Here is a 57,671-nt window from a genome sequence, read left to right as displayed (position 1 = left end):
CGCCCTGCGGGCTGACCAGGGCCAGGCCGTCCGGCGATCCGTTCTGGATCTGCGGGTTGCTGCCACCCGGCAGCGCCACCACCGTGCCAAAACCCGAGCACTGGTCGGGGATGGTGCCGGACAGGGGGATGGTGTCGTAGACGGTACCGTTGGAACCGTTGTAGAGCACGACCGACCAGCCGGTCAGGCTGGTGCCGGCCGGACCGGCGATCTCCACGGCCTCGCCGACGTCGACGTCGACGTTGTCGTAGTGCAGCTCGTTGATGAACACGGGCGTCGTGCCCGAGACAAAGGCGGACGCCGCCGGCGCGGCGACAAGCAGGGCCGCCGGCAGCAGCCGGCGCAGGGCACGGTACATGGAGATCTCCGGTTGAGCGGCGCGCAGCATAGCAGGGCGGCCGATGGCGGGCCGCCGGGCGCCGGCCGGAATCAGTCGCCGTTGTTCTCTTCGCCGCCCTCGGCGTCTTCACGCGCCTTGCCCACCACCGATTCGTTGAGGCTGAGGAAGTGCGCTTCCAGGGCGTCGCAGGCGGCGGCGTCCCCTTCGCAGCGGATATCCATGCGCAGCACGATGCGGTCGCCTTCCTCGACGACGCTGCGCTTCACTGCCGCCGGATGCGCGGGATCGGTCTCCGGCGCGAAGGTCCACAGGGTTTTTCCGGCGCGGTCCTCGATGGTCAGCCAGCCGTCGGCGCGCGACATGGCGACATCGCTGCGCGCGGCCAGCGCGGCGCGTGCCGCTTCCACCGACGGATAGCCGATGTCGCCTTCATCGGCGAAGGCGGCGGTGCCGTTGATCAAGGCGAGCGTGAGCAGGGTGGCGATACGAATGCGCATGGCAGTGTCCGGTTGTTGCAGGGGCCGAACGCTAGCACAGGCCCGGCGCCGGCAAGCGCCGGACCACGCGCACCGTTCAGCCGGGATCGAAGCGTTCGCCGGCCTGGGCACGCCGCGCGATGTCGCGGATGCGTGCAAGCAGGGCCGCCAGGCCATTGCTTCGCGTGGGCGACAAGTGGCTGCCCAGTCCGATGGCGCGGATGAAATCCGGTTCGGTCGCTTCGATCTCGGCGGCGTCGTGGCCGCCCCCGTAGACACGCAGCACGAGTGCGATCAGTCCGGAGACGATCGCTGAATCGCTGGCAGCGTGGAAGTCCAGCCGTTGCGCATCGCCTTCGGCGACGATCCACACCATCGACTGGCAACCGTGAAGGCGATTGTCCTCGTTGCGCCAGGCATCGGGGAAAGGCGGCAGCTTGCGCCCCAGATCGATCAGGTACTGGTAACGCTCGCTCCAGTCACCGAACAGCGCGAATTCCTCGGCGATGGCGGCCTGTGCCGCGTCGATGGCGCTGGACATCAGCGGTTCCAGCGCCAGCGTGCGCCGTCGGCGCCGTCCTCGACCAGCACGCCCAGGTCCGTCAGCGTGCTGCGCAGTTCGTCGGCGCGGGCGAAGTCCCGCGACTTGCGTGCCGCCTCGCGTTCGGCGACCAGGGCGTCGATCCTTGCCGCGAGCTCGCCTTCGCCTTCGTCCCCGGAGGTCGCTCCGCGTTTGAACCACTCGTCCGGCGTCTGCTGCAGCAGGCCGAGCAGGGCGCCGGCGTCGAGCAGTTCGCGCTTGCGGGCACGACGCGTGGCCTCGTCGCCGGCGCGGCGCGCCTCCGCGGCGATGCCGGCCAGGTGCGCCAGCGCTTCAGGCGTGTTGAGGTCGTCGCACAGCGCCTGCAGGATCGAAGCAGGCGGGTCGCCCGCTTCGCCGGCGTCCACGTCCGCGAGGTCGCGCAGCGTGCCGTAGAGGCGGTCAAGCGTGCGGATGGCCTGCTCGACGGCTCCTTCCGACCAGTCCAGCGGCTGCCGGTAATGCGCCGACATCAGCACGTAGCGCAGCGCTTCGGGGGGATAGGCGTCCAGCAGGTCGTGAACCAGCGTGACGTTGCCCAGCGACTTCGACATCTTGCGGCCACCCATGTTGAGCATGCCGTTGTGCAGCCAGTAGCGGGCGAAGACCTTGCCGCCATGCGCGCAGGTGCTCTGGGCGATCTCGTTCTCGTGGTGCGGGAACTGCAGGTCGATGCCACCGGCGTGGATGTCGATGGTCTCGCCCAGGTGGGTTGCCGCCATCGCCGAACATTCGATGTGCCAGCCTGGCCGTCCCCGTCCCCAGGGGCTGTCCCAGCCCGGCAGGTCCGGCGTCGACGGCTTCCAGAGCACGAAGTCGCCGGGCGTGCGCTTGTAGGGTGCGACCTCGACGCGGGCGCCGGCGAGCATTTCATCGGTGGAGCGGCGCGAGAGCTGGCCGTACGCCGGATAGGTGGTGACATCGAACAGCACGTGGCCGTCGGCGGCATAGGCATGGCCGCTGGCGATCAGCCGCTCGCACATGGCGATGATCTGGCCGATGTGGTCGGTGGCATGTGGCACCACGTCGGGACGATCGGCGCCGAGACGGTCCATGTCCTCGTGGTAGGCCTGCGCGTAGCGGTCGGTGATCTCGGAGATCGGCACGCCGCGCTCCGCCGATGCGGCGTTGATCTTGTCGTCGACGTCGGTGATGTTGCGGGCATAGACGACGTTCGGATACAGGCGCCGCAGCAGCCGCACCAGGAGCCCGAAAACCACAGGCGGCCGCGCGTTGCCGATATGGACGTAGTTGTAGACCGTCGGTCCGCAGATGTAGAGCGTCACCCGCTGCGGGTCGAGCGGCTGGAACGGTTCGAGCTGGCGGCTGAGGCTGTTGAAAAGATGAAGCTGCATGGAGGCCCCGGTTGGATGGTCAAACTGCGCGACGGCGGTGGCTGGCACGGGCCAGCCCGGTCAGGGCGGCACGTGCATTGGTGCGCAGCAGCAAGGGGCAACTTTAGCAAACGATCCGCTGCAGGGACGAATTATCAGCTGCCGTTCATATTCGTTGGGCTTGAATGCCCGTTGCTCACAGCTCCTGACGCCAGGACGGCGAGGCGATCCAAGACATGCATTCGAGTTCCCGAGTTGCCTGCGGTACTGCCGCCTCCTGCCTGATTCTCCTCTACTCAGCAACCGCCGTTGCCCAGACGCCCCGGCCCGCTTCGGCAGGGGCGGTCGAGGACGCCTATGTCGAGCACGTCACGTACACCTATGCGCAGGTGCTGCGCGTGGTGCCGGTGTTCAGTGAGATACAGGTGACGGAACTGCGGGAAGACTGTACGGCCCTGAATGCTTCGTCTGCGAATGCGGCAGCGGAGCGGGAGCCGCCTGTCACCACCGTCCCCGGCGGTCGCATGGGCGCCGTCGGGACACTGCTGCAGACGGGGTTCGCGGCAGCTGCGCCGGCACCACGCCAGGCATTGCCCGAGGAACACACGGCCGAACCCGAAGGCTGCCCGCTGGTTGACGATGTGGTGACGGTCACCCGCCAGGAGGGCTTCGACGTCGAATACCGCTACCGCGGTGAAGTGTTCGTATCCCGCCTCGACCATGATCCCGGCGACCGCCTGCGCATCCGGGTGGCGGTCGTTCCAGCGGCCGAAACGGCGACGGGCGCTGGCAGCTGGCAGGTCGCCAGTCCCTCGCGCTGACGTACTGGACGCGCCCGGCTGAAGCGCCGGGCGCATCGCCTGTTTCCCCGGGATCAGCGCTCCGCAACCCCGAGCTGGTCAAGCACGAAGGCATATTCCTCGGCGGTTTCGCGGTAACGCTGGAAACGACCCGACTTGCCACCGTGGCCGGCTTCCATGTTGGTCTTGTACAGCAGCGGCGCGGCGCCGGTGGCGGTCGCGCGCAGCTTCGCCACCCACTTCGCCGGCTCCCAGTACTGCACCTGCGAATCCCACAGCCCGGTGGTCACCAGCATCGCCGGATAGGCGGTCGCGCGCACGTTGTCATACGGTGAATACGACAGCATGTAGTCGTAATACGCCTTCTCGGCCGGGTTGCCCCATTCGTCGTATTCGTTGGTCGTCAGTGGAATGGATTCGTCGAGCATGGTCGTGACCACATCGACGAACGGCACATGCGCCACCAGCACCCGGTATTTCTCAGGCGCCAGGTTGGCGACCGCGCCGATCAGAAGGCCGCCGGCGCTGCCGCCCATCGCGGCGACGCGGTCCCTGGCGACGTAGCCTTCCGCGACCAGGTGGTCGGTGACGGCAATGAAGTCGGTGAAGGTATTGCGCTTGTCGAGCAGCTTGCCGGCTTCGTACCAGCGCCGACCCATTTCCTCGCCGCCGCGTATGTGGGCGATGGCGAACACCATCCCGCGGTCCACCAGCGACAGCCGCGCGGTGCTGAAATAGGGGTCCATCGACATGCCGTACGAACCGTAGGCGTACTGGTACAGCGCGGCACTGCCGTCACGCTGGAAGCCCTTGCGGTACAGCAGGCTGACCGGAATCTTCTCGCCATCGGCGGCCGTGGCCCAGGTTCGCTCGGTCACGTAGTTGTCGCTGTCGAAGCCGCCGAGCACGGGTGCGCGCTTGAGCAGGCGGCGTTCGCCGCTGTCCATGTGCACCTCGTAGATCGATTCCGGCGTGGTCAGCGAGCTGTAGCTGTAACGCAGCCACTCCGAATCCTGTTCGGAGTTGACGTCGATCTCGGCGACATAGGCCGCCTCGTCGGCGCCGATGTAGTCCTCGCGCGCTCCATCCCAGCGCCTGATGCGCACGCGCTTGAGCCCTTCGCTGCGCTCGCCGATCGCCAGGTGGTTGCGGAACAGTTCGAACTCCTCGATGTAGACGTCGTCGCGGTGGCCGACCAGTTCACGCCACTTGCCGCGATCGGCGATGTCGCTGTCCGCCGCTTCCATCAGGCGGAAGTTCGGCGCCTGCCAGTTGGTGCGGATGATCCAGCGGTTGTCGATGTGGTCGGCGTCGTATTCGAAGTCGCGCTCGCGCGCAGCGAGCACCGTGAACGGCTGCTGCGGCTGGTCGGCGGCGACGTAGCGCAGCTCGTCCGACACCGTGCTGGAGCTGTGGATGACGAGGAAGCGCTCGTCACCGGTCCTGCCGATGGCCAGGTAATACGATTCGTCCGGCTCTTCATAGACGAGCACGTCCTGGCTGGTCGGCGTGCCCAGCCGGTGGCGCTTGACGCGCTTGCCGAGCAGGGTGTCCGGATCGTTCTCGATGTAGAACAGGGTGCTGTCGTCGGCAGCCCAGACCAGGTCGGCAGAGACGCCTTCGATGCGGTCGTCCAGCATCGTGCCTGTTTCCAGGTCCTTGAAGCGCAGCACGTACTGGCGGCGGCCGATGGTGTCTTCCGCCCAGACCAGCCAGCGGCCGTTGTCGGAAACCTCGTAGTCGCCGATCTGGAAGAAGCCATGGCCTTCCGCCAGCGTGTTGCCGTCCAGCAGGATTTCCTCAGGCGCCGTCATGTCGCCGCGTCGACGCGCGTAGACCGGATATTCCTGCCCTTCGGCGAAACGCACGTAGTACCAGTAGCCGCGATGGCGGACCGGCACGGAACTGTCGTCCTGCTTGATGCGGCCGACAATTTCGCCGTACAGCTTTTCCGTCCGTGGCGCCAGCCGTTCCATGTGACGGTGGAACCAGGCGTTCTCCGCGCGCAGGTAGTCGAGCACCTTTTCGTTGCTGCGCGAATCGTCGCGCAGCCAGTAATAGGGATCGGTGCGCGAGCCGGCCGGCGCCTCGACGACATGGTCGATGCGCTCGGCGACGGGCGGAAGATCGGCGGCAGCGGGGGCGTTGTCGTTCACGGATTGGCAGGCTGTGATCAGAAGGGGAAGGCCGAGGGAAAGCAGGGCGGTCCGGACCGCCGGATGCAGTGACATGGTGGTTTTCGCTTGGAAAAAAGGAAGTCTAACGCGGTTCGCTGTCGGACAAGCCGGCGGCCGTGACGTGCCCGAAGCCATCCTGCCAGCTGCCGGGCGGACCCGGCAGTGCGCAGAGCGCCCGGCTCTCCCGGATGAACCGTTCGCGCGGCAGCGTGCGGGCGCCCAGGCTTTCCAGGTGCGCCGTGTGCATCTGGCAGTCAAGCATCGGCATGGCGTTGCGATGAAGGAACCGGCACAGGCCGAGCAGCGCCACCTTCGAACCGTTGTCGGAAAGGCTGAACATCGACTCGCCGAAGAACATCCGGCCGATGGCGATCCCGTAGATGCCGCCGACGAGGCAATCGTCCCGGTCGTACACCTCGACGCTGTGCGCATGTCCCCGTGCGTGCATGCGCCGGTAGGCGGTGGCCATCGATGGCAGGATCCAGGTGCCATCCTGGCCCCGCCTTGGCGTGTCAGCACAGTGCGAGATCACCGCGTCGAAGCGGCAGTCGGCGCGCAGGGTCCAGTCGCTGCGGCGCAGGAAGCGGCGCAGGCTGCGCGAGACGTGGAAACCATCGCTGGGCAGCACCATGCGTGGGTCCGGCGCCCACCACAGCAGGGGCTGGCCTTCGCTGAACCAGGGGAAGCAGCCGTGCCGGTAGGCGTTGAGCAGTCGCGGCACCGACAGGTCGCCGCCCCAGGCCAGCAGGCCGTCGGGCTCGCGCAGCGCGCGCTCCACGGGTGGGAACGGCGAGGCCGGGTCGTCATCAAGCTCAGTCAGGTGCATGGGCAAAGGGAGACCGCTCCAGAAGTCCGTCGCGCCACTCGGAAACGGCGGCGCGTTCGTGGCGGAGCGCCTCGCCGATGCGCGCCTGCATCGGCGCGTCGCACAGGTGATGGTAGGACCGGGTCAGCATCGGCAGGAAGCCACGAGCGAGTTTGTGTTCGCCCTGCGCACCGGGCTCGAACACGGACAGCCCGCGCTCGATGGCGTATTCGATGCCCTGGTAATAGCAGCACTCGAAATGCAGGCCTGGCTCGTCGTAAAGGCTGCCCCAGTAGCGCCCGTACAGGCGCGTGCGGCTGTGCAGGAACAGCGCCATCGCGACCGGCGGGCCATCCGGCGCACGTGCCAGTACCACCATGGTCTGCGCCGGCAGCGCTTCGCCCAGGTGCCGGAAGAAGCGCTCGCTGAGGGCAGGGTAGTTGCCCTTCTCGGCAAATGTGCTGACGTACAGCGCATGCACGAACTCCCAGTCGCGCGCCTCCAGTCCGTCGCCGCGCAGGCGCTGGAAGCGCCAGCCGGCGCGGTACAGGTGCTCGCGTTCCTGGCGGATGTTCTTGCGCTTCTTGTGGCTCAGCTCGGCCAGGAACTCGTCGAAGTGGCCATAACCCCGGTTGTGCCAGTGGAACTGGATGTCGCAGCGGTGCAACCAGCGCGGATCACGATCCAGCTCGGCGCTGCTGGCGTCATCGCTGAAGTTGACGTGCGCGCCGGACAGGCCCAGGCGCGAGGCCTCGGCGATCAGCGCGCTGGACAGTGCCCGCGCCAGCTTCGGTTCCGGACGCGTGCCGGTCAGCAGGCGCGCGCCGGTGATCGGCGTATAGGGCACGGCGCAGAGGAGTTTCGGGTAGTAGCGGCGCCCGGCGATCTCATGCGCCTGTGCCCACGACCAGTCAAAGACGAATTCGCCGTGCGAATTGCTTTTCAGGTAGGCCGGGGCTGCGGCAACCAGTTCGTCCCCGCGGTACCAGGCCAGGTGCCAGGGCTGCCAGCCGACCTCGCTGCGCACGCAGCCGTGCCGTTCCAGGCCGGCCAGGAAGGCGTGGCTGAGGAACGGGTCATCGTCGGGCCGCAGGGCATCCCAGCGGGCCGGTTCGATGTCATCGAGTTGCGGATGGATCCGTAATTTCAGCGACATGCCTACAGGCTACGACGATCAACGTACATTGACCGTCGCAGCCGCATTCGGTTCGTCGCGTATTCAGCCCTGATCGAGGAAGCGCTCGGCATCAAGCGCGGCCATGCAGCCGGAGCCTGCCGAGGTGATCGCCTGGCGGTATACGGAATCGGCCACGTCGCCGGCCGCGAAGACGCCGGGCACGCTGGTCTGGGTCGCCAGTCCATCCAGGCCGGTCTTCACCACCAGGTAGCCGCCGGCGCGCATGTCCAGCTGGCCGTCGAACAGGCCGGTGTTGGGGCTGTGGCCGATGGCGACGAAGAAGCCCTGGACGACCAGGTCGCGGCTGGCGCCACCCTTGACCGGGGCGATGCGCACGCCGGTCACGCCGGAGTCGTCGCCCAGCACCTCTTCGACGGCGTGGTCCCAGATGATCTCGACCTTGCCCTCGCGTTCGCGGGCGAAGAGCTTGTCCTGGAGGATCTTCTCGGCGCGCAGCTTGTCGCGGCGGTGGACCAGCGTCACCTTGCGGCAGATGTTGGCCAGGTAGAGGGCTTCCTCGACGGCGGTGTTGCCACCGCCGATCACCGCGACGTCCTGGTTGCGGTAGAAGAATCCGTCACAGGTCGCGCAGGCGGACACGCCGCGGCCCATGAACGCCTGTTCCGAAGGCAGGCCAAGGTACTTGGCCGTCGCCCCGGTGGCGATGATCAGGGCATCGCAGGTGTATTCGCCGCTGTCGCCCTTGAGGCGGAACGGGCGCTGCGACAGGTCCGCTTCGATGATGTGGTCCAAGACGATCTCGGTGTCGAAGCGCTGTGCATGACGCAGCATCCGGTCCATCAGGTCCGGACCAACCAGTCCCTCGACGTCGCCCGGCCAGTTGTCCACCTCGGTGGTGGTCATCAGTTGTCCACCCTGCTGCAGGCCGGTGATCAGCAACGGCTTCAGGTTGGCGCGCGCGGCGTAGACGGCGGCGCTGTAGCCGGCCGGTCCGGAGCCCAGGATGAGCAGCCGGGAATGCTTGACGGTCATATATACTCTCCGCCCGTTGTAATCCGGGCCAATGGTTCGGCGGGAACGCACCGCGAAGGTGCAGATACGCCATCAGCATGGGGCCCGTTCGCCAGCCAATCAAGACCGGAGTCCTTTCCATGCGTATCGGTATTCCCCGCGAAACCAAGACCCTCGAAGGTCGCGTCGCGCTCGTTCCCGCAGCCTGCGGCGACCTGGTCCGCCGTGGCCATGAGGTCTGGCTGGAAAAGGACGCCGGCATCAAGAGCGGCTTCAGCGACGACGCCTACACGCGCGTCGGCGTGAAGATCGCCCCGGACGCGGCGGCGCTGTACGAGAAGGGCGAGCTGATCGTCAAGGTCAAGGAGCCGATCGCCGGTGACCTGCAGCACCTGCGCAAGGACCACCTGCTGTTCTGCTACCTGCACCTGGCGGCCGAGCCCGAGCTGACCCGCAAGCTGCTCGAGATCGGCCTGACCGGCGTCGCCTTCGAAAGCGTCGAGTTCGACGACGGCACGCTGCCGCTGCTGGCGCCGATGTCGATCATCGCCGGGCGCATCGCCACCCAGGTCGGCACGCACCTGCTGCACCAGCCGGCGGGCGGCAAGGGCAAGCTGCTCGGCGGCCTGCCGTCCACCGAGCGTGGCAAGGTCGTGGTGCTGGGCGCCGGGGCGGCCGGCGGCAACTCCGCAGCGCTCGCCGCCGCCGGTGGCGCCAATGTCATCGTCTTCGACAAGCGCCAGGACCGTCTCGCGGAAATGATGGCGATGGGCCCGAACGTGACGGCGCTGTACCCGTACGAGGAGTATGTTGCCCGCGAAGTTACGGATGCCGACCTGATCATCGGCGCCGTGCTGATCCCGAGCGCCCGCGCGCCGCGCGTGGTGACCGCGGAGATGGTGCGGTCGATGGAGCCGGGGACCGTGATGGTGGACATCTCCGTCGACCAGGGCGGCTGCTTCGAGACGACGCGCCCGACGACCTGGGCGAACCCGACCTATGTCGAGCACGGCGTGACCCATTTCGCCGTGACCAACATGCCGGGCGCGGTGCCGAAGACCTCGTCGGAAGCCATCTGCGCCGCGATCCTGCCCTACGTGCAGAATCTGGCGGCGGGCGACGTCTGGCGCGAGGGCACGTCGCTGGCGCGCGGCATCAACGTCGAGGCCGGCAAGCTGGTGCACCCTGCGCTGCAGGGCATGCTCTGAGAGACAAGGCAGCGAATGCGGCGCGTCGCCGTTGCCGCGACGTGATCGTGGCATGATCGCCGCAGAGGTCGACTGACATGCCACCATCGAAAGCACGCGCCGCCGGCGACGACAAGCCGCTGTTCTCCGACACCATGCAGCGCCACCTCAAGGACGTGGCGCTGCTGCTGTTGATGCTGGTGGCGCTGTACCTGCTGCTGTGCCTGATCAGCCACCACCCGGACGATCCGGGCTGGTCGCACGCCGGCACCGGCGGTGATGTCCGCAACCTTGGCGGCGTCGCCGGCGCCTGGCTGGCGGACCTGGCGTTGTATTTCTTCGGCTACGTCGCCTGGACGCTGCCGCCGCTGGTGCTGTGGCTGGGCTGGAACATGGTGCGTCCGCGCGCCGACGAGTCGCGCTTCGATCCCAGCCTGCGCCTGCTTGGCATGCTGATGTTCCTGCTCACGGGCAGCGGACTTGCGCACCTGCATCTGGCGGCCAGCGTCAACCTGCCGGCTTCACCGGGCGGCCTGCTCGGGCAGCTGCTCGGTGGCGGCCTCGCCAGCGTGCTGGCGCACACCGGTGCCAGCCTGCTGCTGCTGACGATGTTCCTGGCCGCGGTGACACTGGCCTTCGGCATCTCCTGGCCGAAGGTGATGGACGCCCTCGGCGATGCCGCGCTGCGGCTGTTCGCCTGGACGATGACGCACCTGCGCCGGCGCGAGGACCGCAGCGCCGCCAAGGTCGCGCGCAGCGAGCGCGAACAGGTGCGCAAGGCCGATCGAAAGTCGCGCGCCGAGCGCGAGCCCATCGTGATCGCCGAGCGGCCGGTGGAAAAGCCGGCCAAGGTCGAACGCAAGCGCGAAGTGCAGATGCCGCTGTTTCCCGGCAGTGGCGGCGAAGGCGACCTGCCGCCGCTGTCGCTGCTCGACGAGCCGCGTGCGCAGCCGGCGGGTTATTCGCCGGAAGCGCTGGAGGCGCTGTCGCGCCAGGTCGAACTGAAGCTCAAGGACTTCCGCATCGAGGCGCGCGTCGTCGGCGTCTATCCCGGCCCGGTGATCACCCGTTTCGAACTGGAACTGGCACCGGGCGTGCGAGCCAGCCAGGTGTCCAATCTCGACAAGGACATCGCCCGCGGCCTGTCCGTGGTCAGCGTGCGCGTGGTCGAGGTCATTCCCGGCAAGACCACCATCGGCCTGGAGATTCCGAACGCGCAGCGCGAGACGGTGTATTTCCGCGAGATCCTTGATTCGGATGCCTATTCGCGCGCCGGCTCGCCGCTGTCGATGGCGCTGGGCAAGGACATCGGCGGCATTCCTGTGGTCGTCGACCTGGCCAAGATGCCGCACCTGCTCGTTGCGGGTACCACCGGCTCGGGCAAGTCGGTCGGCCTGAACGCCATGGTGCTGAGCCTGCTTTACAAGGCCACCGCCAGCGACGTGCGCATGATCATGATCGACCCGAAGATGCTGGAACTGAGCATCTACCAGGGCATCCCGCACCTGCTGGCGCCGGTGGTCACCGACATGAAGGAAGCGGCGAACGCGCTGCGCTGGTGCGTCGCGGAAATGGAGCGGCGCTACAAGCTGATGGCCGCGCTCGGCGTCCGCAACCTGGCCGGCTACAACAAGAAGGTCCGCGACGGCAAGGCCAGCGGCCAGCCGGTGCTCGATCCGCTTTTCCGACCCGAGGACGGCGCGGCGCCGCCGGCGCTGGACAACCTGCCTTTCATCGTCGTGATGATCGACGAGTTCGCCGACATGATGATGATCGTCGGCAAGAAGGTGGAGGAACTGATCGCCCGCCTGGCGCAGAAGGCGCGCGCCGCCGGCATCCACCTGATCCTGGCGACACAGCGTCCCAGCGTCGATGTCATCACCGGCCTGATCAAGGCGAACGTGCCGACGCGCATCGCCTTCCAGGTATCGAGCAAGATCGACTCGCGCACCATCCTCGACCAGAGCGGCGCCGAGACCCTGCTCGGTCGTGGCGACATGCTCTACCTGCCGCCAGGCACGGCGTCGCCGGAACGCGTGCACGGCGCCTGGGTGGACGATCACGAGGTGCATCGCGTCGTCGAGTTCCTGCGCCAGCGCTTCGGCGAGCCCAGCTACGTCGAGGGCGTGCTCGAGGAAGTGCAGATGATGGACAACGGCCAGCTCGTCGGCGCCACCGGCCTGCCCGAGGATGCCGATGGCGACGATCCGGAATCCGACAAGCTGTACGACCAGGCCGTGCAGATCGTGCTGGAGTCGCGGCGTGCGTCGATCTCCGGCGTGCAGCGTCGCCTCAAGATCGGCTACAACCGCGCCGCGCGCCTGATCGAACAGATGGAGGCGGCGGGGCTGGTTTCGCCGCCCTCGCACAACGGCAACCGCGAAGTGCTGGTGCCGGCGCGTCCGAAGGACTAGATGCCCGGCCGGTGATGAGGGGGCGGGCGGCAGCCTGAATGCGCGGCGTCCCGCCGCGGGCCCGGCCACGCGACGGCCGCGGTGACGCTGCTAGAGTCTCGCCAGCGGAACTGCGGGCCGGAGAAACGATGCGACGACTCTGTACGGTAATGATGGCGATCGGCCTGGCGGCCACGGGCGGCAGCGCCTTCGCGCAGGCGCGTGCGAAGCTCGACCGGTTCGCCGATGGCCTGGTGTCCTTGCAGGGCCGTTTCGAACAGCAGGTCTACAACGTCGATGGCAGCCTGCGCGAGCAGTCCGAAGGCGACCTGGCGATGCGTGCGCCGCGGCAGTTCCGCTGGCAGTACCGCACGCCCTACGAGCAGGTCGTCGTGGCCGACGGCAGCCACGTCTGGCTGTATGACGTCGATCTCGAGCAGGTCACCGTGCGTCGCCAGGCGGACGAGGAGGCGCAGAGCCCGCTCGTCGTGCTGACCGATCCGGCCAGCCTCGATGCGCGCTATGAAGTCGGCGAGGGTGGTCGCAGCGACGGGCTGGACTGGCTCAGTCTGACGCCCAAGGAAGGCGACGACGGATTCCGTGAGGCGCTGCTCGGCCTGGGTGACAACGGCCTGGAACGCATGCGCCTGGAAGACAGCCTTGGTGGACGCAGCGAGATCCGCTTCAGCGGCTGGCAGCGCAATCCCGACCTGGATGCGGGTCTGTTCCGCTTCGTTCCGCCGGACGGTGTCGACCTGGTCGGCGATGTCGACAGCCTGCCGGATATCCGGCCCATTGAGGATTGAGCGAGGAACCTGGCGTGTCGAACGAACAACCTTCCGTCGCCGTCCTGTTCTTTCCCCAGGCCGTCGAAGCGATCGGTGGCGCCCTCGGCGGACACCTGCGCGATGGCGAACAGCTGGGTCCGCATGTGCTCTGCCGACAGGTGAACAGCAATGGCCCGTACTTCGAAATGACTTTCGAAGGCCGCGACGGGGCCGGCAACGAGGTCGAGATGCAGGTGATGGTGCCGCACGGCTACATCCGCCTGGTCATGTCGGTGCGTGGTGACGACAGCTTCGGTTTCGCGCGCTTCCGCCCGGGTGGCGTCGTGCCGCCCGCAGTGGCCGAAGCGACTTCATCGGCTGGACCCGCATCCGGTTGACCGGTGCCGTCCGCTGGACGGTCGCCCTGGGCAACGACCGGCGATTTCAACCGTCCAGCCACCTCGGCACGCACCACGCAAAGCACACCGGCACGGGATCCCCGGGCCGCGGCCGTTGAGAGCGCCAGGCCTCACCGGCTGGCGGCCCCGGCGCAGGTCTCCGCATCGGTGGCAGGGATCGTGGCTGCCGGGATCGACCGGCGCGGCAGCGAAGCGACTTCGCCACAGGTCCCGTCACTCAGCGGCGGTTTTGCCGAACCGGCAGCAGGGCGTGCATGCTATGCGCCCCCGCCGGCCACGGCGCGAACCGGACCCCTGTCTCCGCGATGACCAACTACGACCAGTACGACAGCCTGCGCCCCATCGAATGGCGCGGTGACCACCTGCGCCTGCTGGACCAGCGGCTGCTGCCGGCGACGGTGGCGTGGCTGGATTGCCGCAGCGTCACCGAGGTGGCCGATGCCATCCATGCGCTGGCGGTCCGCGGCGCGCCGGCCATCGGCATCGCCGGCGCATACGGCATGGTGCTCGCCGCGCAGGCGTCCTCCGATCCGGCCGACCTGGTGACCGCGGCGCAGACGCTGGTGCAGGCCCGTCCGACCGCGGTCAACCTCGCGTGGGCGGTGCAGGGACTGCTGGCGTCCGCGCAGTCCGAAGGGCACGTCGACCCGGCTGCGTTGCTGCTGCGCGCGCAGTCGATCGAGCGCGAAGACCTTGCAGCCAACCGGCACATGGGCGAACTCGGTGCCGCGCAGATCACAGGCGGCAGCGGTGTGCTGACCCATTGCAATACCGGTTCGCTGGCGACGGCCGGTTTCGGCACGGCTCTGGGCGTGATCCGCGCCGCCTGGGCGCAGCAGCGCCTGTCGGCGGTGTTCGCGACGGAAACGCGTCCGTGGCTGCAGGGCGCGCGCCTGACCGCCTGGGAACTGCAGCAGGACGGCATTCCGGCAACGCTGATCGCCGACAGCGCCGGCGCGCACCTGATGTCCACCGGTCGCGTCCAGTGGCTGGTGGTCGGCGCCGACCGCATCGCCGCCAACGGCGACACCGCCAACAAGATCGGCACCTGCCAGCTCGCCATCGCCGCCCGCCATTACGGCGTGAAGGTCATGGTGGTGGCGCCGTCCAGCACGGTCGACCTCGCCATGGCGAACGGCCGTGACATCGAGATCGAGCTGCGCGATGAGGCCGAGATCACCCGGCTGGGCGGGCAGCCGACGGCGGCGCCCGGCGTGCGTGCCTGGAATCCGGTCTTCGACGTCACTCCGGCAGGGCTGATCGACGCCATCGTCACCGAGCGCGGCGTCGTCGAACAGCCTGCGCCGGGCGCATTGGCGCAGTTGTTGTCACCGTGACCCGTCTGCTGCGCTTCGGCGTCGGCGGCGTCGTCGGCTTCCTGGTCGACAGCGGCGTGCTGTATGCGCTGATGGCGGTCGGGCTGGGTCCGTACGCGGCGCGCGTGCCGTCGTTCCTGTGCGCAGCCACCGCCACCTGGCTGATCAACCGCTACTGGACGTTCGCCGACCGCCGCAGCCTGCGGCGCGGCAGTGAATGGGGTCGCTACGTGGTGGCGATGATCGCCGGCGGCGTGCTGAATTACGCGGTCTATGCCGTCCTGGTCGGCCACAGCGAGGTGGTGCGGACATGGCCGGTACTGGGGGTCGCGGCCGGTTCGCTGGCCGGCATGGTGCTGAACTTCCTCAGTTCCTGGTTCCTGGTCTTCAAGGCGCCGGCACGGCAGCCTTAAAGACAGCGTGAAACAATGGCTTACGTTCGGGCGGTCGCCCGAATGTGCTAGAATCCACGGCTTGATCACAGCGCATTTCCAGATCCGCCATGGCTGGCGGACGGGACGCGCTGTTGCCCGTGACACCGTTGAGGAACCCTGATGGCAGATCACGCCAAGGAAGTCATCCGCGTCAACATCGAAGACGAGATGCGGCAGAGCTATCTCGATTACGCCATGAGCGTGATCGTCGGTCGCGCCCTCCCGGATGTGCGTGATGGCCTGAAGCCGGTGCACCGCCGGTCGTTGTATGCGATGTACGAGCAGAACAACGACTACAACAAGCCGTTCAAGAAGTCCGCCCGCATCGTCGGTGACGTGATGGGTAAGTACCATCCGCACGGCGACTCGGCGATCTACGACACCATCGTGCGCATGGCGCAGCCGTGGAGCCTGCGTTACGTGCTGGTCGATGGCCAGGGCAACTTCGGCTCGATCGACGGGGACGCGCCGGCGGCCATGCGCTACACCGAAATCCGCATGTCGAAGCTGGCGCACGAGCTGCTGGCCGACATCGACAAGGAAACGGTGGACTTCGGCCCGAACTACGACGAGTCCGAATCCGAACCGCTGGTCCTGCCGACCCGCGTGCCCAACCTGCTGATCAATGGTTCGGCCGGCATCGCCGTCGGCATGGCGACCAACATCCCGCCGCACAACCTCAACGAGGTGGTGAAGGCGACGCTGGCGCTGATCGACAATCCCGACATCAGCATCGACGAGCTGATGGAACACGTTCCCGGTCCGGACTTCCCGACCCACGGCATCATCAACGGCGCCGCCGGCATCCGTACGGCGTACCACACCGGCCGCGGCCGTATCCTCATCCGCGCCCGCACCACCATCGAAACCGACGAGCGCAGCGGTCGCGACGCGATCATCATCCACGAGCTGCCCTACCAGGTGAACAAGGCGAAGCTCATCGAGCGCATCGCCGAACTGCACCGCGACAAGAAGATCGAGGGTATCGCCCCGGATGGCCTGCGCGACGAGTCCGACAAGGACGGCATGCGCGTGGTCATCGAGGTCAAGCGTGGCGAGTCCGCCGAGGTGTTGCTGAACAACCTGTACCAGCAGACGCCGATGGAATCGGTGTTCGGCATCAACATGGTGGCGCTGGTCGACGGACAGCCCAAGCTGCTGACGCTGAAGGAGATGCTGGAAGCCTTCATCCGGCACCGCCGAGAAGTCGTCACCCGCCGCACGATCTTCGAGCTGCGCAAGGCACGCGCCCGCGCCCATGTGCTGGAAGGCCTGACCGTCGCACTGGCGAACATCGACGAAATGATCGAGGTCATCAAGACCTCGCCGACGCCGGCCGAAGCCCGTGACCGACTGCTGGCGCGGCGCTGGGAGCCGGGGCTGGTGCGCGCGCTGCTTTCCGAGAAGGGCGCCGACATCTCGCGTCCAGAAGACCTTGCCGAGGGTGTTGGCCTGCACGACGACGGCTACCAGCTGTCGGAGACGCAGGCGAAGGAAATCCTCGACATGCGCCTGCACCGCCTGACCGGCCTGGAGCAGGAGAAGCTGACCGACGAATACCGCGAAATCCTGCGCACCATCGAGCGGCTGGTCGAGATCCTGACCAATCCCGAACGCCTGATGGCGGTGATCCGCACCGAACTGGAAAACGTCGTCGCCGAATTCGGCGACGAGCGCCGCACCGAGATCCGCATCTCGCAGGAAGACCTGCAGACGCTGGACCTGATCGCCGAAGAAAACATGGTCGTCACGCTGTCGCATGGCGGCTACGTGAAGAGCCAGCCGGTCGCCGCCTACCGCGCGCAGCGTCGGGGCGGCCGCGGGCGTTCTGCCACGGCGATCAAGGAAGAGGACTTCGTCGAACAGCTGTGGGTGGCCAATACCCACGACACGCTGCTGACCTTCACCAGCAAGGGCCGCGTGTTCTGGCTGGAGGTGTTTCGCATCCCGCAGGCCAGCGCGCAGTCGCGCGGCCGGCCGATCATCAACTTCCTGCCGAACCTGGACGAGGGCGAGAAGATCAACGCGGTGCTGCCGGTGCGTGACTATCCGGAAGACCGCTATGTGTTCTTCGCCACCGCGGCCGGGGTGGTCAAGAAGACGCCGCTGTCGGCGTTCTCGCGTCCTCGCAGCACGGGCATCTGGGCGATCTACCTGGACGACGGCGACAGCCTGGTCGACGTCGCCCTCACCAATGGCAGTGACGACATCCTGCTGTTCGGTTCGCATGGCAAGTCGGTGCGTTTCGCCGAGGACGAGGTCCGCCCGATGGGCCGTACCTCGCGCGGCGTGCGCGGCATCCGGCTGCCGGACAACGAGCGCGTGGTGTCGATGATCGTGCCGACGCCGGAAGGCGACATCCTCACCGCCACTGCCCGCGGTTACGGCAAGCGCACGCCGCTGCCGGAGTTCCCGCGCAAGGGCCGCGGCACGCAGGGCGTGATCGCGATCCAGACCAGCGATCGCAATGGCGCGCTGGTGAGCGCGGCGCAGGTGGCGGTCAGTGACGAAATCATGCTGATCTCCGACCAGGGCACGCTGGTGCGTACCCGCGTCGCCGAAGTGTCCCAGGTCGGCCGTAATACCCAGGGGGTCACGCTGATCCGCCTGCCTGAAGAGGAATCGCTGATCGGCGTGGTCCGCGTCGATGCCTTCGACAGCGAAGAGGGCGACGACGAGGACCTGTCCGTCGATGCCGCCGATGGTGTCGAAGCCGGCGCCGGCGAGGACAGCGAAGGCGTGGACGGTGAAGGCGAGGGCGGTGCCGCGACTCCGGCGGCCGCCAATGACGGCGACGACGCCTGACGACGTCGCCGGCAATCCGCCCCGGCCGGAAGGCCGTGGCGGGCCGTGGCGGCTGTCGATCCCTGGGCTTGAGCGGTGGCGTTGGTGAAGCGTCGCCAGCGCGCATGGCTGGCGCTGGTGCTGCTGCTGTTGGCAGTGCTGGTGGCCTGGATCCTGGCCGGATCTGGCCTGCTGCCCGTTGACCTCCAGGGCGCCGCGCCGCCGCGTTGAGCGGCGCCAACTGTGCAGTCGGCCGGGATCAGTCCCCGAGCGCGGCCAGCATGGCCTCGGCGCTTGAAACCTTGAACTCCCCGGGCGCTTCGACGTGCAGTGACACCACTTCGCCATTGCGCGCCAGCAGGGCGAAACGCTTTGCGCGCAGGCCCATGCCGTAACCCGTCGCGTCCAGTTCCAGGCCCAGCGCGCGCGTGAAGTCGGCGTTGCCGTCGGCGATCAGCATCAGGCCCGCGGGCACGTTCTGCTGCCGGCCCCAGGCTTCCATGACGAAGGCGTCGTTGACCGCGAGGCAGGCGACATCGACGCCGCGGGCCTTGAACGCCTCATAGTGCCCGACATAGCCCGGCAGATGCTTTGCGGAACAGGTCGGTGTAAACGCGCCGGGAACGGCGAACAGGACCACCGTCCGGTCCTTGAACACGTCATCGGTACCGGCATCCTGGATGCCGTCGTGGACAAGCTTGAACTGCGCTGCGGGAAGGGTGTCGCCAACCTTGATGGTCATGATCGTGGTTCCACGGGGTGAGCGCTGGATGATAGGGCAAAGTCCATCGCCGGCCCGCCTGCTGTGCCCGTCGCACGGCCGGAGACGCCGCGGTCCCTACAATGCGGCAACCTTTTGAAGATTTCCCGACCATGATCCCATCCGATACCCCCAGCCTGCTCTTCGCCCTGCTCCTTGCGCTGACCGCGACCGTCGTCGGCGTGGTGCTGGCGCTGCGGCTCGGCAGCCGTGCCGGTTTCGAGCGCGGCCGGCAGAGCCGCGATGTCGAAGTGGCCACGCTGGCCGGCGACCGCGAGGCGCTGCGCCACGAACTGCAGCAGGCCGAGTCCGCCGTCGAGCGCAGCCGCTCACTGGCGGACGACCTGCGCCGGCAGGTGGAGCGGCTGGGCAGCGAACGTTCGGCCTTCCAGGTGCGGTCCGAACGGGTCACCACGCTGGAATCGGAACTGGCGGAACTGCGCGGTCAGCATGCCCAGGCCATGCAGGCGGTGGCTGAGCTGCGGGCTCGCAACGAGGAACAGCAGCAGGCTGCCACGGCGCGCCTGCGCGACCTCGAATCGGCGCGCGAACGCATGAAGTCGGAGTTCCAGGCCCTGGCCAGCGAGATCCTGGAGGACAAGGCGCGCCGCTTCAGCGAACGCAACAACGAGCAACTGGGCAGCCTGCTCAATCCGCTGCGCGAGCAGATCGGCGATTTCCGGAAGATCGTCAGTGACGCCTACGAAAAGGAAAGCCTGGCGCGCGTCGCCCTGCAGAGCGAGGTGCAGCAGCTGCGTGAGCTCAACCTCAGCCTCAATGCCGAGGCGCGCAACCTGACGCGTGCACTGAGCGCGGACAGCCGCAGCCAGGGCTACTGGGGCGAGCTCAAGCTCGAGCGGCTGCTGGAGATGGCCGGCCTGGAGAAGGGCCACCAGTACATCACGCAGGAGAGTTTCCGCGATGGTGAGGGCGACCTGTACCGCCCCGATGCGGTGCTGAAGCTGCCGGGCGGGCGCGACATCGTCGTCGATGCCAAGGTCGCGCTGACCGACTACCAGCGCGCCTGCGCCTGCGAGGACGACGCCGAACGCGATCGTCACCTGGGCCAGCACGTCGCTGCCCTGCGCCGCCACATCACGCAGCTGGGCCAGAAGGATTACAGCCGCCTGGACGGCCTGTCGGCGCCGGACCTGGTCTTCATGTTCGTGCCCGTGGAAGGCGCCTTCCTGGAAGCGCTGCGTCGTGATCCGGCGCTGTACGACGACGCCCACCGGCGCCGCATCATCCTCGTCGGCCCCAGCAACCTGCTCGCTTCGTTGCGGCTGGTCGCGCAGATCTGGCGCACCGAGGACCAGAACCGCAATGCCCAGCTGATCGCCGACAAGGCCGGCGCGATGTACGACAAGTTCGTCGGCTTCGTCGATGACCTGTCCAAGCTGGGCGACCACCTCGACCGTGCGATGCGTGCGCAGCAGCAGGCACTGGGCAAGCTGGCCCGCGGCCGCGGCAACCTGGTGCGCCGCGCCGAGGAACTTCGCCAGCTGGGCGTGGCGCCCGGCAAGCAGCTGCCGGCGTCCCTGCTGGACCAGTCCGATTCCCGCGAGCCCGGAAACGAAGAAGGCGCGGACATCTCCGCGCCTTCCTCCAACGGCTGAACTGCTGCGGCGGCTCAGCGCGTGCGCAGCTTGCTGTGCCAGTAGCCGTAGCCGAAGTAGATCAGCATGCCCAGCGCGGTCCAGCCGACGAAGATCGGCCAGTGCTCGGCGAACGGCGGCACGAACAGGTACAGGCACGCGGCGACGCCCAGCGGGCAGACCAGGATCGCGCCCGGCACACGGAAGGGCCGCTTCAGGTTCGGCTGGGTGAAACGCAGGATCAGGACGCCGGCGCAGACGGTGGCGAAGGCCAGCAGCGTGCCCATCGACACCATTTCGCCGAGCAGGTTGATCGGCAGGAAACCGGCGAGCACGGCGGCGGTCACGCCGACGATGATCGTTCCCATGTAAGGCGTCTGGTACTTCGGGTGCACCTTGCCGAACACCTTGGGCAGCAGTCCGTCCTTGGCCATGCTGTAGAAGATGCGCGGCTGGCCCATCAACATCACCAGGATCACCGACGACAGGCCGGCGATCGCGCCGATCTCGATCAGCGTCTTCAGCCAGAGCAGGCTCGGATAGGCTTCCAGCGCCGTGGCCACCGGCTTCGCCGTGCCCAGCTGCGAGTAATGCACCATGCCGGTCAGCACGGCACAGACGATGATGTAGATCAGGGTGCAGACCGCCAGCGAGACCAGGATGCCGATCGGCATGTCGCGCTGCGGATTGCGCGCCTCACCGGCGGCCGTGGAGACGGCGTCGAAGCCGATGTAGGCGAAGAACACGATCGACGCGCCGCGGACGACGCCTTCGAAGCCGTACTGGCCGGGGCCGGTGTTCTCCGGGATGAAGGGCACCCAGTTGCTGGTATCGACGAACTGCAGGCCGAATGCCACGAACAGCAGGATCACCGTGACCTTGATGGCGACGATGATCGAATTCACGAACGCCGACTGCGTGATGCCGACGTAGCACAGGCCGCTGATCGCAGCGATGATGAGGACGGCGGGCAGGTTGATGATGGCGCCGGTTCGGATGAACTCGCCGCCGACCACCGAGAACGGGGCCATTGCCAGCGTATCCGGCAAAGCCATGTTCATCGTCCCCAGCAGGCTGTTGAGATAGCCCGACCAGCCGACGGCCACCGTGGACGCGGCGAACAGGTATTCGAGCACCAGGCACCAGCCAATGAACCAGGCGACGAATTCGCCAAGCGTTGCGTACGAGTAGGAATAGGCGCTGCCGGAGACCGGCATCATCGAGGCGAACTCGGCGTAGCACAGGCCGGCGAGGGCGCAGGCGAAGCCGGCCATGACGAAGCTGAGGACGATGGCAGGGCCGGCGTGCGCCGCCGCCGCCTGGCCCGTGAGCACGAAGATGCCGGCACCGATGACCGCGCCGACGCCGAGCATGACCAGCTGGGTGGCGGTCAACGTGCGCTTCAGCGAGCCCTCGCCGGCAAGGGATCCTTCGACGGGTTCACCGGCATCGACGTGCGGTGCGGGTGTGATCGGCTTGATGGCGAATAGACCTTTGAGCATGTGCTTGACCACCTGTCAGGTGTGTTGAAATCGACTGCCGGCGTGTTGACCGACTCCTCCCTGCCCAGAGGCAGACCGCCGAACGCTACGGCAGCAGCGCGCTCAGGGCAAGGGGCGGCGCGGCGAAAACGGCCGTCCGGGCGACGCGCGGGCTGTTCCCGGGCACGCCGAAAGGGCATCCTCCGCAACCGCCTGCCGCTTTCTCTTCCTCACAGTGATGTTCGATCTCAGCCGTGAACTGGCCGACTATCTGTACCGCCATCCCGGGGACGCTGCCGCCGTCGAGCTGTTCCGGGCACTGGCGGCCGGTGCCGATCCGGAACCGTATGGGCGCAGCGGCAGGCACGGCCATTTCACCGGATCGTCGCTGGTGTTGGGCATCGATGGACAACGGACGCTGCTGACCCACCACCGCAAGCTGCAGCGCTGGTTGCAGCCGGGCGGACATGCCGATGGCGACAGCGACCTGCGGCGCGTCGCGCTGCGTGAAGCCTGCGAGGAAACAGGCCTGCCCGGCCTGCGCATCGAGCCGGCGATCTTCGACCTGGACCGGCACTGGATTCCGCCGTACCGCGAAATGCCCGGGCACTGGCACTACGACGTGAGATTCCTGGTACGGGCAACGGAAAGCGAGGCCTACATGGTCAGCGACGAATCGGACGACCTGCGCTGGTGGCCACTCGCCGACGTGGGACGTGGCGATTTCGATCCTTCCCTGCAACGCATGGCACGTCGAGCCCGCTTGCTGCCCGCCGCCGGCTGAGCGACGGCTTCATCTCAAAGCCACTGCGATTCCAGGTCGTTGCCCCAGGCTTCCAGCTGGTCCAGCAGCGCCAGCGCGCGGCCGTCCGCCTGCACCCGGCAGGCGGCAATGGTCTGCCGGTACTCGGCCAGACCGAATGGTCCGTCGCGGCCCTGTGACAGCGGGTGGGTGCCGTGCAGGCGCTCAGCGACAAACTGCCGCCAGCGCTGCTGCTCGGCATCGTCGAGCGTCTGCGGCCAGTTGCGCGCGCGTCGCCGGAAGAGCAGCTCCACGTGCCGGGGCTGTTCGAATCCGAAATCCTGTCCGTGCAGTTCCGTTGCCGGCATCCGCCGCGCGCGATCGAGGCGTGCGCGTTCGGACGGGCTGGGGAAGCCGCCGCGGTACAGGCCCAGCTCGACGTCTTCGACCGCACCGTCGGCATCGCTGCGCTGCATGACGCGCGCCAGCTTGTCGGCAAGTCCGGGCGTGGCGAGCAGGCGCTGGCGGTTGGCTTCGCAACGCTCAGGGTCGAGGCCGATACGTGCAAGATCCACGTTCTTCAGCACGCTTGCCGGTGCGAGCATCGGGCAGCGGTTGACGTACACCGCCTTGATCGCCGGCCGTTCGATGTCCTCGGGCAGGTCGGCTCGCGGGGTGAACAGGCGATCGCGCAGCTCATCGACATCGTTGTCGATCAGGATGCCGGGATCGGCCATCAGGTCGACGACGACCACGCCCTGGTCGCTGTCCGCGCACGGGCCCACAGGGAGTACCAGCGAGGTGCATCCGCGCTCGGCCGGGAATTTCTCCGAGGTATGCAGCAACGCGTTGCCGGACAGCCAGTCCAGCATCCCGCGCACGCGGCGCTTGTCGCGCAGGCCCAGCGCGTAGTTCCACAGTTTAGGCTGCAGACGGCGGATCAGGCGCGCCAGGCCCAGCGTCGCATAGACGTCGCTGAGCGCATCGTGGGCGCGTTCCTGGTCCAGCGCATTGGCCCGCGCCAGGTGCTCAAGGCGGAAACCCGGTTTGCCGTCCTCGCGGACGGGCCATTCGATGCCTTCCGGGCGCAATGCGAAACACATCCGCGCGAGGTCGATCAGGTCGAAACGCGAATTGCCGTTGGCCCACTCGCGCGCGTAGGGATCATGCAGGTTCCGCCACAGCAGGTGGCGCGTCACGGCATCGTCGAAGCGGATCGAGTTGTAGCCAAGCGCGCAGGTCCCCGGATGGCTCATCAGCTCGTGGATGCGGTCCGCGAATTCCGCCTCGGGCACGCCCTCGCGCTGCGCCTGCTGCGGCGTGATGCCGGTGATCAGAGTGGCCTGCGGCTGCGGCAGACGGTCGATCGCCGGCTGGCAGAACCAATTGACCGGTTCCTCGATGATCTCCAGGTCGGCGTCCGTGCATACGGCAGCGAACTGCAGCGGCCCGTCGCGCGCCGGATCCGCACCCGAGGTTTCGTAGTCGTGGAAAAGGAAACGCGCGCTCATGGACGTCCCGGATTGACCGTGGACGGCGCGAAATCCGTCGCGGCACTCACAGGCCGAGCGCTTCGGTCTGGTCGGGCAGCAGCTGGAAGCGGCGGCGGGCCGCCTGGGCCGGCGTCCTGCCTTCCAGGTGTTCGGTGGCCAGCGTGGTCAGGTGCAGCGACAGTTCGGACGGCGAGCGGCTCAGGCCCTGTTCCCAGGCAGTGCGCAACTGCACGGCGTAGTCCTCCAGGAAAACGAGCGCGGTGCGACCCCCGGCAGGCGCGACGTGCATCGGCTGCATGGCGTCGCGCTCCAGCCGCGCCAGGTCGGCGGGAAACCGGATGGCGAGCAGCAACTCGTAGAGCGCCGCCGGCAGGCGTTCGAGGAGATCGTCATGCGGTTCGGCCAGCAGTGCGACGGGCAGGCGCGCATGGTCGCTGACCGCAAGCACCATCCGCACGGGTGCGAGGGGCACGGGCATGGCAGTCCATGCACCCAGCCGGTTGTCGTCGGACGCGGACTGGCCGCTCGCCGGCAGCCTGGAGAACAGTTCCTGTGTGCAGAACAGCGTAGTCATCGACGGGCACCTTGGGTTCCGGGTGCCCATCCTAGCAAGCGCGGGCTGAGATCAATCGCGGCCCGGCCGGCAGATGCGCGTGCCGATGCGCGGCGCACAGCGTTCGTCGGTTCCCAGGAGGAAGTCGAACGACTGCTGGAACTCGCCGGCGTCACCCGGGGCGAAACGCCAGCGTTCGAGCGCGTCGATCGTCGCCTTTTCGAACGGGCCGGCGGGATTCGCAGACACCACCCTGATCTCCCGCGGGTAGCCGTCCGCATCGACGCGATAGGCGAGCGTCACGCTGCCTTCGATGCCGTCCAGGCGTGCGTCGCGCGGATACGTCGGCTGGACCTGGCGCATGACACGTGGTTTGCGCGCCATCGGCGTCCGGCTTGTTTCCGGGGCCGCGACCGCGGATTCAGGACCGTATTCCGTGGCCGGCGGGGACACCGCACCCGCATCGAAATCAGCCGCGGCCATTGGGGTCACCGGATCGGCCTGCATGTTCGCGACCGCCGGCGGGGCGGGCACGCTCGTCGTGACGGCCGGTGCGGCCAGGACCGGTGCCGGAATGACGAAGTCGCCAGCGACGGGCGCCTGGACATCCACTGGTGCAGGCGTCGCCAACGTCGGCAACGCGGGTGCGTCGGCGGACCAGTCGATGTCCGGCGCGGCGATGCGCGGCGGTTGCGGTGCCGCCAGCGCCAGATACACGGCCTGGAACTCGGGGCGGGCAATGCTGAGCAGGCGCGAGGTCTCCGAACCGCCCAGGCCGAGGACGGCCACCGCGACGGCCGTGAGTGCCAGCAGCAGCGGCGCACGCTCCCGCCCACTGTGGCCGTCGGTGGGCAGGTCGAGGATGCGGTGCACGCGCTCGCTGAGCTCGCCACCGGTCGCGGTCAGCAGCGGGACCGGCACGGTGACGCGCTGGCGGAACGACTCCGCGGTGCTCAGCGCGCGTGCGTACTTGATGCGGTCGATGTCCATCGCGACCACGAGGTCGTCGCACAATTGCTCGCGCGTGCGCTCCAGGTCCTTGCAGATGCGATGGACGACCGGGTGGAAATACAGCAGCGTGCGGGCGAGCAGCGCCAGCGAATTGCCCAGGAAATCGGCGCGGCGGATATGCGCCAGTTCGTGCGCGAGCAGGGTTTCAAGCTGGTCGCGCGGCATGCACAGGGCGAGTGCGGTCGGCAGCAGGATGACCGGACGCAGCCAGCCGTAGACGCCGGCCGTGGTGATGCGTGCGGTCAGCCGGAGACGGACCGGGCGGGCGACGCCGATGCGACGGATCTGCCGTTCAAGCATCGCCAGCAGTTCCGGTGCCGGATCACTGCCCAAGCTGATCGCCCCGCGCAGCAGGCGCCAGTCGCGCAGCAGTCGGAAGGCGATCGCCATTGCACCGGCAAACCAGGCGAAGACGAGCAGGTAGGCCCAGTTCGCGCTGCTGCCGGAACCGGACGGTGTCGCGATGACCTGCGGTGAAACGTCGGCCGTCGCCATCACCGCCGTGGACGCGACGCCCTGCGCAAGGGCAGGGGTTGCGGCGACTGCCTTTTCCGCACCGTGCAGCTGTTGGAAAGTGATGACGGGAAGTGCGAGGACCACGAGTAGTGCGGCAAGTGCGAGCGCATGCTGCTGCCGCGTCGTGCCGGCCCAGCGGCAGGCCAGCAGGTAGATCACGCCGACGATCGCCCCTTGCCACAGGAAGTGCAAAAGCGTCCAGGCAAGGGTCTGGCTGAGGGTCTGAAGCGTCTCCCAGGGCATGCGCGGTCACTCCTTGTGTTCGCTTTCCAGGCGGTCGAGAAGGGCCCGGATCTCGGCCAGTTCCTCGCTGGAAGTCGGCGGTGCGGTGCCCAGCGCCTGCAGTACCAGCTGCGAGCTGGAGCCATTGAAGACCCGGTTCACGACGTCGCTGAGGAACCGGCTCTGGGTGCTGGACTGGCTGACCGCGGCACGATACGTATGTGCCCGTGCCGACTCGTCGCGTTCGACCAGCCCCTTGCCGTGCATGATCTGCAGCAGCTTGAGGGCCGTCGTGTAACTGGAATCGTCGGCCTGGTACAACGTGTTGAAGATCTCGCGCACCGTGCAGGGCCCTTTCATCCACAACACCTGGAGAATGGCCAGTTCAGCCTCGGTCGGCTTGTTGCTGGGATGTCTTCCCATGGTCGCTCCCACATCGGCATCCGGAAACGGCCGATCGGGAAGGATCGTACGATGTTTGTCGTAAATGTCAACCGGCGCTCCCGGCACGGGCGAGGAGGGCGCGGCCGGCTCGACTCTGGCTGGTCCGGTCCAGCTCGGCGGAAATCCAGCCACCGACCTGCGCCAGGGCCTCGAGGTCGACGCCCGTTTCGAGGCCCAGTCCGTCAAGCATGTAGACGACGTCCTCGGTGGCGACATTGCCGGTGGCGCCGCGGGCATAGGGGCAGCCGCCGAGTCCGGCGACCGAACTGTCGACAACGCGCACGCCCGCTTCCACGCAGGCAAGGATGTTCGCGAGCGCCTGGCCCCAGGTGTCGTGGAAATGCACGGCCAGCGCCGCCATCGGAACCTGGGAAGCCACCGCCACCAGCAGGGCCGCTGCCTTGCGTGGTGTGCCGACGCCGATGGTGTCGCCCAGCGAGACCTCGTAGCAGCCCATTTCATGCAGCGCGGTGGCGACGCCGACGACGTCGGCAACCGGCACGTCACCCTGGTATGGGCAGCCGAGTACCGTCGAGACATAGCCGCGGACGGCGACGCCGGCTTCCACGGCGCGGGCCAGGACGGGGCGGAAACGTTCCAGCGAATCGGCGATGCTGGCGTTGGTGTTCTTCAGGTTGAAGGCCTCCGAGGCGGCGGTGAAAACCGCCACTTCCCGCGCGCCCGCCGCAAGCGCGCGCTCCAGGCCCTGGAGGTTGGGCACCAGCACCGGATAGCTGACGCCGGGCCGCGGATCCAGGCCGGCCATCACTTCGGTGGCGTCGGCCATCTGCGGCACCCACTTGGGATGCACGAAGGCCGTCGCTTCGACCGTCCTCAGGCCGGTCGCCGCCAGCCGGTCGATCAGTTCGATCTTGGTGCGCGTGGGAACGAGGGTCTGCTCGTTCTGCAGGCCGTCACGCGGGCCGACTTCGACTATACGGATGCTGGGCTGGGACATGGGGGCTCGTGCTCAGGTGGCGGAACGCATGCATTATGCGGGCAAGGCGGGGATGCGGTGACCCGGCGCGACGTGCATGCGGTGTGCCGGCCGAAGCAGGGTTCGCAGAGGGGGCGATGATGGAGGCGATGACGGGGGCGATCGGCCGGCGCGCAAACCGGACGGGTGCAGCCGTTACACTCCGCCCATGTCGCACAACACCTTCGGCCATCTTTTCCGCGTGACCACCTTCGGCGAGAGCCACGGACCGGCGATCGGTTGCGTGATCGACGGTTGTCCACCCGGGCTGGCGATCGCGCCCGGCGACTTCACGCGCGATCTCCAGCGCCGGGCAACGGGACGCAGCCGCCACACCTCGCAGCGCCGCGAGGCCGACAGCATCGAGATCCTCTCCGGCGTTTTCGAAGGCGTCACCACTGGCACGCCGATCGCGCTGCTGATCCGCAATACGGATGCACGCAGCCGCGACTATGACGACCTGGCCAGGGTCTTCCGTCCCGGGCATGCCGACTTCACCTATGACAGGAAGTACGGCATCCGCGATCACCGCGGCGGTGGCCGCTCCTCCGCCCGTGAAACGACAATGCGGGTCGCCGCAGGCGTTGTCGCCCGCAAGTACCTGTCGGAGCGCTTCGGCATCCGCGTGCGCGGACATGTCTCGCAGATCGGCGAACTGCGGCCGACGCGCTTCGATTCCGATGCCGCGGAAGGCAATCCGTTCTTCTGGCCGGACCCGGACATGGTGCCGGCGCTGGAGACCTATATGGACAGCCTGCGCAAGTCGGGTGACTCCATCGGCGCCCGCGTCGACGTGGTCGCCGAAGGCGTTCCGGCGGGCTGGGGCGCGCCGCTGTACGGCAAGCTGGATGCGGAGCTCGCGTCGGCGCTGATGGGCATCAACGCGGTCAAGGGCGTCGAGATCGGCGATGGCTTCGCGGTGGCGGCTCAACGCGGCAGCGACCATCGTGATGCGATCGGCCCGGAAGGCTTCGCCAGCAACCATGCCGGCGGGATTCTGGGCGGGATCAGCAGCGGCCAGGCCATCACCTGTTCCATGGCGCTGAAGCCGACGTCCAGCCTTCGCCTGCCGGTGCAGTCGGTGGATCGCGACAACGCCCCGGTCACGGTGGAGGTCAAGGGTCGCCATGATCCCTGCGTGGGCATCCGCGCCGTGCCCATCGCCGAGGCGATGGTTGCCCTGGTGCTGCTCGACCAGTACCTGCGCCATCGGGCGCAATGCGGCGGACCATGAACGGGGAGTCGGACGGCTTCCGCCGGAACGCCCGCGATTTGCCACAATCGACCTTCATCCTCATGCCGCTGCCGCCGACGCCCGCGGGCGCGGCGGCACGCATCCCTGTGCAGTGACGGAAGCATCCATGAGCAACAAGAACTATCGGGTCGCGGTGGTCGGTGCCACCGGGGCCGTCGGTGAAACCCTGCTGTCCATTCTTGCGGAGCGCGGGTTCCCGGTCGGGGAACTGGTCGCGCTGGCCAGCGAACGGTCGGCTGGCGACAGTGTGCGCTTCAACAACCGACCGGTGACGGTGCGCAACCTCGCCGACTTCGATTTCGCCGGCGTCGATTTCGCCTTCTTCTCCGCCGGTGGCAGCGTGTCCGCCGAACATGCGCCGCGGGCGGCGGCGGCCGGCGCCGTCGTCATCGACAACACCTCGCACTTCCGCAACGACCCGGACGTGCCGCTTGTCGTCAGTGAGGTGAATCCGCATGCGCTTGCTGATCGCCCGCGCGGCATCATCGCCAATCCGAACTGCTCGACGATGCAGATGCTGGTTGCGCTGGCGCCGATCCATCGTGCGGTCGGCATCGAACGCATCAATGTCGCCAGCTACCAGTCGGTGTCCGGGGCAGGGCGCTCGGCGATGGAAGAGCTCGGCAAGCAGACCGCGCGGCTGCTGAACTTCCAGGATCCGGCACCGGAAAGGTTTCCCGTCCAGATCGCCTTCAACCTGATCCCGCAGATCGACAGCTTCATGGACAACGGCTACACCCGCGAGGAAATGAAGATGGTCTGGGAAACGCGGAAGATCCTCGAGGACGAACACATCCAGGTGAATCCGACCTGCGTGCGCGTGCCCGTGTTCTATGGCCATGCCTTGGCCTGCCATATCGAAACGCGCGAGAAGATCGATGTCCAAAGCGCGCGGGTGCTGCTGTCGGCGGCGCCTGGCGTGGAACTGGTCGACGAGGCCGTGCCGGGCGGCTATCCGACGCCGGTGAGCCATGCCGCTGGCACCGATCCGGTTTATGTCGGCCGGCTCCGCGAGGACATTTCCCATCCCCGCGGACTCGATCTGTGGGTGGTGGCGGACAACATCCGCAAGGGCGCCGCGCTGAACGCCGTTCAGGTGGCCGAGCTGTTGCTTCCACGTTAAGAATTCGCTAGGGTCCACCATCGCGGTGGACCTGGATCTTCCAAAAAAGATCAGATGTGATCTATAGTTGCGGCCAAGTCATGAGAAGGCTTCGTATCAGGGGCGTCCGACGTGGGCTTCTGAGGCAGGGCCAGGGGGGTCAATAAAAATGAAAATCCGTGTCCTGTTAGGGGCTTGCCTGATGGCGGCGTTGTCGAGCGCCGCGTTTGCGCTGGGACTGGGCGAGATTCTCGTCAAGTCCAAGCTGAACCAGCCGCTCGATGCCGAGATCGTCGTGCGCGAGGCGACGCCGGGTGAAGCCGAACAGCTTGTCGCCAAGCTGGCCAGCCAGGAGGACTTTGCTCGGCTGGGCCTGGAAAGGGCGCGCATGCCTGTCATGGTGCGTTTCGACACCGTCAAGAACGACCGTGGCCAGACGGTCATCCGGGTTCGCAGCGACGAACCGGTCCGCGAGCCCTTCCTGACCCTGCTCGTCGAAGCGAACTGGAGTGGCGGCCGCCTGCTGCGCGAATACGGTCTGCTCCTCGATCCGCCCATCGCCGCACCTTCCAGCAGCATCGCCCGCGTCGCACCGCCGCCGCCGGCCCCTGCGCAGACCCAGGCACTGTCCGAGGCGCCGCTGGTGTCGCAGGACGTGCCGCCCATGGAGACCGTCGCCGAGGCGCCAGCGCCGGTCCGTAGCGAACCTGCTCCGGCCCCGGCACCGGCCCCGGCACCCGCGCCGGCCCCGGCACCGCGTTCCAGTGCACCGCCACCGCCCGGTTTTGCCGCACCGGCCGAGCAGCGCCGTCCGTCGTCCCCGGCCACGGCCCCGGCCCAGGCGCCGGCTCCGGCCGCGGCGACTGTCGCCAGTGGCGACAGCTATACGGTGCAGCGTGGTGACACGCTGAGCAGCATCGCCCGCAGCTATGCCGAATCGGCCGGGGTGACCGCGAACCAGATGATGCTGGCGATCCAGCGCGAGAATCCGCGCGCCTTCTTCAATGACAACATCAACGCATTGCGTGCCGGCGCGGTGCTGCGCATTCCGGATGCCGACCTCGCCGCCAGCGTCCGCGCCAGCGAAGCCAGCGCCGAAGTCCGCCGGCAGAACTCCGGCTGGACCGGTGTCGCCTCGCTGGCCGACGCCGGATCGGGCCGGCCGACCGCGAGCCAGGGACGTCCAACCGCTCCGGCGGGCGATCGTCTGGAACTGCTGCCGCCCGGACGGGACGGTTCGGGTGAACAGGCGGCCGGCCGTGCCGGCGCCGATCAGGGAGGAACCAACGTGGCTGGACTCCAGTCCGAATTGCAGCGTGCCCGTGAAGACCTGCGCAGCCGCGACCAGGAGCTCTCCGAGCTGACTTCGCGCGTGCGTGACCTTGAAGAGCTGAACGCCAAGAATTCGCGCCTGCTCGAGCTCAAGAACACCGAGCTGGCCGAACTGCAGCGCCGCCTCGCCGAGGCGACCGCAGCGTCGACTGCGCCGGCGGCGACGGCAACGCCTGCTCCGGCCGTCGAGCCGGCGCCGGCGATTGAGTCCGGGACCATCGTCGATCCGACGTCCGCCCCGGTCACTGCGGACGAGCCGGTCGCGACCGCCACGGCTACCGCCAGCGAGTCCGACGGCGGCGACAGCGACGCCGCCGGGCCGGAGGAAGCGGAAGTTGCCCCGCTGGCCGGCAGCGAAGAGCAGAGCGAAGCCGACTGGGCGTCCGAAGCCACCGCCGGCAGTGAGGATCCGTTCGCCGGCGAAGAGGCTGAAGGCGCTTCCACGGCCGACACCTGGACGCCCGCAGAGCCGGCAACCGCAACCCCGGCACCGACGCCCGCCCCGACGCAGGCCGCGCCGACGCAGTCCGTCCAGGCACCCGCTCCGGCCCCGGCCGGGACCGATCCCTGGTACATGAATCCGCTGATCCAGGGCGGCGCGCTCGTCGCGATCGCGCTGGTCCTGCTGCTGGTGCTGCTCTCCGCCCGCAAGCGCAAGCAGGCGCAGGCTGTCGAGGAAGGACCGCGCCGTTCCGTCGCCGACCTGTTCGGCGAGAACGCCGCGGGCGCCGACGACGCGGTTGCCGCCATTGACGACAGCCTGGCCAGCGAGACGCAGGCCCTGGTCGACCAGATCGAGGCCGACCCGAACGATTTCGGCGCCTATCTGGAGCTGCTGAGCATCCATTACTCCAACGGCGATGCCGAACAGTTCGAGTACTGGGCGCAGCGCTTCCACGACCGTCCGGGCAGCGAGATCTCCGAGGAATGGCAGAGCGTGCGGGTCATGGGCAACGAGCTGCTGGCCGGTCATTCGCTGTTCGCCAGCGCCGCGCAGCCGGACCGTCCGGTCTGGTCGTCCGAAGAGGAAATCGACATCGGCCTGCCCGATCTCGACGAACCCGAGGCGACGCCGGTCGAAGCCGTGGTGGAGGCGCCGAAGTCGTCCGTCGTCCACGTCCATGACTTCAGCGGTGCATCCTTCGATCCGTCCGAGGAGAAGGTCGAGGACCTCGGGGCGGAGGTCGAGCCGATCGCCTTCGATCCGTCGGCCTTCAGTTCGGTCCGCGACGCCGAGCCTGAACAGGCGCCGACATTCTCCGAGCCGGCTGCCTCCGCCGAGGACGACGCCGGTCTGGAGTTCGTCAGCCACAGCGGTGACGACGACCTTGGCCTGCGCCTGCGGGAGGAGATCGACAGCTTCGCTGCGGAAGAGCCGGTTGCACCGACGGCGACCACCGCTGACGACAGCGACGACCGCTTCGCTGAAGACAGCAGTGGCGGCCTAGACGACGCCGCGACCAAGCTCGAACTGGCGCGTGCCTACCTCGACATGGGCGATCCGGAAGGCGCCCGGGCAATGCTCGAGGAAGTGCTCGGCGAGGGAGACACCTCGCAGCGCGAGGCGGCGCGGAAGCTCCTCGCGTCCCTGTGACGGCAGCGCCGTTGACTGGCCGCCAGCGCATTGCGCTGGCGGTCGAGTATGACGGCAGCGGCTTCCTCGGCTGGCAGCGGCTCAGTCACGGCCCGACAGTCGAGGGCGTCCTGGAAGCCGCCGTGGCGCGGGTCGCCAACGAAGCGGTCGACATCCAGGGATGCGGCCGCACCGACGCCGGTGTCCATGCGATCAACCAGATCGTGCATTTCGATACCACGGCCGTGCGGCCCATGCGCGGCTGGATCCTCGGCTGCAACAGTAACCTGCCGTCATCGGTCGTGGTGACCTGGGCCGGTATCGTCCCGCCGGAGTTCCACGCGCGCTTCTGGGCGCGCCGCCGCCGCTATCGCTACATCATCCTCAACCGCGCGGTGCGACCGGCACTCGGTGCCGGCTACCTGACCTGGGAGCGACGGCCGCTTGATGCCGGGCGCATGCACGAGGCGGCACAGGCGCTGATCGGTGAACATGACTTTTCAGCCTTCCGTGCCGCGGCCTGCCAGGCCCGGCACGCCCGTCGCCGCATGCACGAGGTCGGCGTTCGCCGCGAAGGTGATCGCGTCGTCGTGGAGGTCGAGGCGAACGCCTTCCTGCACCACATGGTGCGAAACATCGTTGGGGCGCTGCTTCCGATCGGCCGCGGTGACCGCGATCCCGGGTGGGTTGCCGAGCTGCTGGCCGGACGCACGCGCATCCGCGAAGTGGTGACCGCGCCGCCGGACGGCCTGACGTTCCTCGGGCCGCGCTATCCGCGTGGCCTGGGTCTACCCGGTTGGCTGGAGTGCGACGATCCGCTGTGAATGCGCAGCCGCCAGCGATCAAGTTCTGCGGCTTGACCCGGGTGGCCGACGTCGAGATCGCCTGTGCCCTCGATGTCGACTACATCGGGTTCGTTTTCGCGCATGGCAGTCCGCGGCGCGTGGATCTGGCGCGGGCGGTCGAACTGGCCGAGGCTGCGCGCCGCCAGCCGCGGCAGGCACGGATCGTCGCACTGGTCCGCGACAGCAGCCCGGGCGACGTGGATGCCGTCGTCGCCGCCGTCCGCCCGGACCTGTTGCAGTTCCACGGCAGCGAGGACGAGGCGTCCTGCAGCCGCTTCGGCATTCCGTACTGGAAGGCGCTGGGCGTGCTCGGCGTTGACGATGCGCAGGCGCACGTTGAAACCAGCCATCCCTCAGCCGAGGCGCTGCTTCTGGATGCCCATGCGCCCGGTGGCGCCGGCGGCAGCGGACATGCCCTGGACTGGTCGCAGTGGCCGCGGACGCCACGCCGGCTGGTCCTTGCCGGCGGCCTGCGCCCGGACAACGTGGCAAACGCCATCACCCTGACACGACCCTTTGCCGTCGATGTCTCTTCCGGCATCGAATCGGCGCCAGGTGTAAAGGATCCGCAGCGCATGGCGGCATTCGTCGCGGCCGTGCGCGCTTGCGACCACTGAACGGCGCCGCTATCCCGCAGCGCAGCAGATCGTGAGAAACTTGCCGGCCCTGTTTCCTGTCCTGACGGATTGCCGTGACCGACCCCATCGATTTCCACGCCTGGCCCGACGCTGACGGCCGTTTCGGTGGCTTTGGCGGCCGCTACGTCGCCGAGACGCTGATGGCGCCGCTGGCCGAACTCACGGCCGCCTACGAGCACTACCGCATGGATCCGGCGTTCATCGCCGAGCTCGACCGTGACCTTGCCGAATACGTCGGCCGGCCCAGTCCGATCTATCACGCAGAGCGCCTCAGCCGCGAGGTCGGCGGCGCGCAGATCCTGCTCAAGCGCGAGGACCTGAACCATACGGGTGCGCACAAGATCAACAACACCGTCGGACAGGCGCTGCTCGCCAAGCGCATGGGCAAGCCGCGCGTGATCGCCGAGACCGGCGCCGGCCAGCACGGCGTCGCCACCGCCACGGTGGCCGCCCGACTGGGTCTGAAATGCGTCGTCTACATGGGTGCCACCGACATCGAGCGGCAGAAGATCAACGTCTACCGCATGAAGCTGCTGGGCGCGGAAGTCGTGCCCGTGACGGCCGGCTCGCAGACGCTGAAGGATGCGCTCAACGAGGCGCTGCGCGACTGGGTCACCAACGTCCATGACACCTTCTACATCATCGGCACCGTCGCCGGGCCGCATCCGTATCCGAAGATGGTGCGTGATTTCAATGCGGTCATCGGCCGCGAGGCGAGGGCGCAGATGCAGTCCCGTTACGGCAAGTTGCCGGATGCGCTGGTGGCCTGCGTCGGCGGCGGCAGCAACGCCATCGGCCTGTTCCATGCCTTCCTCAACGACGCCGGCGTGGCGATCTATGGCGCAGAAGCGGCGGGCGACGGCCTCGACACCGGCCGCCATGCCGCGTCGCTGGCGGCTGGCCGCCCCGGCATCCTTCACGGCAACCGCACCTACGTGCTGTGCGACGACGCCGGGCAGATCACCGAAACGCATTCGGTCTCGGCCGGCCTGGACTATCCGGGCGTCGGTCCGGAGCACGCCTGGCTGAAGGAGACCGGTCGCGCCACCTACCTGGGTGTTGATGACGGCGAGGCACTGGCCGCGTTCCATACGCTGGCACGCACCGAGGGCATCCTCGCGGCGCTGGAATCCAGCCACGCCGTCGCGCTGGGCATGCGCCTGGCGCGCGACATGCGTCCGGACCAGGCCGTGCTGGTCAACCTGTCCGGTCGCGGCGACAAGGACGTGCACACCATAGCTGCCCGCGAGGGAATCGAACTGTGAGCGCCACCGTCCACAACCGCATCGATGTCCGCTTCGCCGCCCTGCGCGAGCAGGGACGCACGGCATTGATTCCCTTCATCACCGCCGGCGACCCGTCCATCGAGGCGACGCTCGCGGCGATGAAGGCCGCGGTCGCCGCCGGCGCCGACCTGATCGAACTGGGCGTGCCGTTCTCCGATCCGATGGCGGATGGACCGGTGATCCAGAAGGCCAGCGAACGCGCCATCGCCGCGGGTACCGATGCGCCGGCGGTGTTCGAACTGGTGAATCGCTTCCGTGCCGGGGACACCTGCACGCCGGTGGTGCTGATGGGCTATCTCAATCCCGTCGAGATCCATGGTCGAGAGCGGTTCGCCCGCGAGGCGGCTGCGGCCGGCGTCGATGGCCTGTTGCTCGTCGATGCCCCGCTGGAAGAGGCCGCGCCGTTCCAGGCACTGCTGTCCGAACAGGGGCTGCACCAGATCCTGCTGGCGGCGCCCACCACCGGCGGCGAACGCCGGGCGCAGCTGGCGTCGGCGGCCACCGGATTCATCTATTACGTCGCCTTCGCCGGCGTGACCGGTGCCGCCCGTCTGAATGCCCAGGCCGTTTCAGCGCCGGTCGCGGCGCTGCGCGAACTGGCAAACGTCCCGGTGGTGATCGGTTTCGGCGTGCGCGATGCCGCTTCGGCGCGCGAGGTGGGTGCGCTGGCGGACGGCGTGGTCGTCGGATCGGCGCTGGTCGAGCGTATGGCCACGGCCACCGATCCGGCGACCGCTGGCGCGACGGCCGGCGAGTTCCTCGGATCATTGCGCGCCGCGCTGGATTCGACCGCGAAGTAGGGGCCGCGCCGCGACGGCGGTGCGGTTGCGGCAATTTCCCCGGTTCGGGTCGCACAGGCACTGAATCATTGCAGGGGTATCCGTCCCGGCTGCGGTGCGCCCTGAGGGCATCCTCGTCAAGGACATCAGGGCGCCGGCCGACGGGAGCGCGTTTTGCGGCCATGGGGCGGGACATTGAGGGCGCCGGTGCCAGGTCGATCACGCAGCGGAAGGTGGCCGCTGCCAACCCCGTTTTCACGGAACCTGCGTTGGATCCGCCACTATCGAGCGGCGGAGGTGACCATGAACCGATCTGTGAGGACTGCGCTGGTGTCGGCCGTCATCGGCGTGACGGGTTGCACCGGCGTGAAACCCGCCGGCTCCATGGGCGCCGGGCCTGTCGAAGAATCTCCGCGGGCATCGCTGGCGTCGGCACAGCCCGGCCTGCCGGCCTTCGCGAGCGAGGAGGCCTTCGAGGCGTTCCTGGCGCACTGGGCGGAAGAAGCCGGGAAGCGTCGGCGTGAACAGCAGGCGCGCCACGCGGAAATGCTGCAGTCGTCGGCGCCCATGCCGCCACCGGCACCCGCGTCCGTGGCCGCGCCATCCTCCGCCTTCGAGCCGCCTTCGGCCGGATCGATCACCAACCTGCAGACCCCCGGTGTTGACGAAGGGGGCATCGTCAAACGCCACGGCGACCACCTGGTAGTGCTGCGACGTGGTCGGCTTTTCACCGTGCGCATCGGCGGCGACAGCCTGCGTCCGGTGTCCACGGTCGATGCCTTCGGCCCCGGGATCAACCCGGCAGGTGCCTGGTACGACGAAATGCTCGTTGCCGGCGACACCGTCGTGGTCATCGGCTACAGCTACGCGCGTGGCGGCACCGAACTGGTGCGTTTCAGGATCGATGGCGATGGGGCGCTGTCCTACCGCGATACCTGGCACCTGCGCAGCAACGATTACTTCTCGTCGCGCAACTACGCCAGCCGCCTGGTCGGCGAGACCCTGATCCTGTACACGCCGCTGTACGTCAACGCCTGGAACATCCAGCGCCGCGACTTCATGCCGGCCGTCCGGCGCTGGAGCGCGGATGCCGGGCCCGACGACTTCAAGCGCCTGTTGCCGGCGACGCGCTTGTACCGTGCCGACGAAAACGTCGATCCCTTCGCCGGCATGGCCTTGCATACCGTGGTGCGCTGCGATCTGGGCGGCGACGATCTCGATTGCTCGGCCGTCGCGGTGCTTGGTGCGGCGGGTCGGGTGTTCCATGTATCCGCCGACTCGGTGTTCGTGTGGACGACCCGGCATGGCGGCGCCGCGGCCAACTCCTCGATGCTGGTGCGCATTCCGTTGGATGAAGGTAAGCCGACGGCGTTGAGGACGCGCGGCGTGCCCATCGACCAGCTGTCCTTCCAGCAGGGCAACGACGGTCACCTCAATGTGATGCTGACGCAGGCCGGCGCGGGCGAAGGCATGTGGGGCGAGGCGACGCAGGACGGCGAACTGGCCTTGCTGCGGGTCGATCTGGGCATGTTCGGCGACGGCCGGGACGAAGCGCCGGCGAACGCCTACCGGCGCCTGCCCGGCCAGGTCGACGGCCCGATGCAGAACCGCTACATCGGCGACTGGCTCGTGTATGGACATGCGAGGAATCCGTGGGCCCGGGCCACGGACAGCAAGGCCAGCGGCATCGCCTATGCCGTGCGCCATGCCGGAGCGGGTGCGGTGCAGGCGGTGGTGCTGGGTCACGGCGTCGAACGTATCGAGGCGATGGGTACCCACGCGATCGTGGTCGGCAGCGCGAAGGCGGACCTGCACTTCTCCAGCCTGCGCATGGAGGCCGGTGAAGTCGCCCTCGCCGGCGTCTACGTGCAAGCACAGGCTGCGCAGGGTGAAAACCGCACGCATGGCTTCTTCTACAAGGACGAAGGCGGCGGCAGTGGCGTCGTCGGCCTGCCCGTGATCGGGCAGCCACACGGCAGCCGGATGCAGTCCCACCTGTCCGGGTCGGCTGCCGTCCTCTACCTGCGCAACCGCGATCTTGACCTGTCGCCGCTGGGGGAACTGGCGGTCCGGTCGGCCGGCACGGTGAACGATCATTGCCGGGCCAGCTGCGTGGACTGGTACGGCAATGCGCGACCCATCTTCATCGGCGACCGCGTCTTCGCGCTGCTGGGATACGAACTGGTCGAGGGCCGCATCGAAAGCGGCCGCGTCGTGGAACGGCGGCGCACGAATTTCGCGCCGTCGGCGCTCATCACCGACTGAGCTGAAAAGGACGGCATCCGTGGCCCTTGCCGCGGATGCCGTCGCCGTTTGGCTCAGCTGTCAGGAGACCGCCGCCCGCGCACCAGCCAGACCGCGAACACGGCGGCGGTGAAGAACATCATCAGGCTGTAGACCGCGGCTGGGATGGACATCGTCGCGTTCTGCAACACGTTCAGCGCAATGAAGATCGCCAGTGTTCCGTTATGGATGCCGATCTCCATGGCGATCGCGATGGCCTGCCGGCGCGGCAGCTTCATCGCAAGGGGCGCCGCATAGCCGACGCCCATGCTGGCGAGATTGAACAGCAGGCAGGCCAGGCCAATGGCGGCGAAGTAGGCCAGCAGCGCCTGGTGGGCCTGGACGACGGTGGCAACGATCAGCAGCACCAGGACCAGCACAGACAGCAGGCGGATCGGTTTTTCCATGCGCACGGCGAAGCCGGGTGCGCAGGCGCGGATGACCATGCCGATCGCCACGGGCAACAGGATGATCGCCGCCACCTCGATGATCTTCCCGACCGGGGGCGGGATGTACTGTCCGGCACCGAGGAACCAGCGCAGCGACAGATCCAGGATGACCGGCAGCGTGACCAGGCAGAGCACGCTGTTGACCGCGGTCAACGTGATGTTGAGCGCGACATCGCCGCGTGCCAGATGGCTGTAGATGTTGGCGGTGGCGCCGCCCGGCGACGCCGCCAGCAGCATGAGACCGACAGCCAGCTCTGCCGGCAGGTCCAGCAGCAGGGCAAGTCCGAAGGCGGCCCAGGGCAACACGCCGATCTGCAACACCAGGCCGATGATGACCGCCCGCGGATAGCGCGCGATGCGGCGGAAATCGTCAAGGGCGAGACCCAGGCCGAGGCCCAGCATGATGATTCCCAACGCAAGCGGCAGGAGCAGCGTCGTCAGCAGCGTCGATTGCATTCCCGGATCTCCCTTCCCGTGGATTCGTTTCACGATCCTCGCATACCGATGGCGGTTCGGCGTGCTGCATTGCGTATCCCGCCCCTGACCGACGCCAGGCAATCCGTTTCGCCGTTGACCGGAGCGGTGCCGGACGCTCCGGTCGCGTGGCGCTGAAACGGGCGCCGCACGGCGGGGCCGCTTGGGTGCGCCGTGGCGGAAGCAGTGTGCGTTCGCCCATGCCGGTTCCGCCGCCGGACCTTTGCCGCGCTAGACTGCCGCGGCATCGCGAGGAGGCCAGCATGTCCATTGTTCTCTACGGTTCGCCGAGTACCGCTTCCCTGGTCGTCCACTGGTTGCTGATCGAGCTGGACCTGCCGCACCAGCTGCGCCAGCTCGACTTCGCGAAACGCGAACAGAAATCCCCGACCTACCTGCAGATCAATCCGCAGGGCAGGGTGCCGACGCTGGTCATCGACGGCCAGGTGCTGACCGAAGCGGCGGCGATCATCCTGCACCTGGCCGATCTGCATCCACGCGCAGGCCTGGCACCCGCTCCCGGTTCGCCCGAACGGGCCCGCTTTTACCGCTGGGCCTTCTTCTGCGCCAACACGCTGCAGCCGGCCTATCGCGACTGGTTCTATCCCGAAGAGCCGGCAGGACCCGAACATGTCGAGGCTGCGAAGGCGCAGGCGCGAAACGATATCGAGGCGGCCTGGCAACACGTGGCCGATCATCTGCAGGTCCATGGTCCTTTCCTGCTCGGCGAACAACGCTGCGTCGTCGATTTCCTGCTGACGATGCTGATGCGCTGGTCGCGCAACATGCCACGGCCGACGGACAGCTGGCCGGTACTGCAGGCCTACGCCCAGCGGATGAAGGCGCTGCCGTCCTTTGCCGAGGTCTACCGTCGCGAAGGCTTGACGGACTGGACCTGACGCTGCGCCTCGCACGCCTGCAAAGGTCCGCGCCAGGCCGGTTCAGGCCCGGCCCGTCACACTGCCGGCATGGTCCTGCCATCGCCGCCTCGCCGCAGCCTGTCCGGCTGGCTGTTCCTGCTCTGCCTGCTGTTGCTGGCCTGGGCGCTCCGCAGTGGTCACCTGGTGATCCCCGATCGCTGGAACCCGTGGGCGCCGCTGGACATCGAGGCGACACCGAACCTGCTGACGCGCTTCAAGCTGCAGCGTGCCTCGGGCGATCCGGAAGCGTGCCGTGCCGCGCTGTCACGTTCCGGGTTTCGTGCCACGTCATTGCCCGATGCGGTCACCGGGCCGGGCTGCGGATTCACCCATGCGTTCCGGATCGAGCGGATGAACGTCGACGTCGGCGAGGCGTTCGCGCTGGGTTGCCCGGCCGCGCTGTCACTGGCGTTGTGGGAACGCCATGTCATGCAACCGGCGGCCGATGAACACCTGGCGTCGCCGGTGGTGAAACTGGAGCACCTCGGCTCGTACGCCTGCCGCAATCTCTACGGCGAAGACGGGCGGCGACGAAGCCGCCATGCGACCGCGGATGCGCTGGATATCGCCGGCTTCGTCCTCGCCGATGGACGTCGCATCCGCGTGCTGGCGCACTGGACGCCAGCGGACAGGGCCAGCGCATCCTTCCCGGGCGTTGTGCCTTCCAGCAACGGGGATCACCCGGACGCGAACAGCCGGTTCCTGCGGGCGCTGCGCGACGGCGCCTGCCACTATTTCGATGCGGTGCTGGGCCCGGACTACAACCGGGCGCATGCCGACCATTTCCATTTCGACCGGGGTGCGGCGCGCATCTGCCGGTGAACGGGCTCGACGGTCCTATTCCGGCCGTCGAAGCCCATGCAGAACGACTGCGGCCGGCCATGCGATGCATGGCAGCCGGCTCGAGCGGTCTTGCTGCCCACCCGTATGGCGCAATGCCGCGGACTGGGTGCCCGTGGACCGCGCCATCGTCGCAACGCGACTGTTGCAGGCACTTCGGTCAGGTAGGCGACGTGTCCTTGCGGGTCGGCGATTGCATCCGTCGCCGCGCGGACCAGCCGCCGCCCTCCTGGCGCGCGCGTTCCAGCATCTGCCGGGCATGGGCATACGTGGCCTCGGTCAGTTCCACGCCGCCGAGCATGCGCGCGATTTCCTGCAGCCGCGCTTCGTCATCGAGCAGGTCGAGCTGCGTCCGCGTGTGGCCTTCCTGCGCTTGCTTGTGGACACGGATGTGCCGATGGCCCTGCGCCGCCACCTGCGGAAGATGGGTCACGCACAGCACCTGCGCATGGCCGCCCAGGCGACGGAGCTTCTGCCCGAGGATCTCGGCGACCGCGCCGCCGACGCCGCTGTCGACTTCGTCGAACACCATGGTCGGCACCGGGTCGTCGCCCAGCGCCGCCACTTCGATCGCCAGCGCGATACGGGAAAGCTCGCCGCCCGACGCGACCTTGCGCAAGGGGCGCAACGGCTGGCCCGGATTGGCGCTGACCAGGAACTCGCAGCGTTCGCTGCCCATCGGATCGGGGACGCCGTCGCCGGTGTCGTCCAGTTCGATCCGGAATGCGCCGCCGGCCATGCCCAGTTCGGCCATCAGCGCGGTGACCTGCGCCGAAAGGCGTGCCGCCGTGTCCCGGCGTGCGCGCGACAGCCTCGCCGCCGCCTCGCGCCACGACGACAGCGCCCCGGCCTGGCGCGTGTCCAGTTGTGCAAGGGCTTCACCGGCGTTTTCAGCGGACGCCAGTTCTTCCGCAAGGGCGTCGCGACGTTCCGCCAGTTGCGGCACGGGGACGCGGTGCTTTCGTGCCAGGTCGTGCAGGCGCGACAGCTGCGCGTCGATCTGGGCCAGGCGATCGGGATCGAGGTCGGCACCGTCGAGATGACGGTCCAGTGCCTGTACCGATTCGCGCACTTCCACTTCCGCCGCGGCCAGCAGTTCGATGACGGCGCCCAGGCCGGGATCGCCGCCAGCGGCGTTCTCCAGCTGCTGGCGGGCGCGCACGAGCTGGCTGAGTACGGCGCCTTCGTCGTCGAGCAGGCGTCGCGCGTCGGCGCAGGCGGCCAGCGTGTCGCCCTGGTGCGACAGGCGGTGATGTTCCTGTTCGAGCTCCGCCAGGGCCTCGGCGGCGAGCGCATGGCGCTGCAGCTCCGCCAGTTCATGGCGCAGGTGGTCAAGGTGGCGCGGATCGCTGCCACCCTGGCGGGCGAGTTCCTTGCGCTGGCGCTCGAGGTCGCGCCAGGCCCCAGCCGTCCGGGCGACCTGCGCCAGCACCGTGCCATGGTCACCGTGGCGATCGAGCAGGTCGAGCTGGGCGGCGCGGTCGAGCAGCGCCTGGTGTTCGTGCTGGCCGTGGATCTCGACCAGCTGCGTTGCCAGTTCCGCCAGTGTCTGCGCCGGCACCGGACGGCCATTGATCCAGGCCCGCGAGGCGCCTTCGCTGCGGATGACTCGCCGCAACAGGCACTGGTCGTCGTCATCGAGATCGCGCTCGGCCAGCCAGGCGCGCACCGCCGGCAGGGCGGCGAGATCGAAGGCGGCGGCCAGTTCAGCGCGCTCGCAGCCGGCGCGCACGACGCCGCTGTCGGCGCGCGTGCCGGACAGCAGCAGCAGCGCATCGACCAGCAGGGACTTGCCGGCACCGGTTTCGCCGCTGACCACGGTCAGGCCGGCACCAAGGGTGAGTTCAACGGCTTCGACGATGGCGAAGTCGCGGACGGTAAGCTGGGTCAGCATGGCCGGCATTGTAAGGGTGGGCGCGCCCGGTCCATGCATTCTGGCGCCGGCGGCTGTCTCAACCGGTGAGCACGCTTGGAAATCGCCCCCGGGTGCACCATATTTGACCCGGAACCCCTCTGAAGCCGCGCATGACCCGTCCCGCCCAGTCCGACCTGCTCGATTCCCGCTCGCGGCGGCTGCTTCGCGCCCTGATCGCCCAGTACATCCGCGATGGACAGCCGGTCGGGTCGCGCACGCTGGCCAAGCAGTCCGGCCTGGACGTGAGCCCGGCGACCATCCGCAACGTGCTGGCCGACCTCGAGGAGATCGGGCTGGTGGCGGCGCCGCATACCTCGGCGGGCCGGATCCCCACCACGCAGGGCTATCGCGTGTTCGTGGATTCGCTGCTCGAAGTGCAGCCGCTGGCCGAGCGCGAGATCGAGCGCCTGCGCTCCGAACTGGGCTCGCCGGCCGGGACCCAGGACCTGCTGAATTCGGTGTCCGGCCTGCTGTCGGCGGCGACGCACTTCGTCGGCCTGGTGACCGTGCCGCGTCGCGAGGCGTTCGCTTTCCGGCACATCGATTTCGTGCCGCTGGATGGACAGCGCGTGCTGGTCATCCTGGTGTTCACCGACAACGAGGTGCAGAACCGGGTGATCGAGACGGCCCGCCCGTACAGCCGCTCCGAACTGGAGCAGGTCGCCAACTACCTCAACGCCCACTACGCCGGCCTCAGCCTGACGCAGATCCGCCAGCGCCTGCTGAGCGAACTGGACGAGGCGCGCGTGGCCATGAACGCCACCATGAAGACGACGGTCGAGATCGCCGGCGCCGCCCTGGACGTGGCCACCGGCGAGGACGTGGTCCTCAGCGGGCAGACCAACCTGATGGGGGTGCAGGAGCTGGCGAACGTCGAGCGCCTGCGCAACCTCTTCGATACCTTCAACCGCAAGCAGGAACTGCTGCAGCTGATGGACCGCTGCATCCACGCCCGTGGCGTCCGCCTGTTCATCGGCGAGGAATCCGGTGTCGGGCCGCTGGACCAGTGCAGCCTGATCGCCGCCCCCTACGGCAGCGAGGGCCGCATCCTCGGCGTGCTGGGTGTCATCGGACCGACCCGCATGGCCTATGAACGCGTCATTCCCATGGTGCAGGCCGCCTCGCAGGTGCTCTCCAGCGTCTTGAATGGCGGCCGGCCGGCCCAATAAGACAGGACAACCATCGAACAGGGCGCTGCCGGCCGAGGCGGGTACGGCGACGTCCTGCCCAGACCTATGGAAGACGACATGAACCACAGCCAGCAGCACCACGACGAATCCTTCGAAGACCAGGACGCCCAGTCCAGCCTGGATGCCGCCGAGCAGGAGCTCGGACAGATCGAGCAGCAGCTGGCGGCCGCGCGCGAGGAAGTGCTGCGCACGCGTGCCGAGATGGACAACCTGCGCAAGCGGCTGATGCGCGAGATGGAGGCGGCCCGCAAGTTCGGCGGCGAGCGCATCCTCGGCGACCTGCTGCCGGTGGCCGACAGTCTTGAGCAGGGCCTGGCCGCGGTCGGCGCCGACGATCCGGCCCGCGAGGGCCTGGAGCTGACCATGAAGCAGTTCGCCAGCGCGCTGGAAAAGCACGGGCTGGCCCAGATCGACCCGGCCGGCCAGGCCTTCGATCCGGCCGAACACCAGGCCATTTCCGCCCAGCCCAGCGCCGAGCATCCGGAGAACACCGTGATCGCGGTGCTGCAGAAGGGTTACCGCCTGCACGAGCGCGTCCTGCGCCCGGCGCTGGTCGTCGTCGCCAAGGGCGCCGACTGACCGCCGCACGAAGCGGCGACGGGCGCTTGAAACGGCTTGCGGACGCCCCATTTCCCGGGACAGACAGAGACATTGCGGCCGGCAACGGCCCCGACATTCGGAGCAACAGACACATGGGCAAGATCATTGGTATCGACCTGGGCACCACCAACTCGTGCGTGGCCATCCTTGAAGGTGGCAAGGCGCGCGTGATCGAGAACGCCGAGGGCGATCGCACGACGCCGTCGGTGGTGGCCTTCGGCAAGGATGGTGAAGTGCTGGTCGGTCAGCCGGCCAAGCGCCAGGCCGTCACCAATCCCAAGAACACCTTCTTCGCGGTGAAGCGCCTCATCGGCCGCAAGTTCACCGACGCCGAGGTCAAGAAGGACATCGACCTGGTGCCGTATTCCATCGTCCAGCACGACAATGGCGACGCCTGGGTGGCGAAGGCCGACGGCAGCAAGCTGGCGCCACAGCAGGTGTCGGCGCACGTGCTGATGAAGATGAAGAAGACCGCCGAGGACTTCCTGGGCGAGCCGGTCACCGAGGCGGTGATCACCGTGCCGGCGTACTTCAACGACTCGCAGCGCCAGGCGACCAAGGAAGCGGGCAAAATCGCCGGCCTGGACGTCAAGCGCATCATCAACGAGCCGACGGCGGCGGCGCTGGCCTACGGCCTCGACAAGTCGCTGGGCAAGGACCGCAAGATCGTGGTCTATGACCTGGGCGGCGGCACCTTCGACGTGTCGGTGATCGAGATCGCCGAGATCGACGGCGAGAAGCAGTTCGAAGTGCTGGCCACCAACGGCGATACCTTCCTGGGTGGCGAGGATTTCGACAGCCGCCTGATCGACTACCTTGTCGACGAGTTCAAGAAGGAGCAGGGCATCGACCTGCGCACCGATCCGCTCGCCCTGCAGCGCCTGAAGGACGCTGCCGAGCGCGCCAAGATCGAGCTGTCCAGCGCGCAGCAAACCGACGTCAACCTGCCGTACATCACGGCCGACGCCTCCGGTCCGAAGCACCTGAACATCCGCGTCACGCGCGCCAAGCTGGAGTCGCTGGTCGACGAGCTGGTGCAGCGCACGCTGGGGCCCTGCCGGACGGCGCTGAACGACGCCGGCCTGAAGGTCTCCGACATCGACGAGGTCATCCTGGTCGGCGGCCAGACCCGCATGCCGAAGGTCCAGCAGGCGGTCTCGCAGTTCTTCGGCAAGGAGCCGCGAAAGGACGTCAATCCCGACGAGGCCGTGGCCGTCGGTGCCGCGACCCAGGGCGGCGTGCTGTCCGGCGATGTCAAGGACGTGCTGCTGCTGGACGTGACGCCGCTGTCGCTGGGCATCGAGACGCTGGGTGGCGTGTTCACCAAGCTGATCGAGAAGAACACCACCATCCCGACCAAGAACACGCAGGTGTTCTCCACCGCCGAGGACAACCAGAACGCCGTGACCGTGCATGTCCTGCAGGGCGAGCGTGAACAGGCCCGCTACAACAAGTCGCTGGCCAAGTTCGACCTGGCGGGCATCGATCCGGCGCCGCGTGGCATGCCGCAGATCGAGGTCACCTTCGACATCGACGCCAACGGCATCCTGCACGTGTCGGCCAAGGACAAGAAGACCGGCAAGGAACAGAAGATCGAGATCAAGGCCGGTTCCGGCCTGTCCGAGGCCGAGATCCAGCAGATGGTCCAGGACGCCGAAGCGCACCGCGAGGAAGACCAGAAGTTCCAGGCGCTGGTGGCGACGCGCAACAAGGCCGACGGCCTGGTGCACGCGACGCGCAGCGCGCTGAAGGAGCACGGCGACAAGGTGCCGGGCGAGCAGATGGCGGGCATCGAGGGCGCGCTGTCGGACCTGGAGTCGGCCATGAAGGGCGACGACCAGGCGCTGATCGAATCGCGTATCGGCGCGCTGGAGACGGCGGCGCAGTCGCTGGCCGCGGCGGCGGCTGCTGCCCACGGTGGTGGCGATGCCGGCGCCGCCGGCGCCGCCTCGGCCCAGCAGGACGACGTCGTCGATGCCGAGTTCACCGAAGTGCGCGACGACGACAAGAAGTAATGTCCACCGGGGGGAAGCCGGCTTGGCGGCTTCCGTGCAACGGGTGGTGCGATCGCCCACCCGTTGCGACGATTGACGGACACATTGCTTCCAGAACGAACCGGGGCACGCCCGCGAGCCGCAGAACGCGGCTCGCGGCGTTTGAAGGACCAACGATTACCCGGCCTGCCGCAAGACTCAAGCCCGCCTGACCTGCGCCCATGAAACGCTGCTATTACGAAGTCCTTGGCGTCGAGAAGACCGCCACCGAATCCGAACTGAAGACCGCGTTTCGCCGTCTCGCCGCCAAGCTGCATCCGGACCGCAATCCGGGTGACAAGGAAGCCGAGGAGCGCTTCAAGGAAGTGAAGGAAGCGTACGAGGTCCTGGGCGATGCCGGCTCGCGGCAGCGCTACGACCAGTTCGGCCATGCCGGCGTGAACGGGCAGGGCGGCGGTGGTGCCGGCGGCTTCAACGACCTGGGCGACATCTTCGGCGATATTTTCGGCGACATCTTCGGTGGTGCGCGCGGCCGCCAGGCGCGTCGCGGCGCCGACCTGCGCTACGTGATCGAGCTGGATTTGGAAGAAGCCGTCTTCGGCGTCGAAAAGGAAATCCACTTCCCGACGCGCGTGGTCTGCAAGCGCTGCAAGGGCTCCGGCTCGGACGACGGCAAAGTCGAGACCTGCGACACCTGCGGCGGTCATGGCCAGGTGCGCATGCAGCGCGGCATTTTTTCCATGCAGCAGGCCTGTCCGCATTGCGGCGGCAGCGGCCGCAGGGTGGTGAATCCGTGCTCGACCTGCGATGGCGACGGTTACGTCGAAGACGAGAAACGCCTGTCGGTAAAGATTCCTGCCGGCGTCGATACCGGCGACCGCATCCGTCTGGCCGGTGAAGGCGAGGCCGCGGCGGGCGCTCAGCCGGGCGACCTTTACGTCGAAGTACAGGTGCGTGAGCACGAGATCTTCCAGCGCCAGGGTCGCGACCTGTTCTGCGAAGTGCCGATCCGCTTCTCGCAGGCGGCGCTGGGTTGCGAACTGGTCGTGCCGACGCTGGATGGCGAAGCGGTGGTCAAGGTGCCGCCGGAAACCCAGACCCACCGTCTTTTCCGCCTGCGCGGCAAGGGCGTCACGCCCGTGCGGGGTGGCGGTGCCGGCGACCTGCTGTGCCGGGTGGTGATCGAGACGCCCGTGAACCTCACGCAGGCCCAGCGCGATCTGCTGCACCAGTTCGAGTCGACATTCGGCGAAGACGCTTCCCGGCATTCGCCCCGCGAGAGCACCTGGGTCGATGCCGCCAAGGCGTTCTGGAACCGCATCAGGCCGGGCTGACGAAGGCGCTGCCGAGATTACGGCAGGTTCCGGCGGCGACATTGGAGCGGCTCCGGCATTCCGGTGCGGGCGGTACGTCCAACCGGCATTCCATGATGCCGTGACACGGTAATAGACTGGCGCCGGAACGATTCTCCCCGGGAGATCATGCGTGGGTGAGCGCCGCGGCGGCGAGGCCGGTCAGTCTGGATGCGTGGAAAGCCGGTCCGGTGATCGCGAGCGGCCGTCGGACGCGCTGGACGCGCGTGCGCTGCGGATGGCCAGGCAGGGCCTGGATGTCGACATCGGCGACCGTGATCGCTGGCTGTCCGAGCACTGCGGGCAGGACAGCGAGTTGCGCGACCGCGTACAGCGCCTGCTTGCACGCGCCGACGCCATCACCCGCACCGTTCCCGCGGGCGGGCGTGGCGACGCCACGCTGGGCGGACTGGCGGTTCCCGACGGTCGGGTCGGTGCCTATCGCCTGATCGAGTGCATCGGTCGCGGTGGAATGGGAGAAGTCTGGCGAGGCGAACGCTGCGAGGGCGGCTTCGAACAGACGGTCGCGATCAAGCTGATGCTCGAAAGCAGGGCGGACTGGCTGCGGCGTTTCGGGCGCGAGCGGCAGATCCTGGCGCGCCTCAATCATCCCAACATCGCCCATCTTGTCGATGGCGGCGTCACCGGATCAGGCCTGTCCTGGCTGGCGATGGAGTTCGTCGAAGGCGAAACGATCACGCGCTGGTGCGACCGCCAGCGCCTCGGCATCGAGGACCGCGTGCGCCTGATGCTGCCGGTCTGCGCCGCGGTGCAGTTCGCGCACCAGGCGCTGGTCGTCCATCGCGACATCAAGCCGGCCAACATCCTCGTCGATGCCGAAGGCCGGCCGCGGCTGCTCGATTTCGGCATCGCCAAGCTGATGGACGAAACGGCGTCCAGCGAAGCGTCCACCCTGATCATGACGCCAGCCTACGCAGCGCCCGAGCAACGCAGCGGCGAGGCCATTACGACGGCGACCGATGTCTACCAGCTGGGCGCGGTGCTGTTCGAGCTGCTCAGTGGCGAGCCGTTGGAAGCGCCTCGGGCACGTCCGGGTGAGGAGGGGCTTTCGCAGCCGGGCGGCAGCGGTCCACAGGACGAGGCCGCGAGAAAGCGGCGCGCCGGACTTCGCGGCACGTCGCCGCAACGCGTTGCCGCCGTGCTCAATGGCGATCTCGGCAGCATCCTCGCCAAGGCGCTCGCGTTCCAGCCGGGCGACCGCTACGGTTCCGCGCGCGAACTGGCCGATGACCTGCGCAACTGGCTGGACAACCGGCCAATCCGCGCGCGACGGCTGGGTACCGCCTACCGGATCCGCAAGTTCCTCCGCCGCAACCGGCTCCCGGTGGCCGTGACGGGCATACTGGCGGCCGCACTCGCGGTGTCGCTGTTGTTCGCCTGGCAATGGTTCCAGGCAGAGCGGCAGCAGCAGCTGCGCAGCGAGAAGATCCTCGGTTTCATGCGCGAGCTGTTTTCCGCCAACCACCTGGAGGAGACGGAAGGGCAGACCCTCACGGTGGCGGAGCTGCTGGATGGTGCAGCTGAGCGCATCGACCGCCAGTTCGCCGACGACCCCGCGTCCCGCGCCGTGCTGCTGACCGAACTGGCCGATGTCTATCGCAGCCTTGGCCGCTACGAGGAGTCGTTGCGGTTGCTGGACGTGGCCCTGCAGTTGCAGCGACCGTGGCGCGCTGTGGCGCCGGACGATTACCTGCAGACCCTGGCGACGGTCGGCTACGTCAGGCTCGAGCTTTATGGCTACGAGGAAGCCATCGGGCTGGCGGAGGAGGCGTTGGCGCTGGTCGGCGACGACGCGTCGGTCAAAGCCGCGCACTGGCGATTCATCTTCAAGGGCATCCTGGCCGACGCCTTGGCCAGTTCCGGTCACCCGGCCGAAGCCGAACCGCTGTACCAGGATGTGCTTGACGCCAGCAATGACGCCCATGCCCCGCCGCGGCGCCGCGCCATTCGACGCAGCGACTACGCCCATATGCTCTTGCGCATCGGCCGCGGGCCTGAGGCCATCGAGCAGTTCGACATCGCCGAGCGGATCCTCCTGGAGGATCCATCGACGTCGAAGGTCAACCTGCTGGTCATCCAGACCAGTCGCGCGCTGGCGCACCTGACCATGGGCAAACCGGCCCGTGCGGTGGAGGCCTATGCACAGGCGCTGCCGGAGATGGAGCAGATATTCGGCGAAGGCCACAACCGCACCACCATCGTACGCAGCCAGATGGCACAGGCGCTGATGGGAATCGGCCGCTACCGGCAGGCGCTCGAGCTGGTCGATCACAACCTGCAGTTCATGGAGGCCTCCGGTGCCGTGGTCGAGAAGGACCGCGTGCTGGTGGCGAAAGGGGTTCGTCCGCGCCTGATGATCGCCAGCCTGCGCGCGGCCGAGGCACTGCCGGAGATCGAGGAGGGCATGGCGTGGCTGCAAGAGCGAACGGAGGGTGCGTCGTTCGAAACCGCGGTCCTCGGCAGCGTCCACGCCGCCGCACTGGTCGAGCTGGGCCGTTTCAGTGAAGCGCGGGAGGTGCTGGATCGCGCCTATGCCGAGATGCGCGAGCTGCGCCAGCTGACTGCCGACCAGTTCGATCCGCTGATGGAGGATGCGGTCGGGCGGCTGGCGCTGCTGGAAGGACAGGCGCGGGAAGCGGCGGTCCATTTCACCAACGCGCTCGAGACCTATGTGGCGCAGGTCGGCGAGGACAGCCCGCGAACGGCGCGCGCCCGCGTCCACCTTCTCTGGACCGAGCTGGTGCAGGTGCCGGATCGTGACCGGCTCGAGGATCTGGAGCGTGCGCGCCAGCGGCTCGCCGTGGCGCTCGAGGTGCCCGACGCGGCGCCGTTGTGGCAGGTGGACCTGCTGATCGCCGAACACGCCGCGCACCTGGGGAAGTCGCCACCTGATCCGGCCAGGGTGGAGCGTTCGCGGCAGGCACTGCGCGAGGAAAGCGGGCTGGACGTGCTACCGCCCTTCAAGGGCATCAGTTCGATCTGACGACAGCGGCCGCGGAACGTCTCGCTCCTTCGTCGGCGACGCGCCTTCAACCGCCACGTGCGCAACGATGGCGGGCAGTGAACCGTTGCCGCCCGCCTGCTATCCTGAGTCCATACGCATTCGTATGGATCCCATGATCGAATCCCGAACCTTCTCCCTGTGCGCGGACGACGGCCACGAACTGGCCGCGACCCACTACCCGGCTCGCGTGCCGGTGCAGGGCGCCGTCGTCATCGCGTCGGCCATGGGCGTGTCCCAGGGCTACTACCGGCCGTTCTCGGAATGGCTGGCCGGGCAGGGCTGGCATGTCCTGACTTTCGACTATCGCGGCATCGGTCGCTCGCGTCGTGGCCCGTTGCGCCGGCTCGAAGCCGACGTCCTGACCTGGGCACGCCGGGATTGCGCCGCCGCGGTCGACGCCGCCGCCGCATTGGCGCCCGGCAAGCCGTTGACCTGGATCGGCCACAGCCTGGGTGGGCAGCTGTTCGCAATGGTGCCGAACCGTGATCGCGTCGATCGCGTGCTCACCGTTGCGACCGGCAGCGGCTACTGGCGGGAGAATGCGCCGGCACTGAAGCGCGTCGTCTGGTGGCTCTGGTACGTCGTCGTTCCGGTGGTGTTGCCTCTGGCCGGCTATTTCCCCGGACGGCGGTTGCGCAAGATCGGCGACCTGCCGCGTGGTGTGATGGCGCAGTGGCGGCGCTGGTGCCTGCATCCGGACTATGCCGTCGGCATCGAGGGCGACTGGCTGCGCGAAGCCTACGCCAGTGTCGGACAGCCGATGACGATCCTGAGCTTCTGCGACGACGAGTACATGTCCGAACGGAATACCGTCTCGCTGCACGCGTTCTATGCGAATGCGGCGAAGACATGGCGGCGCGTGGATCCGGCCGGATCCGGCCTGCGCCGGATCGGCCACTTCGGCTTTTTCCGCAGCGAACCCGGCGGCGCGGTCTGGGAAAAACTGGTCCTGCCGGCGCTGGATGGCTGAGCCGGGTCGCCGCGCAGCCTCGGTCGGCCATCACGGCGTCGGCGTGCAAGCGGAGATCTGGATCTGGTTCTTGCCCAGCTGTTTGGCGCGGTACATCGCGTGGTCGGCGCAGCGCAGCAGTTCACTGGCATCCGTGGCGTGCGTTGGATAGACGGCGATGCCGATCGACGCGCCGAGCGCGGTGTGGTCGGCATCGCTGCTGGCGCGAATGCGCTGCATCAGGGCTTCGGCCTGCGCCAGCGCCTTGTCGGGCAAGGGCTCGTCGCGCGCCAGCACGGCGAATTCGTCGCCACCGATTCGCGCCAGCCAGGCGCTGCCGCCGGAATGCTGTTCCAGGCTGCGTTCGGCGAGCAGCGCGAAACGGATCAACGCGCGGTCACCGGCATCGTGGCCGATGGTGTCATTGACCTGCTTGAGGTTGTCCACGTCGAGGAACATCAAGGCGAAACGCGATCCCTCGGCCCTGGCGCGGGCGACGTGTTCGGCCAGTGCCTCGTCGAAGGCGCGCCGGTTGGGCAGGCCCGTCAGCTTGTCCTGATAAGCCTTGCGCGCCACGCTGCGATGGGTTTCCGCAATGCGCTGGCTCATGCGTTCGAAGACGCGCTCGAGCTCGCCGATCTCGTCGCGACGGCCGCTGTCCAGCTGGTAGTCGCCGTACTGCCCGGCCTCGATCTCCCGCGCGACCGTCGCCAGGCGCTGGATCGGCCGGACGATCCAGCGCTGGATGATCCAGCCCGAGGCCAGCGCCAGCACGGTGCTGAAGGCCAGCAGGAGCGTGAGGCTGCCGATGCGCTGCCGCGATGCATGCTCCAGCGTCGCCGAGAGGCGCTGGTTGCCGCTGGCAACGGTGTGGTTCAACTCGTCCAGTCCGAACCGCGTCAGCACGCCACCGAGCACTTCGTCGCCGATGCGGATGCGCAGCGCCGCGGTGATGACGCCGTCATCGCGCTGGACCTGGACTTCGTCGCTGGCCAGCGCGGCCTTGACCAGGTCCAGGCTGAGCGAGGATCCGTACGTGGAGATGTCATGGCTGCCGTCGTGCACGACGCGGCCCTGGCTGTCGAATACCAGCGCCGCGGTCATCGGCGGCTGCCGCAGCGTAGCCGCCAGCTGCTCGCCGATGGAGCGCAGATCGAAATAGTAGAGGTCGTTTGTCAACGCGTCGGCGAGGTGGCGGATCAGGGCGATGCCGTGGGCCTGTGCGACCTGCGATACCAGCTGGGTCTGCACTTCGCTGTTGAGGGCAAGCACCTCGCGCCGGCTGCTGCGTTCCTGCATCAGCAGCAGGAACAGGGCGCCGAGGATCACCAGCGTGATCGCGGTGCTGGCGACCAGGACGCGGCGGCGCAGTCCCTTGCCGGCGATCATTCCACCTCCCGGTGCACCCGCACGAGACCGTCGCGCAGGCGTTCCAGCTGCAGTTCGTGGACGTCGTCCAGTGGCAGGAAACGGGTGGCGCCGAAGAACTCGCGCATTGCATCGGCGGCGTCGGGATCGTCGGCGGCCGCCAGCAGCAGCTGCCGCAGCCGTTCACGGACGCGTCGGTCGAGGTCGGCGCGGACCAGCTCCAGGCCGCGCGGCATCGCCCGGGTTTCGTGGATGACCTGCAGCTCGCTCTTCACGCTTTCTGGCAGCGTGCGCGGGTTGTCCCAGCCCAGGCTGCTGATGACGCCGGCGCTGACCAGGCCTTTCGCCACCCAGATCGCGGTGTTCGCTTCCGAGCGCGAGAACAGGTAGCCGACCGCCTGGCCCTGCGGAGCGTCGCCGATCGCGGTCAACGGCTCCAGGCGAAGACCGTTCTGCAAAAGTTCGATGACGGGAACGAGATAGGCGCTGGTGGATGCCACATGTTCGAAGGCGATGCTGCGTCCGGACAGCCCCTCCAGCGAATGGATGCCGCTGTCGCGCCGGACGAAGAAGAAACTCCGGTAGGCGCTGACGCCGCTGCGCTCGGTCAGCAGCATGGCCTGCGCGCCAGTGAGGTTGCGCAGCTCGACGGCCATGGCCGGCGTCTCCGTCACCCAGTCGACGCTGCCCCGGCGCAGGTAATTGGCCATCTGGCGTGCGTCGCGGGCCATCAGGATGCGGCCCTGGCGGATACCGACGTCGCGCATGCGCGGGACGACGTAGTCGAGCAGGGGCTTGAGCTGTGCGTAATGGTTGCGTGGATCGTCGGAGATCCGGCCGAGGGTGAGCACATCCGAGGCGGCCACCCTTGCCGCGGCGACGAGGGCGAACACTGCGACCAGCAGGACATGCAGGCTCCTGTGCGACGCGAGCTGGGCCATCGGCTAATCCCTTCTGGACGCCGCATAGTGTAGCCAGAACGTGGTGATCGTCCGCAGCGTCGTCCAGTCATGCCCGGCCCGATCGCGGCCTCGGCCGGCCGGACCCGGGCCCACCGGTGCCGGCGCCGGCCCCGTAGAACACTCGCGTTGCCGCGTCAACCGCAAGCGGCTTTTGACGCTGCGCACCATCGGACCGACAATAGCGGTTCCTCCGGCCCGCCAGTGCACGCATTCGGTTTCGCGTGCAGGCGGCAGCCGCCCGTGTTCGCACGTACCCAGGAACCCCATCGATGAACTTCCACGAGTACCAGGCCAAGCAGTTGTTTGCCGAATTCGGCATACCCGTTCCCGCCGGACAGCCGGCAGCCACCCCTGAAGAGGCGGTCGAGAAGGCCCAGGCCCTGGGTGGCGACGCCTGGATGGTGAAGGCGCAGATCCATGCCGGTGGTCGTGGCAAGGCGGGCGGCGTCAAGTACTGCAAGAGCCTGGACGAAGTGAAGGCGGCCGCTGCCGGCATGCTCGGCACGAGCATGGAGACCTACCAGAGCGGTGGCCGCGCGCTGCCGGTGAACCTGGTGCTGGTCGCCGAGGCCACCGACATCGTCAAGGAGCTGTACCTGAGTGCCCTGGTCGACCGTTCCAGCAAGACGGTCAGCTTCATCGTCTCCGCCGAAGGCGGTGTCGAGATCGAGAAGGTGGCGGAAGAGAACCCGGAGGCCATCCACACCGTCGAGGTGGACTACATCGAAGGCCTGCAGCCGTACCGCTGCCGCGAGATCGGTTTCGCGATGGGCCTGACCGCCAAGCAGGTCAACCAGCTCACGAAGATCATGACAGGCATCTACAACCTGTTCATGGCCAAGGACCTGTCGCTGGTGGAACTGAACCCGCTGGCGATCGTCAAGGGCGGTGACCTGTACGCGCTCGACGGCAAGGTCAATTCCGACGACAACGCCGATTTCCGCCATCCGGAACTGGTCGCCATGCGCGACGAGTCGCAGGAAGACGCCACCGAGGTCGAGGCCGCCAAGTACCACCTCAACTACGTCACCATGGACGGCAACATCGCCTGCATGGTGAATGGCGCCGGCCTGGCGATGGCGACCATGGACGTCATCAAGCTCAACGGCGGCGAGCCCGCCAACTTCCTCGACGTCGGCGGTGGCACCAATGCCGAACGCGTCAAGGAAGCCTTCAAGATCATCCTCGCCAATCCCAGGGTGAAGGCGATCCTCGTCAACATCTTCGGCGGCATTGTCCGCAATGACCTGATCGCCGAGGGCATCATCAACGCGGTCAAGGAAGTGGGCTGCACCATCCCGGTGATCGCCCGCCTGGAAGGCACCAACGTCGAGCAGGGCCGCAAGCTGCTGGCCGATTCCGGTCTGGCCATCCAGACCGCCACCGATCTCAACGACGCGGCCAAGAAAGCCGTCGCCGCCGCTGCCTGAGGAGCCGAACACCCATGTCCGTTCTGGTCAACAAGAACACCAAGGTCATCTGCCAGGGCTTCACCGGCTCGCAGGGTACTTTCCATTCGCAGCAGGCCCTCGACTACGGCACCAGGCTGGTCGGTGGCGTGACGCCCGGCAAGGGTGGCAGCGAGCACATCGGCCTGCCGGTGTTCAACACGGTCGCCGAGGCCGTCGAGGAAACCGGCGCTGACGCCAGCGTCATCTACGTGCCGCCGCCGTTCGCCGCCGACGCCATCCTGGAAGCCGCGTCCGCCGGCATCCGCGTCATCGTCTGCATTACCGAAGGTATCCCGGTGCTGGACATGCTTCGCGTGCACAACGTCCTCAAGAAGAACTACGAGGACACCTGGCTGATCGGTCCGAACTGCCCGGGCATCATCACGCCGGGCGAGTGCAAGATCGGCATCATGCCGGGCCACATCCACAAGCCGGGCAAGATCGGCATCGTCAGCCGCTCCGGCACGCTGACCTATGAAGCCGTCTTCCAGACCACGCAGGTCGGCCTTGGCCAGAGCACCTGCATCGGCATCGGTGGCGATCCGATCCAGGGCATGAACTTCGTCGATGCGCTGACGCTGTTCCAGGACGATCCGCAGACCGAGGGCATCATCATGGTCGGCGAGATCGGAGGCAGCGCCGAAGAGGAAGCCGCCGAGTTCATCGCCGACAACGTCACCAAGCCGGTCGTCGGTTTCATCGCCGGCGCCAGTGCCCCTCCGGGCAAGCGCATGGGCCACGCCGGCGCCATCGCTTCCGGCGGCCAGGGCACGGCCGAAGGCAAGTTCGCGGCGCTGGAGAAGGCCGGTGTCACGACGGTGCGTTCGCCGGCCGACCTCGGCGCGGCCATCGCCAAGCGCCTTGGGGCCTGACCTACGCAACCTGCCGCAATCGCCTCGCCAGGCGGTTGGCACCAAAGCCAGCCGCCACATCGCCGTCACGAAACGTGCCGGCCCGCAGCGTGACATTCCGCAGTGCTGAAAACGAAACGCCCCGGCAATGTCCGGGGCGTTGCCGTTTGTAACAATTGATTTGCCTGACCGGTGAGACAACGCTAAGCGACCGGCGGTGACACCTTGTTGCGGCGAATCGATCAGTGTTGTCGCAGCGGCAGCAGCGAGTCGACGTCGCGATCGAGCGTGACTGGCCGTATCTGTGGATCGACGCGACCTACGTGAAGGTGCGGGAAGCCGGCCGGATCGTGTCGGTGGCCGTGATAATCGCTGTGGGAGTCAACGCGGATGGCCGCCGTGAAGTGCTGGGAATGGGGGTGGGTGCGTCGGAGGCCGAGCCGTTCTGGACCGCGTTCCTGCGCAGCCTGATGCGTCGTGGCCT

48 protein-coding genes and 1 pseudogene (1 of these 49 running past the window's edge) are annotated in these 57,671 nt (G+C 67.9%); 30 read left to right on the top strand and 19 right to left on the bottom strand.

The genetic code is table 11. From position 1 onward, the window contains the following. The 4 genes from EDC25_RS10380 to cysS form a co-directional block, all read right to left on the bottom strand. Nucleotides 1-358, bottom strand: partial view of an endonuclease gene (locus EDC25_RS10380; protein ID WP_123522234.1) — the 5' portion only. The gene continues 1,703 nt to the left of window position 1, outside the view; only the first 358 of its 2,061 coding nucleotides appear in the window; it begins with the start codon at nucleotides 356-358; the stop codon falls past the left edge of the window. A gap of 71 nt (nucleotides 359-429) precedes the next feature. Further along, a complete protein-coding gene (locus EDC25_RS10375) occupies nucleotides 430-837 on the bottom strand; it encodes a hypothetical protein (RefSeq protein ID WP_123522233.1) in 408 nt (135 codons plus the stop codon). 76 nt (nucleotides 838-913) lie between these two features. After that, nucleotides 914-1,357, bottom strand: coding sequence for a SufE family protein (locus tag EDC25_RS10370; protein ID WP_123522232.1), 444 nt, complete (start codon nucleotides 1,355-1,357; stop codon nucleotides 914-916). Beyond that, entirely contained in the window at nucleotides 1,357-2,751 is a 1,395-nt protein-coding gene (cysS, locus tag EDC25_RS10365) for a cysteine--tRNA ligase (RefSeq protein WP_123522231.1), read from the bottom strand. The genes EDC25_RS10370 and cysS overlap by 1 nt, the downstream gene beginning before the upstream one ends. A gap of 215 nt (nucleotides 2,752-2,966) precedes the next feature. Between cysS and EDC25_RS10360 the strand changes: the two genes are divergently transcribed. Beyond that, a complete protein-coding gene (locus EDC25_RS10360; RefSeq protein ID WP_132577483.1) occupies nucleotides 2,967-3,551 on the top strand; it encodes a hypothetical protein in 585 nt (194 codons plus the stop codon). Nucleotides 3,552-3,604: 53 nt separating this feature from the next. On the opposite strand, the gene EDC25_RS10355 is transcribed toward EDC25_RS10360, so the two are convergent. The 4 genes from EDC25_RS10355 to trxB all read right to left on the bottom strand — a co-directional run bounded on the left by EDC25_RS10355 (nucleotide 3,605) and on the right by trxB (nucleotide 8,682). Beyond that, nucleotides 3,605-5,761 carry a S9 family peptidase gene (locus EDC25_RS10355; RefSeq protein ID WP_123522229.1) on the bottom strand — a complete coding sequence of 719 codons (2,157 nt, stop codon included), beginning with the start codon at nucleotides 5,759-5,761 and terminating at the stop codon, nucleotides 3,605-3,607. Nucleotides 5,762-5,789: 28 nt separating this feature from the next. Further along, nucleotides 5,790-6,533 carry a leucyl/phenylalanyl-tRNA--protein transferase gene (aat, locus tag EDC25_RS10350; protein WP_123522261.1) on the bottom strand — a complete coding sequence of 248 codons (744 nt, stop codon included), beginning with the start codon at nucleotides 6,531-6,533 and terminating at the stop codon, nucleotides 5,790-5,792. After that, nucleotides 6,520-7,668 carry a GNAT family N-acetyltransferase gene (locus tag EDC25_RS10345; RefSeq protein WP_123522228.1) on the bottom strand — a complete coding sequence of 383 codons (1,149 nt, stop codon included), beginning with the start codon at nucleotides 7,666-7,668 and terminating at the stop codon, nucleotides 6,520-6,522. Before EDC25_RS10345 ends, aat begins: the two co-directional genes overlap by 14 nt. Before the next feature lie 63 nt (nucleotides 7,669-7,731). After that, nucleotides 7,732-8,682, bottom strand: a complete 951-nt coding sequence (gene trxB / locus EDC25_RS10340) for a thioredoxin-disulfide reductase (protein ID WP_123522227.1) — start codon at nucleotides 8,680-8,682, stop codon at nucleotides 7,732-7,734. A 119-nt stretch (nucleotides 8,683-8,801) separates the two neighbouring features. Here trxB and ald point away from each other — a divergent pair, with 119 nt between their 5' ends. The 8 genes from ald (at nucleotide 8,802) to EDC25_RS15105 (ending at nucleotide 18,192) form a co-directional block, all read left to right on the top strand. Next, a complete protein-coding gene (ald, locus tag EDC25_RS10335) occupies nucleotides 8,802-9,869 on the top strand; it encodes an alanine dehydrogenase (protein ID WP_123522226.1) in 1,068 nt (355 codons plus the stop codon). A 77-nt stretch (nucleotides 9,870-9,946) separates the two neighbouring features. Next, nucleotides 9,947-12,262 (top strand): DNA translocase FtsK, encoded by a 2,316-nt coding sequence (locus EDC25_RS10330; protein WP_240639662.1) that lies wholly within the window; start codon nucleotides 9,947-9,949, stop codon nucleotides 12,260-12,262. A gap of 128 nt (nucleotides 12,263-12,390) precedes the next feature. Further along, nucleotides 12,391-13,047 carry an outer membrane lipoprotein periplasmic chaperone LolA gene (gene lolA, locus EDC25_RS10325; protein ID WP_123522225.1) on the top strand — a complete coding sequence of 219 codons (657 nt, stop codon included), beginning with the start codon at nucleotides 12,391-12,393 and terminating at the stop codon, nucleotides 13,045-13,047. A 14-nt stretch (nucleotides 13,048-13,061) separates the two neighbouring features. Further along, entirely contained in the window at nucleotides 13,062-13,406 is a 345-nt protein-coding gene (locus tag EDC25_RS10320) for a hypothetical protein (protein WP_132577482.1), read from the top strand. A gap of 326 nt (nucleotides 13,407-13,732) precedes the next feature. Continuing rightward, complete coding sequence (gene mtnA, locus EDC25_RS10315) at nucleotides 13,733-14,764, top strand: S-methyl-5-thioribose-1-phosphate isomerase (protein WP_377599761.1); 1,032 nt, start codon at nucleotides 13,733-13,735, stop codon at nucleotides 14,762-14,764. Further along, nucleotides 14,761-15,156, top strand: a complete 396-nt coding sequence (locus EDC25_RS10310) for a GtrA family protein (RefSeq protein ID WP_205984975.1) — start codon at nucleotides 14,761-14,763, stop codon at nucleotides 15,154-15,156. Before mtnA ends, EDC25_RS10310 begins: the two co-directional genes overlap by 4 nt. 141 nt (nucleotides 15,157-15,297) lie before the next feature. Then, nucleotides 15,298-17,982, top strand: a complete 2,685-nt coding sequence (gene gyrA, locus EDC25_RS10305) for a DNA gyrase subunit A (protein ID WP_123522222.1) — start codon at nucleotides 15,298-15,300, stop codon at nucleotides 17,980-17,982. A gap of 84 nt (nucleotides 17,983-18,066) precedes the next feature. Next, nucleotides 18,067-18,192 carry a hypothetical protein gene (locus tag EDC25_RS15105; protein WP_276312291.1) on the top strand — a complete coding sequence of 42 codons (126 nt, stop codon included), beginning with the start codon at nucleotides 18,067-18,069 and terminating at the stop codon, nucleotides 18,190-18,192. A 28-nt stretch (nucleotides 18,193-18,220) separates the two neighbouring features. Here the strand turns inward: EDC25_RS15105 and EDC25_RS10300 are convergent, their stop codons facing one another. Next, entirely contained in the window at nucleotides 18,221-18,703 is a 483-nt protein-coding gene (locus EDC25_RS10300; protein WP_123522221.1) for a peroxiredoxin, read from the bottom strand. 131 nt (nucleotides 18,704-18,834) lie between these two features. On the opposite strand from EDC25_RS10300, the gene EDC25_RS10295 reads away from it, so the two are divergent. Further along, nucleotides 18,835-20,337, top strand: a complete 1,503-nt coding sequence (locus EDC25_RS10295; protein ID WP_164484057.1) for a DNA recombination protein RmuC — start codon at nucleotides 18,835-18,837, stop codon at nucleotides 20,335-20,337. A gap of 14 nt (nucleotides 20,338-20,351) precedes the next feature. Here the strand turns inward: EDC25_RS10295 and EDC25_RS10290 are convergent, their stop codons facing one another. Beyond that, a complete protein-coding gene (locus tag EDC25_RS10290; RefSeq protein WP_123522258.1) occupies nucleotides 20,352-21,818 on the bottom strand; it encodes an amino acid permease in 1,467 nt (488 codons plus the stop codon). A gap of 217 nt (nucleotides 21,819-22,035) precedes the next feature. Here EDC25_RS10290 and EDC25_RS10285 point away from each other — a divergent pair, with 217 nt between their 5' ends. Next, nucleotides 22,036-22,581: an NUDIX hydrolase gene (locus EDC25_RS10285; RefSeq protein WP_123522219.1), complete on the top strand. Its 546-nt coding sequence runs from the start codon at nucleotides 22,036-22,038 to the stop codon at nucleotides 22,579-22,581. 14 nt (nucleotides 22,582-22,595) lie between these two features. Here EDC25_RS10285 and sbcB read toward each other — a convergent pair whose 3' ends face one another. The 5 genes from sbcB to EDC25_RS10260 form a co-directional block, all read right to left on the bottom strand. Then, on the bottom strand, nucleotides 22,596-24,050 hold the full coding sequence (sbcB, locus tag EDC25_RS10280; RefSeq protein ID WP_123522218.1) for an exodeoxyribonuclease I: 1,455 nt from the start codon (nucleotides 24,048-24,050) through the stop codon (nucleotides 22,596-22,598). A gap of 46 nt (nucleotides 24,051-24,096) precedes the next feature. After that, nucleotides 24,097-24,606 carry a DUF6933 domain-containing protein gene (locus EDC25_RS10275; protein ID WP_123522217.1) on the bottom strand — a complete coding sequence of 170 codons (510 nt, stop codon included), beginning with the start codon at nucleotides 24,604-24,606 and terminating at the stop codon, nucleotides 24,097-24,099. 51 nt (nucleotides 24,607-24,657) lie between these two features. Further along, nucleotides 24,658-26,355, bottom strand: a complete 1,698-nt coding sequence (locus tag EDC25_RS10270; RefSeq protein WP_123522216.1) for a M56 family metallopeptidase — start codon at nucleotides 26,353-26,355, stop codon at nucleotides 24,658-24,660. 6 nt (nucleotides 26,356-26,361) lie between these two features. Beyond that, nucleotides 26,362-26,757 (bottom strand): BlaI/MecI/CopY family transcriptional regulator, encoded by a 396-nt coding sequence (locus EDC25_RS10265; protein ID WP_123522215.1) that lies wholly within the window; start codon nucleotides 26,755-26,757, stop codon nucleotides 26,362-26,364. A 67-nt stretch (nucleotides 26,758-26,824) separates the two neighbouring features. Beyond that, a complete protein-coding gene (locus EDC25_RS10260) occupies nucleotides 26,825-27,736 on the bottom strand; it encodes a hydroxymethylglutaryl-CoA lyase (RefSeq protein WP_123522214.1) in 912 nt (303 codons plus the stop codon). 187 nt (nucleotides 27,737-27,923) lie between these two features. Here EDC25_RS10260 and aroC point away from each other — a divergent pair, with 187 nt between their 5' ends. The 8 genes from aroC to EDC25_RS10220 all read left to right on the top strand — a co-directional run bounded on the left by aroC (nucleotide 27,924) and on the right by EDC25_RS10220 (nucleotide 38,829). Further along, a complete protein-coding gene (gene aroC, locus EDC25_RS10255) occupies nucleotides 27,924-28,988 on the top strand; it encodes a chorismate synthase (protein ID WP_123522213.1) in 1,065 nt (354 codons plus the stop codon). 127 nt (nucleotides 28,989-29,115) lie between these two features. Continuing rightward, nucleotides 29,116-30,132, top strand: a complete 1,017-nt coding sequence (locus EDC25_RS10250) for an aspartate-semialdehyde dehydrogenase (protein WP_123522212.1) — start codon at nucleotides 29,116-29,118, stop codon at nucleotides 30,130-30,132. 148 nt (nucleotides 30,133-30,280) lie between these two features. Further along, complete coding sequence (locus EDC25_RS10245) at nucleotides 30,281-33,037, top strand: motility hub landmark protein FimV (RefSeq protein WP_132577481.1); 2,757 nt, start codon at nucleotides 30,281-30,283, stop codon at nucleotides 33,035-33,037. Between the two features lie 11 nt (nucleotides 33,038-33,048). Continuing rightward, a complete protein-coding gene (gene truA, locus EDC25_RS10240) occupies nucleotides 33,049-33,840 on the top strand; it encodes a tRNA pseudouridine(38-40) synthase TruA (RefSeq protein WP_123522210.1) in 792 nt (263 codons plus the stop codon). After that, nucleotides 33,822-34,478 (top strand): phosphoribosylanthranilate isomerase, encoded by a 657-nt coding sequence (locus tag EDC25_RS10235; RefSeq protein WP_243695118.1) that lies wholly within the window; start codon nucleotides 33,822-33,824, stop codon nucleotides 34,476-34,478. The genes truA and EDC25_RS10235 overlap by 19 nt, the downstream gene beginning before the upstream one ends. A 74-nt stretch (nucleotides 34,479-34,552) precedes the next feature. Then, a complete protein-coding gene (gene trpB / locus EDC25_RS10230; protein WP_123522208.1) occupies nucleotides 34,553-35,764 on the top strand; it encodes a tryptophan synthase subunit beta in 1,212 nt (403 codons plus the stop codon). After that, nucleotides 35,761-36,585, top strand: coding sequence for a tryptophan synthase subunit alpha (gene trpA / locus EDC25_RS10225; RefSeq protein ID WP_123522207.1), 825 nt, complete (start codon nucleotides 35,761-35,763; stop codon nucleotides 36,583-36,585). The genes trpB and trpA overlap by 4 nt, the downstream gene beginning before the upstream one ends. 282 nt (nucleotides 36,586-36,867) lie before the next feature. Then, entirely contained in the window at nucleotides 36,868-38,829 is a 1,962-nt protein-coding gene (locus EDC25_RS10220; protein ID WP_132577480.1) for a beta-propeller domain-containing protein, read from the top strand. Between the two features lie 53 nt (nucleotides 38,830-38,882). Here EDC25_RS10220 and EDC25_RS10215 read toward each other — a convergent pair whose 3' ends face one another. Continuing rightward, nucleotides 38,883-39,752 carry a bile acid:sodium symporter family protein gene (locus EDC25_RS10215; protein ID WP_123522205.1) on the bottom strand — a complete coding sequence of 290 codons (870 nt, stop codon included), beginning with the start codon at nucleotides 39,750-39,752 and terminating at the stop codon, nucleotides 38,883-38,885. 281 nt (nucleotides 39,753-40,033) lie between these two features. Between EDC25_RS10215 and EDC25_RS10210 the strand changes: the two genes are divergently transcribed. Together EDC25_RS10210 and EDC25_RS10205 are read left to right on the top strand one after the other, a co-directional pair. Further along, on the top strand, nucleotides 40,034-40,669 hold the full coding sequence (locus EDC25_RS10210) for a glutathione S-transferase family protein (protein WP_123522204.1): 636 nt from the start codon (nucleotides 40,034-40,036) through the stop codon (nucleotides 40,667-40,669). 69 nt (nucleotides 40,670-40,738) lie between these two features. Further along, nucleotides 40,739-41,512 carry an extensin-like domain-containing protein gene (locus EDC25_RS10205; protein ID WP_123522203.1) on the top strand — a complete coding sequence of 258 codons (774 nt, stop codon included), beginning with the start codon at nucleotides 40,739-40,741 and terminating at the stop codon, nucleotides 41,510-41,512. A gap of 178 nt (nucleotides 41,513-41,690) precedes the next feature. On the opposite strand, the gene recN is transcribed toward EDC25_RS10205, so the two are convergent. After that, nucleotides 41,691-43,424 (bottom strand): DNA repair protein RecN, encoded by a 1,734-nt coding sequence (gene recN, locus EDC25_RS10200; RefSeq protein WP_123522257.1) that lies wholly within the window; start codon nucleotides 43,422-43,424, stop codon nucleotides 41,691-41,693. A gap of 131 nt (nucleotides 43,425-43,555) precedes the next feature. Between recN and hrcA the strand changes: the two genes are divergently transcribed. The 6 genes from hrcA to EDC25_RS10170 all read left to right on the top strand — a co-directional run bounded on the left by hrcA (nucleotide 43,556) and on the right by EDC25_RS10170 (nucleotide 52,576). Next, complete coding sequence (hrcA, locus tag EDC25_RS10195; RefSeq protein WP_123522202.1) at nucleotides 43,556-44,614, top strand: heat-inducible transcriptional repressor HrcA; 1,059 nt, start codon at nucleotides 43,556-43,558, stop codon at nucleotides 44,612-44,614. A gap of 78 nt (nucleotides 44,615-44,692) precedes the next feature. After that, complete coding sequence (grpE, locus tag EDC25_RS10190) at nucleotides 44,693-45,214, top strand: nucleotide exchange factor GrpE (RefSeq protein WP_123522256.1); 522 nt, start codon at nucleotides 44,693-44,695, stop codon at nucleotides 45,212-45,214. A gap of 113 nt (nucleotides 45,215-45,327) precedes the next feature. Further along, nucleotides 45,328-47,250, top strand: a complete 1,923-nt coding sequence (dnaK, locus tag EDC25_RS10185; RefSeq protein ID WP_123522201.1) for a molecular chaperone DnaK — start codon at nucleotides 45,328-45,330, stop codon at nucleotides 47,248-47,250. 200 nt (nucleotides 47,251-47,450) lie between these two features. Next, a complete protein-coding gene (gene dnaJ / locus EDC25_RS10180) occupies nucleotides 47,451-48,563 on the top strand; it encodes a molecular chaperone DnaJ (protein ID WP_123522200.1) in 1,113 nt (370 codons plus the stop codon). Nucleotides 48,564-48,756: 193 nt separating this feature from the next. Then, the gene (locus tag EDC25_RS10175) at nucleotides 48,757-51,585 is read left to right on the top strand and encodes a serine/threonine-protein kinase (RefSeq protein WP_132577479.1); all 2,829 of its coding nucleotides are present in this window, start codon (nucleotides 48,757-48,759) and stop codon (nucleotides 51,583-51,585) included. A gap of 133 nt (nucleotides 51,586-51,718) precedes the next feature. Continuing rightward, nucleotides 51,719-52,576: an alpha/beta hydrolase family protein gene (locus EDC25_RS10170; RefSeq protein WP_205984974.1), complete on the top strand. Its 858-nt coding sequence runs from the start codon at nucleotides 51,719-51,721 to the stop codon at nucleotides 52,574-52,576. A 30-nt stretch (nucleotides 52,577-52,606) separates the two neighbouring features. Here EDC25_RS10170 and EDC25_RS10165 read toward each other — a convergent pair whose 3' ends face one another. Then, nucleotides 52,607-53,944, bottom strand: coding sequence for a sensor domain-containing diguanylate cyclase (locus EDC25_RS10165; protein ID WP_123522197.1), 1,338 nt, complete (start codon nucleotides 53,942-53,944; stop codon nucleotides 52,607-52,609). After that, nucleotides 53,941-54,864, bottom strand: a complete 924-nt coding sequence (locus EDC25_RS10160; RefSeq protein ID WP_123522196.1) for a phosphate/phosphite/phosphonate ABC transporter substrate-binding protein — start codon at nucleotides 54,862-54,864, stop codon at nucleotides 53,941-53,943. The genes EDC25_RS10165 and EDC25_RS10160 overlap by 4 nt, the downstream gene beginning before the upstream one ends. Before the next feature lie 290 nt (nucleotides 54,865-55,154). On the opposite strand from EDC25_RS10160, the gene sucC reads away from it, so the two are divergent. The 3 genes and pseudogenes from sucC to EDC25_RS10145 form a co-directional block, all read left to right on the top strand. Further along, entirely contained in the window at nucleotides 55,155-56,315 is a 1,161-nt protein-coding gene (gene sucC, locus EDC25_RS10155; protein WP_123522195.1) for an ADP-forming succinate--CoA ligase subunit beta, read from the top strand. 14 nt (nucleotides 56,316-56,329) lie between these two features. Further along, a complete protein-coding gene (gene sucD, locus EDC25_RS10150; protein WP_123522194.1) occupies nucleotides 56,330-57,208 on the top strand; it encodes a succinate--CoA ligase subunit alpha in 879 nt (292 codons plus the stop codon). A gap of 260 nt (nucleotides 57,209-57,468) precedes the next feature. Further along, nucleotides 57,469-57,671: pseudogene (locus tag EDC25_RS10145) on the top strand (transposase); the annotation flags it as partial.

Source organism: Pseudofulvimonas gallinarii (assembly GCF_004343305.1).
GTDB classification, from domain to species: Bacteria; Pseudomonadota; Gammaproteobacteria; order Xanthomonadales; family UBA2363; genus Pseudofulvimonas; species Pseudofulvimonas gallinarii.
This window is presented reverse-complemented; position numbering and strand designations above follow the sequence as displayed.

Coding starts and splice junctions, on each gene's coding strand:
- recN (WP_123522257.1), bottom strand. CDS start 43,424: ATGCTGACCCAGCTTACCGTCCGCGACTTCGCCATCGTCGAAGCCGTT.
- aat (WP_123522261.1), bottom strand. CDS start 6,533: ATGCACCTGACTGAGCTTGATGACGACCCGGCCTCGCCGTTCCCACCC.
- EDC25_RS10290 (WP_123522258.1), bottom strand. CDS start 21,818: ATGCTCAAAGGTCTATTCGCCATCAAGCCGATCACACCCGCACCGCAC.
- gyrA (WP_123522222.1), top strand. CDS start 15,298: ATGGCAGATCACGCCAAGGAAGTCATCCGCGTCAACATCGAAGACGAG.
- EDC25_RS10220 (WP_132577480.1), top strand. CDS start 36,868: ATGAACCGATCTGTGAGGACTGCGCTGGTGTCGGCCGTCATCGGCGTG.
- cysS (WP_123522231.1), bottom strand. CDS start 2,751: ATGCAGCTTCATCTTTTCAACAGCCTCAGCCGCCAGCTCGAACCGTTC.
- EDC25_RS10205 (WP_123522203.1), top strand. CDS start 40,739: ATGGTCCTGCCATCGCCGCCTCGCCGCAGCCTGTCCGGCTGGCTGTTC.
- EDC25_RS10210 (WP_123522204.1), top strand. CDS start 40,034: ATGTCCATTGTTCTCTACGGTTCGCCGAGTACCGCTTCCCTGGTCGTC.
- EDC25_RS10250 (WP_123522212.1), top strand. CDS start 29,116: ATGAGCAACAAGAACTATCGGGTCGCGGTGGTCGGTGCCACCGGGGCC.
- EDC25_RS10360 (WP_132577483.1), top strand. CDS start 2,967: ATGCATTCGAGTTCCCGAGTTGCCTGCGGTACTGCCGCCTCCTGCCTG.
- trxB (WP_123522227.1), bottom strand. CDS start 8,682: ATGACCGTCAAGCATTCCCGGCTGCTCATCCTGGGCTCCGGACCGGCC.
- EDC25_RS10375 (WP_123522233.1), bottom strand. CDS start 837: ATGCGCATTCGTATCGCCACCCTGCTCACGCTCGCCTTGATCAACGGC.
- aroC (WP_123522213.1), top strand. CDS start 27,924: ATGTCGCACAACACCTTCGGCCATCTTTTCCGCGTGACCACCTTCGGC.
- EDC25_RS10245 (WP_132577481.1), top strand. CDS start 30,281: ATGAAAATCCGTGTCCTGTTAGGGGCTTGCCTGATGGCGGCGTTGTCG.
- EDC25_RS10265 (WP_123522215.1), bottom strand. CDS start 26,757: ATGGGAAGACATCCCAGCAACAAGCCGACCGAGGCTGAACTGGCCATT.
- EDC25_RS10330 (WP_240639662.1), top strand. CDS start 9,947: ATGCCACCATCGAAAGCACGCGCCGCCGGCGACGACAAGCCGCTGTTC.
- lolA (WP_123522225.1), top strand. CDS start 12,391: ATGCGACGACTCTGTACGGTAATGATGGCGATCGGCCTGGCGGCCACG.
- EDC25_RS10370 (WP_123522232.1), bottom strand. CDS start 1,357: ATGTCCAGCGCCATCGACGCGGCACAGGCCGCCATCGCCGAGGAATTC.
- EDC25_RS10295 (WP_164484057.1), top strand. CDS start 18,835: ATGATCCCATCCGATACCCCCAGCCTGCTCTTCGCCCTGCTCCTTGCG.
- EDC25_RS10260 (WP_123522214.1), bottom strand. CDS start 27,736: ATGTCCCAGCCCAGCATCCGTATAGTCGAAGTCGGCCCGCGTGACGGC.
- sbcB (WP_123522218.1), bottom strand. CDS start 24,050: ATGAGCGCGCGTTTCCTTTTCCACGACTACGAAACCTCGGGTGCGGAT.
- sucC (WP_123522195.1), top strand. CDS start 55,155: ATGAACTTCCACGAGTACCAGGCCAAGCAGTTGTTTGCCGAATTCGGC.
- EDC25_RS10270 (WP_123522216.1), bottom strand. CDS start 26,355: ATGCCCTGGGAGACGCTTCAGACCCTCAGCCAGACCCTTGCCTGGACG.
- EDC25_RS10355 (WP_123522229.1), bottom strand. CDS start 5,761: ATGTCACTGCATCCGGCGGTCCGGACCGCCCTGCTTTCCCTCGGCCTT.
- dnaK (WP_123522201.1), top strand. CDS start 45,328: ATGGGCAAGATCATTGGTATCGACCTGGGCACCACCAACTCGTGCGTG.
- EDC25_RS10275 (WP_123522217.1), bottom strand. CDS start 24,606: ATGACTACGCTGTTCTGCACACAGGAACTGTTCTCCAGGCTGCCGGCG.
- EDC25_RS10160 (WP_123522196.1), bottom strand. CDS start 54,864: ATGGCCCAGCTCGCGTCGCACAGGAGCCTGCATGTCCTGCTGGTCGCA.
- EDC25_RS10165 (WP_123522197.1), bottom strand. CDS start 53,944: ATGATCGCCGGCAAGGGACTGCGCCGCCGCGTCCTGGTCGCCAGCACC.
- dnaJ (WP_123522200.1), top strand. CDS start 47,451: ATGAAACGCTGCTATTACGAAGTCCTTGGCGTCGAGAAGACCGCCACC.
- sucD (WP_123522194.1), top strand. CDS start 56,330: ATGTCCGTTCTGGTCAACAAGAACACCAAGGTCATCTGCCAGGGCTTC.
- EDC25_RS10215 (WP_123522205.1), bottom strand. CDS start 39,752: ATGCAATCGACGCTGCTGACGACGCTGCTCCTGCCGCTTGCGTTGGGA.
- grpE (WP_123522256.1), top strand. CDS start 44,693: ATGAACCACAGCCAGCAGCACCACGACGAATCCTTCGAAGACCAGGAC.
- EDC25_RS10300 (WP_123522221.1), bottom strand. CDS start 18,703: ATGACCATCAAGGTTGGCGACACCCTTCCCGCAGCGCAGTTCAAGCTT.
- hrcA (WP_123522202.1), top strand. CDS start 43,556: ATGACCCGTCCCGCCCAGTCCGACCTGCTCGATTCCCGCTCGCGGCGG.
- EDC25_RS10285 (WP_123522219.1), top strand. CDS start 22,036: ATGTTCGATCTCAGCCGTGAACTGGCCGACTATCTGTACCGCCATCCC.
- EDC25_RS10345 (WP_123522228.1), bottom strand. CDS start 7,668: ATGTCGCTGAAATTACGGATCCATCCGCAACTCGATGACATCGAACCG.
- mtnA (WP_377599761.1), top strand. CDS start 13,733: ATGACCAACTACGACCAGTACGACAGCCTGCGCCCCATCGAATGGCGC.
- EDC25_RS10170 (WP_205984974.1), top strand. CDS start 51,719: ATGATCGAATCCCGAACCTTCTCCCTGTGCGCGGACGACGGCCACGAA.
- ald (WP_123522226.1), top strand. CDS start 8,802: ATGCGTATCGGTATTCCCCGCGAAACCAAGACCCTCGAAGGTCGCGTC.